The organism is Maribacter zhoushanensis (genome assembly GCF_029350975.1).
Lineage (GTDB): Bacteria > Bacteroidota > Bacteroidia > Flavobacteriales > Flavobacteriaceae > Maribacter > Maribacter zhoushanensis.
Map to the genome: position 1 here is coordinate 566,882 of NZ_JARKMR010000003.1, position 57,671 is coordinate 624,552.

The 57,671-nt window shown below is 34.6% G+C and carries 59 protein-coding genes (2 of these 59 running past the window's edge); 36 read left to right on the top strand and 23 right to left on the bottom strand.

From position 1 onward, the window contains the following. Window positions 1-633, bottom strand: the 5' portion of a protein-coding gene (locus PXD56_RS12870) for a sugar kinase (protein ID WP_276493749.1). Its footprint begins 414 nt before the window's first position; only the first 633 of its 1,047 coding nucleotides appear in the window; its start codon is at window positions 631-633; the stop codon falls past the left edge of the window. Window positions 634-783: 150 nt separating this feature from the next. Here PXD56_RS12870 and PXD56_RS12875 point away from each other — a divergent pair, with 150 nt between their 5' ends. Further along, window positions 784-1,800 carry a LacI family DNA-binding transcriptional regulator gene (locus PXD56_RS12875; protein ID WP_276493750.1) on the top strand — a complete coding sequence of 339 codons (1,017 nt, stop codon included), beginning with the start codon at window positions 784-786 and terminating at the stop codon, window positions 1,798-1,800. Window positions 1,801-1,854: 54 nt separating this feature from the next. On the opposite strand, the gene PXD56_RS12880 is transcribed toward PXD56_RS12875, so the two are convergent. The 5 genes from PXD56_RS12880 to PXD56_RS12900 form a co-directional block, all read right to left on the bottom strand. Beyond that, window positions 1,855-2,616: an SDR family NAD(P)-dependent oxidoreductase gene (locus PXD56_RS12880; RefSeq protein ID WP_276493751.1), complete on the bottom strand. Its 762-nt coding sequence runs from the start codon at window positions 2,614-2,616 to the stop codon at window positions 1,855-1,857. A 34-nt stretch (window positions 2,617-2,650) separates the two neighbouring features. Beyond that, complete coding sequence (locus PXD56_RS12885; RefSeq protein ID WP_276493752.1) at window positions 2,651-3,952, bottom strand: MFS transporter; 1,302 nt, start codon at window positions 3,950-3,952, stop codon at window positions 2,651-2,653. 102 nt (window positions 3,953-4,054) lie between these two features. After that, on the bottom strand, window positions 4,055-4,756 hold the full coding sequence (locus PXD56_RS12890; RefSeq protein WP_276493753.1) for a FadR/GntR family transcriptional regulator: 702 nt from the start codon (window positions 4,754-4,756) through the stop codon (window positions 4,055-4,057). Between the two features lie 197 nt (window positions 4,757-4,953). Next, on the bottom strand, window positions 4,954-6,549 hold the full coding sequence (locus tag PXD56_RS12895; RefSeq protein WP_276493754.1) for a RagB/SusD family nutrient uptake outer membrane protein: 1,596 nt from the start codon (window positions 6,547-6,549) through the stop codon (window positions 4,954-4,956). 25 nt (window positions 6,550-6,574) lie between these two features. Then, complete coding sequence (locus PXD56_RS12900) at window positions 6,575-9,574, bottom strand: SusC/RagA family TonB-linked outer membrane protein (RefSeq protein WP_276493755.1); 3,000 nt, start codon at window positions 9,572-9,574, stop codon at window positions 6,575-6,577. A 630-nt stretch (window positions 9,575-10,204) separates the two neighbouring features. Between PXD56_RS12900 and PXD56_RS12905 the strand changes: the two genes are divergently transcribed. Next, window positions 10,205-11,299: a type I phosphomannose isomerase catalytic subunit gene (locus tag PXD56_RS12905; protein ID WP_276493756.1), complete on the top strand. Its 1,095-nt coding sequence runs from the start codon at window positions 10,205-10,207 to the stop codon at window positions 11,297-11,299. A 117-nt stretch (window positions 11,300-11,416) separates the two neighbouring features. Here the strand turns inward: PXD56_RS12905 and PXD56_RS12910 are convergent, their stop codons facing one another. The 6 genes from PXD56_RS12910 to PXD56_RS12935 all read right to left on the bottom strand — a co-directional run bounded on the left by PXD56_RS12910 (window position 11,417) and on the right by PXD56_RS12935 (window position 21,363). Beyond that, window positions 11,417-12,667 carry an Nramp family divalent metal transporter gene (locus PXD56_RS12910; protein ID WP_276493757.1) on the bottom strand — a complete coding sequence of 417 codons (1,251 nt, stop codon included), beginning with the start codon at window positions 12,665-12,667 and terminating at the stop codon, window positions 11,417-11,419. 88 nt (window positions 12,668-12,755) lie between these two features. Further along, the gene (locus PXD56_RS12915; protein ID WP_036156630.1) at window positions 12,756-13,130 is read right to left on the bottom strand and encodes a cupin domain-containing protein; all 375 of its coding nucleotides are present in this window, start codon (window positions 13,128-13,130) and stop codon (window positions 12,756-12,758) included. A gap of 19 nt (window positions 13,131-13,149) precedes the next feature. Next, complete coding sequence (locus PXD56_RS12920) at window positions 13,150-15,378, bottom strand: alginate lyase family protein (RefSeq protein ID WP_276493758.1); 2,229 nt, start codon at window positions 15,376-15,378, stop codon at window positions 13,150-13,152. A gap of 2 nt (window positions 15,379-15,380) precedes the next feature. Further along, on the bottom strand, window positions 15,381-17,720 hold the full coding sequence (locus PXD56_RS12925) for a chondroitinase-B domain-containing protein (RefSeq protein ID WP_276493759.1): 2,340 nt from the start codon (window positions 17,718-17,720) through the stop codon (window positions 15,381-15,383). A gap of 248 nt (window positions 17,721-17,968) precedes the next feature. Beyond that, window positions 17,969-19,021 (bottom strand): polysaccharide lyase family 7 protein, encoded by a 1,053-nt coding sequence (locus PXD56_RS12930; protein WP_276493760.1) that lies wholly within the window; start codon window positions 19,019-19,021, stop codon window positions 17,969-17,971. A gap of 23 nt (window positions 19,022-19,044) precedes the next feature. Continuing rightward, window positions 19,045-21,363 carry a chondroitinase-B domain-containing protein gene (locus PXD56_RS12935; RefSeq protein WP_276493761.1) on the bottom strand — a complete coding sequence of 773 codons (2,319 nt, stop codon included), beginning with the start codon at window positions 21,361-21,363 and terminating at the stop codon, window positions 19,045-19,047. A 173-nt stretch (window positions 21,364-21,536) separates the two neighbouring features. Here PXD56_RS12935 and PXD56_RS12940 point away from each other — a divergent pair, with 173 nt between their 5' ends. Both PXD56_RS12940 and PXD56_RS12945 read left to right on the top strand, forming a co-directional pair. Continuing rightward, a complete protein-coding gene (locus PXD56_RS12940) occupies window positions 21,537-22,505 on the top strand; it encodes a sugar phosphate isomerase/epimerase family protein (RefSeq protein WP_276493762.1) in 969 nt (322 codons plus the stop codon). 22 nt (window positions 22,506-22,527) lie between these two features. Then, window positions 22,528-23,244 (top strand): ribonuclease activity regulator RraA, encoded by a 717-nt coding sequence (locus PXD56_RS12945; protein ID WP_276493763.1) that lies wholly within the window; start codon window positions 22,528-22,530, stop codon window positions 23,242-23,244. Between the two features lie 76 nt (window positions 23,245-23,320). Here PXD56_RS12945 and PXD56_RS12950 read toward each other — a convergent pair whose 3' ends face one another. Beyond that, window positions 23,321-23,830, bottom strand: a complete 510-nt coding sequence (locus tag PXD56_RS12950; RefSeq protein WP_276493764.1) for a peroxiredoxin-like family protein — start codon at window positions 23,828-23,830, stop codon at window positions 23,321-23,323. Between the two features lie 114 nt (window positions 23,831-23,944). Continuing rightward, the gene (locus PXD56_RS12955; protein WP_276493765.1) at window positions 23,945-24,325 is read right to left on the bottom strand and encodes a hypothetical protein; all 381 of its coding nucleotides are present in this window, start codon (window positions 24,323-24,325) and stop codon (window positions 23,945-23,947) included. 230 nt (window positions 24,326-24,555) lie between these two features. On the opposite strand from PXD56_RS12955, the gene PXD56_RS12960 reads away from it, so the two are divergent. Then, window positions 24,556-24,996 carry a BLUF domain-containing protein gene (locus PXD56_RS12960; protein ID WP_276493766.1) on the top strand — a complete coding sequence of 147 codons (441 nt, stop codon included), beginning with the start codon at window positions 24,556-24,558 and terminating at the stop codon, window positions 24,994-24,996. Window positions 24,997-25,042: 46 nt separating this feature from the next. Here PXD56_RS12960 and PXD56_RS12965 read toward each other — a convergent pair whose 3' ends face one another. Beyond that, the gene (locus PXD56_RS12965; protein ID WP_276493767.1) at window positions 25,043-25,315 is read right to left on the bottom strand and encodes a hypothetical protein; all 273 of its coding nucleotides are present in this window, start codon (window positions 25,313-25,315) and stop codon (window positions 25,043-25,045) included. Between the two features lie 199 nt (window positions 25,316-25,514). Between PXD56_RS12965 and PXD56_RS12970 the strand changes: the two genes are divergently transcribed. The 4 genes from PXD56_RS12970 (at window position 25,515) to PXD56_RS12985 (ending at window position 28,979) form a co-directional block, all read left to right on the top strand. Further along, window positions 25,515-25,685, top strand: coding sequence for a hypothetical protein (locus tag PXD56_RS12970; protein ID WP_276493768.1), 171 nt, complete (start codon window positions 25,515-25,517; stop codon window positions 25,683-25,685). Between the two features lie 9 nt (window positions 25,686-25,694). Continuing rightward, a complete protein-coding gene (locus PXD56_RS12975) occupies window positions 25,695-25,952 on the top strand; it encodes a hypothetical protein (protein WP_338088461.1) in 258 nt (85 codons plus the stop codon). 91 nt (window positions 25,953-26,043) lie between these two features. Further along, entirely contained in the window at window positions 26,044-26,484 is a 441-nt protein-coding gene (locus PXD56_RS12980; protein ID WP_276493770.1) for a DsrE family protein, read from the top strand. Between the two features lie 194 nt (window positions 26,485-26,678). Further along, window positions 26,679-28,979, top strand: coding sequence for a type IA DNA topoisomerase (locus PXD56_RS12985; RefSeq protein WP_276493771.1), 2,301 nt, complete (start codon window positions 26,679-26,681; stop codon window positions 28,977-28,979). A gap of 366 nt (window positions 28,980-29,345) precedes the next feature. Here the strand turns inward: PXD56_RS12985 and PXD56_RS18635 are convergent, their stop codons facing one another. Further along, window positions 29,346-29,519, bottom strand: coding sequence for a transposase (locus PXD56_RS18635; RefSeq protein ID WP_420828449.1), 174 nt, complete (start codon window positions 29,517-29,519; stop codon window positions 29,346-29,348). Between the two features lie 79 nt (window positions 29,520-29,598). Further along, window positions 29,599-30,252: a hypothetical protein gene (locus PXD56_RS12995; RefSeq protein ID WP_276493773.1), complete on the bottom strand. Its 654-nt coding sequence runs from the start codon at window positions 30,250-30,252 to the stop codon at window positions 29,599-29,601. A gap of 361 nt (window positions 30,253-30,613) precedes the next feature. On the opposite strand from PXD56_RS12995, the gene PXD56_RS13000 reads away from it, so the two are divergent. Both PXD56_RS13000 and PXD56_RS13005 read left to right on the top strand, forming a co-directional pair. Beyond that, a complete protein-coding gene (locus PXD56_RS13000) occupies window positions 30,614-30,757 on the top strand; it encodes a hypothetical protein (protein ID WP_276493774.1) in 144 nt (47 codons plus the stop codon). Window positions 30,758-30,938: 181 nt separating this feature from the next. Beyond that, window positions 30,939-31,154, top strand: a complete 216-nt coding sequence (locus PXD56_RS13005; RefSeq protein WP_276493775.1) for a hypothetical protein — start codon at window positions 30,939-30,941, stop codon at window positions 31,152-31,154. A 2-nt stretch (window positions 31,155-31,156) separates the two neighbouring features. Here the strand turns inward: PXD56_RS13005 and PXD56_RS13010 are convergent, their stop codons facing one another. After that, window positions 31,157-32,554, bottom strand: a complete 1,398-nt coding sequence (locus tag PXD56_RS13010; RefSeq protein WP_276493776.1) for an exonuclease domain-containing protein — start codon at window positions 32,552-32,554, stop codon at window positions 31,157-31,159. A gap of 9 nt (window positions 32,555-32,563) precedes the next feature. Continuing rightward, complete coding sequence (locus tag PXD56_RS13015) at window positions 32,564-34,624, bottom strand: ATP-dependent helicase (RefSeq protein WP_276493777.1); 2,061 nt, start codon at window positions 34,622-34,624, stop codon at window positions 32,564-32,566. A gap of 355 nt (window positions 34,625-34,979) precedes the next feature. On the opposite strand from PXD56_RS13015, the gene PXD56_RS13020 reads away from it, so the two are divergent. From PXD56_RS13020 to PXD56_RS13070, 11 genes are all read left to right on the top strand, one after another. Continuing rightward, on the top strand, window positions 34,980-35,258 hold the full coding sequence (locus tag PXD56_RS13020) for a hypothetical protein (protein ID WP_276493778.1): 279 nt from the start codon (window positions 34,980-34,982) through the stop codon (window positions 35,256-35,258). Window positions 35,259-35,268: 10 nt separating this feature from the next. After that, entirely contained in the window at window positions 35,269-35,634 is a 366-nt protein-coding gene (locus PXD56_RS13025; RefSeq protein WP_276493779.1) for a S24 family peptidase, read from the top strand. Then, window positions 35,631-36,899, top strand: a complete 1,269-nt coding sequence (locus PXD56_RS13030) for a Y-family DNA polymerase (protein ID WP_276493780.1) — start codon at window positions 35,631-35,633, stop codon at window positions 36,897-36,899. The genes PXD56_RS13025 and PXD56_RS13030 overlap by 4 nt, the downstream gene beginning before the upstream one ends. Before the next feature lie 84 nt (window positions 36,900-36,983). After that, window positions 36,984-37,406, top strand: coding sequence for a BLUF domain-containing protein (locus tag PXD56_RS13035; RefSeq protein WP_276493781.1), 423 nt, complete (start codon window positions 36,984-36,986; stop codon window positions 37,404-37,406). Window positions 37,407-37,704: 298 nt separating this feature from the next. Then, a complete protein-coding gene (locus tag PXD56_RS13040) occupies window positions 37,705-38,910 on the top strand; it encodes a site-specific integrase (RefSeq protein ID WP_073240416.1) in 1,206 nt (401 codons plus the stop codon). A 104-nt stretch (window positions 38,911-39,014) separates the two neighbouring features. After that, window positions 39,015-39,500, top strand: coding sequence for an asparaginase domain-containing protein (locus PXD56_RS13045; protein WP_276493782.1), 486 nt, complete (start codon window positions 39,015-39,017; stop codon window positions 39,498-39,500). A 500-nt stretch (window positions 39,501-40,000) separates the two neighbouring features. After that, window positions 40,001-40,426 (top strand): response regulator transcription factor, encoded by a 426-nt coding sequence (locus PXD56_RS13050; RefSeq protein WP_276493783.1) that lies wholly within the window; start codon window positions 40,001-40,003, stop codon window positions 40,424-40,426. 271 nt (window positions 40,427-40,697) lie between these two features. Beyond that, window positions 40,698-41,534 (top strand): RteC domain-containing protein, encoded by an 837-nt coding sequence (locus PXD56_RS13055; RefSeq protein WP_276493784.1) that lies wholly within the window; start codon window positions 40,698-40,700, stop codon window positions 41,532-41,534. 320 nt (window positions 41,535-41,854) lie between these two features. Further along, entirely contained in the window at window positions 41,855-42,139 is a 285-nt protein-coding gene (locus PXD56_RS13060; protein ID WP_073240412.1) for a helix-turn-helix domain-containing protein, read from the top strand. Between the two features lie 3 nt (window positions 42,140-42,142). Then, complete coding sequence (locus PXD56_RS13065; RefSeq protein WP_276493785.1) at window positions 42,143-42,895, top strand: hypothetical protein; 753 nt, start codon at window positions 42,143-42,145, stop codon at window positions 42,893-42,895. Beyond that, entirely contained in the window at window positions 42,879-43,541 is a 663-nt protein-coding gene (locus PXD56_RS13070; RefSeq protein ID WP_276493786.1) for an ATPase, read from the top strand. The genes PXD56_RS13065 and PXD56_RS13070 overlap by 17 nt, the downstream gene beginning before the upstream one ends. A 274-nt stretch (window positions 43,542-43,815) precedes the next feature. Here the strand turns inward: PXD56_RS13070 and PXD56_RS13075 are convergent, their stop codons facing one another. From PXD56_RS13075 to PXD56_RS13085, 3 genes are read right to left on the bottom strand one after another with little or no spacing between them, the layout of a single operon-like run. After that, complete coding sequence (locus PXD56_RS13075) at window positions 43,816-44,604, bottom strand: ImmA/IrrE family metallo-endopeptidase (RefSeq protein WP_276493787.1); 789 nt, start codon at window positions 44,602-44,604, stop codon at window positions 43,816-43,818. Beyond that, window positions 44,597-44,935: a hypothetical protein gene (locus tag PXD56_RS13080; RefSeq protein WP_276493788.1), complete on the bottom strand. Its 339-nt coding sequence runs from the start codon at window positions 44,933-44,935 to the stop codon at window positions 44,597-44,599. The genes PXD56_RS13075 and PXD56_RS13080 overlap by 8 nt, the downstream gene beginning before the upstream one ends. Then, the gene (locus PXD56_RS13085; RefSeq protein ID WP_276493789.1) at window positions 44,922-45,605 is read right to left on the bottom strand and encodes an RNA polymerase sigma factor; all 684 of its coding nucleotides are present in this window, start codon (window positions 45,603-45,605) and stop codon (window positions 44,922-44,924) included. The genes PXD56_RS13080 and PXD56_RS13085 overlap by 14 nt, the downstream gene beginning before the upstream one ends. A gap of 145 nt (window positions 45,606-45,750) precedes the next feature. On the opposite strand from PXD56_RS13085, the gene PXD56_RS13090 reads away from it, so the two are divergent. From PXD56_RS13090 to PXD56_RS13115, 6 genes are all read left to right on the top strand, one after another. Further along, the gene (locus PXD56_RS13090; RefSeq protein ID WP_276493790.1) at window positions 45,751-45,876 is read left to right on the top strand and encodes a hypothetical protein; all 126 of its coding nucleotides are present in this window, start codon (window positions 45,751-45,753) and stop codon (window positions 45,874-45,876) included. A 345-nt stretch (window positions 45,877-46,221) separates the two neighbouring features. Next, a complete protein-coding gene (locus tag PXD56_RS13095) occupies window positions 46,222-47,202 on the top strand; it encodes a CBASS oligonucleotide cyclase (protein WP_276493791.1) in 981 nt (326 codons plus the stop codon). Between the two features lie 2 nt (window positions 47,203-47,204). Then, window positions 47,205-47,720, top strand: a complete 516-nt coding sequence (locus PXD56_RS13100; protein ID WP_276493792.1) for an HORMA-1 domain-containing protein — start codon at window positions 47,205-47,207, stop codon at window positions 47,718-47,720. Beyond that, window positions 47,720-48,604: an AAA family ATPase gene (locus PXD56_RS13105; protein WP_276493793.1), complete on the top strand. Its 885-nt coding sequence runs from the start codon at window positions 47,720-47,722 to the stop codon at window positions 48,602-48,604. The genes PXD56_RS13100 and PXD56_RS13105 overlap by 1 nt, the downstream gene beginning before the upstream one ends. Next, on the top strand, window positions 48,601-49,449 hold the full coding sequence (locus tag PXD56_RS13110; RefSeq protein WP_276493794.1) for an SMODS-associated NUDIX domain-containing protein: 849 nt from the start codon (window positions 48,601-48,603) through the stop codon (window positions 49,447-49,449). The genes PXD56_RS13105 and PXD56_RS13110 overlap by 4 nt, the downstream gene beginning before the upstream one ends. Then, window positions 49,434-50,261: a hypothetical protein gene (locus tag PXD56_RS13115; RefSeq protein WP_276493795.1), complete on the top strand. Its 828-nt coding sequence runs from the start codon at window positions 49,434-49,436 to the stop codon at window positions 50,259-50,261. Before PXD56_RS13110 ends, PXD56_RS13115 begins: the two co-directional genes overlap by 16 nt. 126 nt (window positions 50,262-50,387) lie before the next feature. On the opposite strand, the gene PXD56_RS13120 is transcribed toward PXD56_RS13115, so the two are convergent. Then, window positions 50,388-51,023, bottom strand: a complete 636-nt coding sequence (locus PXD56_RS13120; protein ID WP_276493796.1) for an N-acetylmuramoyl-L-alanine amidase family protein — start codon at window positions 51,021-51,023, stop codon at window positions 50,388-50,390. A gap of 189 nt (window positions 51,024-51,212) precedes the next feature. On the opposite strand from PXD56_RS13120, the gene PXD56_RS13125 reads away from it, so the two are divergent. The 8 genes in view from PXD56_RS13125 to PXD56_RS13160 are tightly spaced (at most 32 nt apart) and all read left to right on the top strand, a layout consistent with a single transcriptional unit that may run on beyond the window. Continuing rightward, window positions 51,213-51,500, top strand: coding sequence for a hypothetical protein (locus PXD56_RS13125; protein WP_215957745.1), 288 nt, complete (start codon window positions 51,213-51,215; stop codon window positions 51,498-51,500). 31 nt (window positions 51,501-51,531) lie between these two features. Continuing rightward, complete coding sequence (locus PXD56_RS13130) at window positions 51,532-51,810, top strand: hypothetical protein (protein WP_276493797.1); 279 nt, start codon at window positions 51,532-51,534, stop codon at window positions 51,808-51,810. Further along, complete coding sequence (locus PXD56_RS13135; RefSeq protein ID WP_276493798.1) at window positions 51,803-54,205, top strand: TraG family conjugative transposon ATPase; 2,403 nt, start codon at window positions 51,803-51,805, stop codon at window positions 54,203-54,205. The genes PXD56_RS13130 and PXD56_RS13135 overlap by 8 nt, the downstream gene beginning before the upstream one ends. Window positions 54,206-54,209: 4 nt before the next feature. After that, complete coding sequence (locus PXD56_RS13140; RefSeq protein ID WP_276493799.1) at window positions 54,210-54,797, top strand: conjugal transfer protein; 588 nt, start codon at window positions 54,210-54,212, stop codon at window positions 54,795-54,797. A 2-nt stretch (window positions 54,798-54,799) separates the two neighbouring features. Further along, on the top strand, window positions 54,800-55,642 hold the full coding sequence (locus tag PXD56_RS13145) for a hypothetical protein (RefSeq protein WP_276493800.1): 843 nt from the start codon (window positions 54,800-54,802) through the stop codon (window positions 55,640-55,642). 20 nt (window positions 55,643-55,662) lie between these two features. Then, complete coding sequence (locus PXD56_RS13150; protein ID WP_276493801.1) at window positions 55,663-56,286, top strand: conjugal transfer protein TraK; 624 nt, start codon at window positions 55,663-55,665, stop codon at window positions 56,284-56,286. Next, window positions 56,267-57,196, top strand: coding sequence for a conjugative transposon protein TraM (gene traM, locus PXD56_RS13155; RefSeq protein WP_276493802.1), 930 nt, complete (start codon window positions 56,267-56,269; stop codon window positions 57,194-57,196). Before PXD56_RS13150 ends, traM begins: the two co-directional genes overlap by 20 nt. A gap of 32 nt (window positions 57,197-57,228) precedes the next feature. Next, a protein-coding gene (locus PXD56_RS13160) for a DUF4138 domain-containing protein (protein WP_276493803.1) crosses the window boundary here: on the top strand, window positions 57,229-57,671 show its 5' portion. The gene runs 391 nt beyond the window's last position; only the first 443 of its 834 coding nucleotides appear in the window; it begins with the start codon at window positions 57,229-57,231; its stop codon lies off the right edge, out of view.

Below are 57,671 nucleotides of genomic sequence, written 5' to 3' on the forward strand. Positions count from 1 at the left end.
TTCAGGGTGAATTCCAAAATGTTTTTCAGCATCTTCTTCGTTTCCTAAAATGATATCACAATACTCGGTTAATCCTGCCATAACTTTTTCTCTGTGGGCATCGTCACAGTATGTCCAAAGTTTAGCTCTATAATTTAAATCTGTAGAAATTGTAATTCCTTTTGCACTTGCAGCTTTAACCGCTTCTAAACAAACATCTGCAGCACCTTGAGAGATAGCTGGCGTAATACCCGTCCAATGAAACCATTCAACACCTTCGAAAACAGCGTCCCAATCGATCATTCCAGATTCTATTTCTGAAATAGCTGAATGAGCTCTATCGTAAACTACTTTACTACCTCTAGATACCGCACCGGTTTCTAAGAAGTAGATACCTAAACGATCACCACCGTAAACAATTTTATCTACGCCAACGCCTCTTTTACGCATTTCCATCATTGCACATTCCCCAATATCATTTTTTGGTAAACGTGTTACGAAATCTACAGGAACACCATAGTTAGCTAAAGATACAGCTACGTTAGATTCTCCACCTCCGTAAACTACATCAAAATTATTAGCTTGAGAAAATCTTAAAAATCCTTGTGGTGCTAAACGAAGCATGATTTCACCGAATGTTACTACTTTTTTCATGTTGTTTTATAAGTTTAATATGTACTGATTTATAATTTGTTTAATCGATTAACCACTTTAGCTAAAAAATAACCAAAACAGACATTTTTTGTTTAAATTAATTAAAGTCTTACTTTTGGTTAATCGATTAAACAAATATATACAAACTAATTGAATAAAAAAAGAACAACTTTAAAAGACATTGCAAATGTTTTAAGTATTTCGACGGCAGCTGTGTCCAAAGCTTTAAATGATGATGCACGTATAAGTGTTAAAACAAAGAAAGCTGTAAAACAGGTAGCCAAAGAATTAAATTATCAGCCTAATCATTTGGCAAGTGCCTTAAGAAAAGGGAAAAGTAAATTAGTTGGGTTGATTGTGCCTAGAACTAATAGTAATTTCTTTTCCTCTGTAGTTGAAAATATGGAAGAGGTTCTTGATAAGGCTGGCTACAACATTATAATAACCCAATCTAACGAATCGTTTGAAAAGGAGTGTGATAATATTGATACGCTTTTATATTTACAAGTTGATGGTATTATTGCATCAATGGCAAATGAAACGGTTGACCTATCATATTATGAAAAAATAAAATCTAACGGTATTCCTTTAATTTTGTTTGATAGGGGAGAGAATGACCTAAATGTTGATTATGTTGGGATCAATGATTATGATAGTAGTCATATGATTATAGAGCATTTGGTAGCACAAGGCTGTAAACGTATTGCACATATAGGCGGTTACCGTAGAACAAGAATATTCAATAACAGAATACGAGGTTATATAGATGCGATTAAAAAACACAATCTGCCGCACGACGATGAATTGTTGACAGAAAGTAGCCTTACACTAGAAGATGGTAGAAATCAAATAGAAAAATTATTGGCTTTAAAAAACAGACCTGATGCTGTTTATGTAGCAAGTGATTATGCTGCGTTGGGAGCTTTGCAGGTTTTGAAAGAAAGAAATATCAAAGTACCTGAAGAAATAAAATTAGTAGGTTTTGGTAATGAACCGTTTACTTCTTTGGTAACACCTTCAATTACAAGTATAAGTCAACATAGTAAACAAATAGGAAAATTAGCTGCAGAAACCTTTTTAGGTTACGTTGATAAAGATGTGGTGCGTCAATCTTTGAATAAGATAATTTTAGATTCTGAATTGATTGTACGAGATTCTTCTAAATAGAAAAAGCGTTATTGTAATCTACAATAACGCTTTTTTATAAAGTATAAATATGTATTAGATACCTAAAGCTTGACCACCACCGATTTGTACAGTTTCAGCAGTAATGAAAGCAGCATCTTTGCTAGCTAAGAAAGAAACAACACCAGCAACATCTTCTGGCTGACCTAATCTACCTAACATAATATTATTAGCCCAAGAAGCGAAAACTTCTGGTTTTGTAGCTTTAATTTGAGCATGGAAAGGAGTGTCAATAGTACCAGGAGATACTGCATTTGCTCTAATACCATATTCAGCTAAATCTTTTGCTAAAGCTCTAGTTAAAGCATGAACTCCTGCTTTAGAGGTACCGTAGATACCAGCACCTGGTCCACCAGCTGTCCATCCTGCGTTAGATGTATAGTTAATTATTGATGGGTGCTCACCTTTTTTAAGGTAAGGTATTGCTGCTCTTGAAGCAAAGAAAGCAGAATCAAGATTCAAAGCCATAACACCTCTGTAAAATTCCGTAGTCATTTCTTCAAAACGAGCTCTACCACCTAGACCACCTGCATTGTTTATAAGCGTGTCAATTTTACCATATTTTTCACCGATCGCTTTAATGTTTTTTGCAACCGCTTCTTCATTGGTAACATCAAATCCTAAGTACTCAGCAGTAATACCTTCTGCAGTAAGTTCTTTGATTCTTTCAGCACCAGCTGCGTCATCTATACCATTTAAGATAACGGTATAACCATCTTGTCCTAACCTTTTAGCAACTGCAAATCCTATTCCTCCAGTTGCTCCTGTAATTACTGCTACTTTTCCTTCTGTACTCATGTTATAATTTATTTTAATCTATTCTTAATTCAGTTTATTTATTTTCATTTAGCGGTTCAATTTTACCACATAATAACCAGATACTTGCTAAAGCAATTATGGCCATTGTTGCACCTATTACAAATGCAGGTGTATAATTGCCTCCGGAGGTTAGCCAAGGCACTAGATAAATTAATGCAGCTGCAGTCAATTTTGCTGCCATACCAGCTATTCCCGATAAAGTTCCAATAGTTTTACCACCAAAGAAATCACTAGGTAAAGTTTGAACATTGCCGATGGCAGTTTGGAAACCAAATAATATTAGTGCCATTATTAATACAGCACCTGTAGGTCCGCCTGGGTTTGCCATTGCCAATAAACTAGGCAACATGATTAAGCATCCTATAGTAATTATGATTTTTCTTGTTTTGTCTACACTCCAACCTGCTTTCAAACGGTTTTGAGCAAAAAGACCTCCAAACCAAGCACCCAACATAGCGCCTACATATGGTACCCAACCATAAATACCAATGGTTTTAACATCCATGCCATATACCTCATTTAGGTAAATTGGAATCCATACTACAAATAGCCACCAAATAGGATCAATAGCTGCCGAGGCAATGATAACTCCCCAGCTTTGTTTGTGTTTCAAAAGTTTACCAGTATCAGGATTATAACCATCATCTGGAGTGCCATCATTATCTATATCTTGATTTTGTTGACCTGTTAAGATATAGTTTCGTTCTTCATCTGAAATCCAAGGATGATTTTTTGGTGGAGCTTTTACTAATATTAACCAAGGTATTAACCATAATAATCCTAAGGCACCAACTATAATGAATATCATTTGCCAACTGAAATATATAGTCATGGTGGCTATTGCAGGTATGGCGACAATACCTCCGATCGCTGCTCCAGAATTAAACAATCCTTGAGCAAATGCTCTTTCTTCAGTTGGGAACCATTCTCCATTTGCTTTTGCAGCACCCGGCCAGTTACCCGCTTCTGCAATTCCTAAAATTGTTCTAAAGAAGCCAAAGCTTAAAACACCTTGAGCAAGTGCATGAAGCGCAGTTGCAATAGACCATACACCAATTGAAATGGCAAAACCGATTCGTGTGCCTAACCAGTCTAGAATTTTACCGAAAATAGCTTGTCCAAATGCATACGCAAACATGAAAACTACAGATATGGTGGCAAATATTTCTTTACGTTCATCATTAGTGCTTTCAGGAAATAAATCTTCTGCGATATCTGGCCAAAGAACTCCGATAGACTGACGATCGATGTAGTTGATAATTGTTGCTATTGCAATCAATGCTATAACCCACCATCTTAATCCTTTAATTTTCATAATTCTGTGCTTTTTGGTCTTGTTAGTTGATGAGAATAATTAGTCTTTTATTGTGTAAAGCTTAAAGACCTTAATATTCTTATATGGTTGGTTAGTTTACTTTTAAATGTTGTAGCAATATTTGTAAAGCTCATTAAAATGAACTTTCATCATTTCTTTTGCTTTTTGTGTGTTTTGATCTTTTATGGCATTAAAGATATCTTGATGCTCTTTTATTCGTTTAGGACCTTGATTCTTATCACAGACATGATATTTTTCAAAGTTGTTAATGATTTCTGGCGTGATAATCAACATCATTCTATTAATAGTGCTGTTTCTACATGCCTGAGCAATTGCTAAATGAAAAAGTAAATCTTCTTGAACAGCATCTTCATTGTTCAGTACCTTTTTTTTGTATGATTCTAATGCCGTTTCTATCTTTTCTAGATCGTCATTAGTTCTACGTTTTGCGGCTAATCTTACTGTTTTAAGCTCTAACAAAATTCTTGTTTCAACCAATGATTTAAAATCAGGATCTTCTAAAGCAAGAATGTCATCTATCATTCCATTCATGGCTACTAAACCAATATCTGCTACAAAAGTTCCACTTTGTGGTTTAGATTTTAATATGCCGTAAAATTCAAGTTTCTGAATTGTTTCTCGCACATTTCCTCTACTAACTTCAAAACGTTCAGATAACATACGTTCTGATGGCAATTTATCGCCAGGTTCAAGATTTTTATTATTTATTAAATCTCTAATTTTAGCAATGATTTCATTGTGAAGTTGCTGGTGGTCGTTTTTTGTTAGAATCTCTAGCTTCATATATCACATTTTCAATGTTATGAAAAATTGGTTAACCAGATTGGTTTATCAAATTTATGAAAATAAATGTCTTATCAAATTTTTCAAGAGTTTAATATTGTAAACTTCATTTAAATTTTAAAGAAAGATGGACTGGCTCTCTCAAAAAAGCCAGCCATCTTAAAAAACTAACTCAAACAACTTTCTTTTATAATTTTTTAGTACCCTGGGTTCTGTGTTAAGTTCGGGTTTATTATTATTTCAGATTGAGGAATTGGGAACAGGTAATCTTTAGCTGGGTCAAAAGATTTTGGACCAGGTCCAACTCCAGATTCTGTAGACACTTCAGACTCCAAACCATCAGCTCCAAATACATCATTACCTAATTTTCTTCTAGCAATGTCGTACCATCTTTTCATTTCATAAGCAAATTCCAATCTTCTTTCTTCCAAGATTCTAGTTCTGAAGTCGTCTTGTGAAAGACCTGAGAAATCTTCAGGAACTGTGCTAGCTGGTATAGTCACTTCTTCGCCATTTACCCAAGAAACACCACCTGCTCTTGATCTTGCCATAACGCGGTTAACCCAAGCTTCAGCTTCTACAGTTAGCCCTAATTCGTTAGCAGCTTCAGCTCCTATCATTAATACTTCTGCATAACGCATCATCATATAATTAGAGTGAGAAGATCTACCGTTACCATCTTGTTGAGGTAATTTACTTGCCATACGTGTGTATTTGGCAACATGAGGTCTATTTACAGCTCTACCGTCAGCATCTGTGAAATTTGTGTAAGGCACAACTTCTCCATCTTGAACTGCAGTAGCATCAAAAGTAACTGTCTTTCTGTAATCTAAGTCATCCCAAGTAGTAAACACTTTTAAAGCAGGAACTTCAACAGACCAGCCGCCTCCCATATCATATTGATCGTCTGATCTAATACCGGTAAAAGCAACTTGGTAATCTCTTCCTTGGTCACCATCTGAAACTCCAGTAAAATCTAATACAAAAATTGGTTCTAAAGATTGATCAATTTTAACTGCATCATACAGGTCTTGAAAATTTGGTTCAAGTCCTAAATTGTAAGTCCCTTCATTATTGATGATTTCTTTAGCTTCATCATATGATTTTTGCCAATCTTCTAAAGTTAAATAAACTAAAGATAAGAATGCACTTGCAGCTGATTTAGCTGGGATAGCTCTTGTAGGCTGCGTGTTTGGTAAATTAGCCTTTGCAAATTCGAAATCTGCAATGATGTTTTCGTATACAGTAGCAGCAGGAGTTCTTTCTGCAACCGCAGCTTCTGATAAAACAGTAGTATCATCTAAATAAGGAATATCACCAAATTGTCTTACTAAATGAAAATAAGCAAACGCTCTTGCAAAACGTGCTTCTGCAATTACTTCGTTTCTTTCTGCTTCATCAACATCAGTTAATGAAAGACCAGATTTTATAGCTTCGTTTGCTGCACCAATTATTTGATACACTTTTGGCCAGTATACATTAGAACCACCAGCAATTAAAGCGTTATCTGCCTGTACGGTAAAGTTGTCGTGATCAATTCTTTCTTGAGCACCCGTTCTACCTATAGCCATCATGTCGCTACGGAACATAAGAGCCTGGGTCATTTCTCTTGACATAAAGTTTCTGTGCACCATGTGTGCGTAAGAACCGGCTACAAAACCTTCTACTTCTGTTAAGCTTAAAGCACTGAAATAACTGTCAGGACTCAATTCGGTAATTGGATCTTCTTCTAAATCTGAGCATCCTACGATTGTTAAGCCAATCAATAAGAATAAATATTTATATGTTTTCATTATATATATGATTTTAAATTATTGATTAAAATTTTAAGTTAAGTGCAAAGTTTACAGATCTAACGGTAGGGTAGTTACCAAAATCATGACCTTGAACTACATTACCAGAGCCTGTACTTCCTCCACCGCTACCGAAGTAACTTACTTCAGGGTCTAAACCTGAGTAACTTGTGAAAGTTAATAAGTTTTGTGCACTTACAGATATTCTTAGATTATCCATTCCTAATTTTTCAACTACATCAACTGGGAAAGTATAACCTAAAGCGATATTCTTTAATCTAATATAGCTCCCGTCTTCAACAAATCTAGAAGAGATTTCTCTATCTCTAATTTTGTTAGATGGTATATTGGAATCAGTGTTTGTTGGAGACCAAGCATTAAATGCATCTGTAATTGTGTTAGAATCACCATTAAACAACTGCACGTTAGTTAGGTTTAAAATTTCTCCTCCTTGAGAACCTTGGAAGAAGATATTTAAATCTAAGTTCTTGTATCTAAAATTGTTTGTGAAACCAAATGTAAAATCTGGATTAGGGTCACCCATAATAGTTTGGTCACCTGTATCAATTTCACCATTACCATCAATATCTCTGAATAATGGATCACCTGCTTCAGCAAAACCACCTTTAAGTGCTGTTCCTGCAGGTAAATCACCACCTTGATAAACACCTTGGTAGTCAAGACCCCAGAATAAACCAATAGCTTCACCTTCTCTTAAAATGTAAGTGTCTTTTCCAGAGAAATAACCTGGAGCCGCACTGTCAATGATATCACCGTTATTTAAAGCAATAACTTCATTTTTATTCGTAGCTAAGTTGAAATCAGTAGTCCAGCTAAAGTTTTCTTTACTAATGTTTCTAGTACTTAAAGTAACTTCAAAACCTTTATTATTGATTTCACCAACATTAGAGAATACTTCTAAATCTACTGCACCGCTGTAAGCAGGCGATGTTGCCGTTTCTAATAAAAGATCTTTCGTATCAATGTTATAGTAATCAAGTGAAAGAGAAATTTTATTACTTAGTAAACCTAAATCAACACCAATGTTTGTTTGGTAAGAAGATTCCCATTTCAAATCTGGGTTAGCTTCTTGGGCAACAGAAACAGAAGGAGCTGTTTCAATAGCTGTTGCAGGTGTTACTGCTAATTCTGCTAAAGATTGGTAAGGAGAAATTGCTTGGTTACCGGTTACACCGTAACTAGCTCTTAACTTTAAGTTAGAAATAGTTTCGCTATCCTTTAAGAATTCTTCGTTTGAAATTTTCCAACCAATAGCTCCAGAAGGGAAAATAGCATACTTTTCATTTTCTGCGAAGTTAGAAGCACCATCACGTCTTACTGTAGCAGTCAATAAATATTTGTCATCATAGTCATAATTTAATCTACCAAATTGAGATTGAATTTCAGATTCTGAAATTGATGAAGTAACTCTACGTGTTTGTACTTCACCCGCAGCTAAGTTGTAAAATAAGAAATCATCAGAAAGAAGTTCTTGTGTAAGTGCAGAAAATCTAACTGTATTTGTCTTCTGATAAGAGTAACCACCTAATAAAGTTAAATTACCTTTTCCTATTTCAGCGTTGTACGTTAAGTAATTTTCACTTAAAAGGTTTGTAGTTCTTCTATTTGCCAAACTTGCAAAACCTGTTGAAAGTTGAAAAGTCTGTGGTTTAAAAGCACCAACTGTTTCGTTAAGCGTACTGTAACCAAAAGTTGTTTTAAAAGCAAGGTTATCTAAAATGTCATAGTTTGCATAGAAGTTTGTTCTATATCTATCAACCTTAGTCTCGTTTACCAATTCATTGGCAACTGCCCAAGGGTTTTCAACACCATCACCAACAGAGTTTTGCGTGAAATTACCATCTTCATCATAAATACCTCTATCTGGAGTAAATCTAAATGCCAATGAAATAACATCATCACCACCACCATTTGCAGTTTCTCCCGTAGATTGGGTAAGTACACCATTTTTAGTGTCTCTACTGCCAAATAAATTCATTCCTAATTTTAATTTATCCGTTACTTGAGCATCAATGTTAGAAAGGAAAGTTAATTTCTCAAAATCGGAATTGGTAACAATACCTTCTTGCTTAAAGTAGTTTGCTGAAGCGTAGAAATTAATGTTCTCACTTCCTCCAGAGAAAGAAAACTGATGGTTAGCCGTGCTACCAGTTTTGTAAATGACATCTTGCCAATCAGTATTAGCAGGTCCTTGCTCGTAAGTAGGGTTTATTATTTGTTGATATCTAGCGAATTCATCTGCATCTAAAAGATCTAATCTATTAGCAGTACTCTGTACTGAATAAGCAGTGTTTACTTCAACTGAAATTTTACCTGTTCTACCTTTTTTGGTAGTAACCAATACAACACCTCCAGAACCTCTAGAACCGTAGATAGCTGTTGCAGAAGCATCTTTTAATACTTCAATAGATTCAATATCATTTGGTTGTGGCATTGTTGCGCCTACGAAACCATCAACAACAACTAATGGTCCGCTATTTGCGCCAATAGAAGTGTTACCTCTTACCTTTATAGCAATTGGAGCTCCTGGCTCACCACCATTGTTAGACTGTACAACAACACCTGCTGCACGACCTTGCAATGCTTGTTCAGCACTTGCTAGTGGAAAAGCATTTAATTCCTCAGATTTTACAGAAGAAACAGATCCAGTAATGTCGCTTTTTTTCTGAGAACCATAACCTACTACAACAACTTCTTCAAGTTGGCTTGCGTCTTCTGCTAAAACAACGTTTAAGGTTTGTTGTCCTGTAATATCAACATTTTTTGTAGCATACCCTATGGAAGAGAATACCAAAACATCACCATTAGATACAGTTATAGAAAAATTACCATCAAAATCTGTAGAAGTACCAGTAGTTGTATTTTGAATAACAACATTGGCACCTGGTACCGGCATGGTAGTTTCATCGGTAACCGTACCTGTTAAGGTGTAGCCGTCTTGTGCGAATAATGATACGTTGAGTAACAATACCATCATTAATACTAATTTCGTTTTTAAATTCATTTGTAATCTTGTTATGTTAATTTAAGTTCGACTTTGTTAAGTCTGATTAAAGCATTCAAAATGAAAAAGGTTAATCTTTTCATTTTACATCTGTTCTTTGATTTCCCTAGTTTTTAATTTGAAAAATTTTGAACAGTAAATAGTACACTTTTAGTTTTAGTCCTTAAGAAGGAATAAATGATGTTTCTGTAAATGTGTTAATGTGATTTTTGTGCCATTGAGTTTAATTGAAGTTTAAGTTCGAATTTAATTTGAGTACTGTTGATTTTTTGGTTTTCCAAACTGGTTATCCAATTTGGTTTACCAAATATATGTTATTTCTTCGTTAAAAAAAGAGAATTTTTCATTTTAACAACTTTCAAAGTCTCTCAATTTTTGAAATCTGCTTTTAAGCCCTATGAATATTGAGGATTTGATATTTTGTTAACAAATGGGCTATTTTTAAAAAATGACATTTTATGGGGTATTTTGGGCTATATTTTGTTTACAGTTCGCATATAAATGGCTAGATTTGAACGGTTTTCCTCTCTAAAATTCTAAAACTTTATTTGGTTTTTGATTAAAATCAATGAATTTGAAAAGTAAATTTTCATTGATTTTGAAGATTTTTACACACTTTAATACATCGATATGAACACTGATTTAGAACAATATGCATATATACCCTTAAAACAATTCTCTAATAGAGTTTGGAGAACTTATGAAGGTGGGGCTTTGATAGATAAATGGAAAAAAGATTCGCCAGAAATAGATGGTAGTATGCCAGAAGAGTGGATTATGTCTACAGTAACAGCTAGAGGAAACGGTAGACCAGAAGATGAGGGTCTGTCTATGGTTGAAACACCTACGGGTACCTATTCTTTGAAAGAATTGGTAGATTCTAATAAGGAATTGTATTTGGGTAAGTCGTTGGCGGATAAATTTGGAGCTACAGGTGTCTTGATCAAGATGCTAGATTCAAAAGAAAGATTAACGATACAAGTGCACCCAGATAAAGATTATGCTAAAACAATGTTGAATTCCGCCTTTGGTAAAACAGAGTCTTGGTATGTATTGAACAAGCGCGAAATAGATGGAGAGAAAAGTGTTATTTACATGGGCTTTAAAGAAGGAGTTACCAGAGATCAGTGGGAAACTCTTTTTGTAAATCAAGATATTGAGGGTATGCTCAACAGTCTACATAAAATTGAAGTGAACCCTGGTGATGCCTATATGATTTATGGCGGAGTGCCACATGCTATTGGTAGTGGTTGTTTTTTAATGGAAGTACAAGAGCCTACCGATTATACTATGCGTGTAGAAAAAGTTACTCCTGCAGGATTAACAATTTCTGATGAATTAATACATCAAGGGGTTGGCGAGCAAAATATGTTGGACTGCTTTCATTATAATGGCTGTTCTTATGAAGAGGCAATAAGCAGATGGAAGGTTTCACCAAAAACAATAGATTCATCTGATACTCATATCTTAAATACCATTTTTAACGAAACACATACAGACTGCTTTGGTTTAAACGAGTTAGATTTAGATGGGGCACATACCATCAAAGCGAACGGAAGCTTTTTCGTTGCCGTTATATATTATGGTGAAGGCACAGTAATATGTGGAGGTAAAGAATATAGTTATGCACAAGGTGATGAAGTATTCTTTTCGGCAGCTATAGATGAAGTGGAGTTCAAATCTGCCGTAGCATCGAAAATCTTATTATGCTATCCACCTAGTTAAGGAAGAGGTTGAATAACTATTGTTCAATTCAGAAGATGATAAAGAAGGGCTTATAATATTCAAATGAATTGTAAGCCTTTTTCTATTGCAATCTAAATGATTGTTTCAGATGTAATACTAAATGAAATCAATAAAACCGTTCAGGGCAACATAGAGCATATAGCAATTGAAAATAAATGTGGCTCCCAAAGCTAAATTTAATCCTAGACCAATTTTATGTTCTTTCATTATATTCTTATTATTTAAAAGAAGAAGAAGAAAGAGTGTTATCAATGGCATCACAAAAGGACTTAATGCTTGAGAGGCAATTAAAATCCAAACTGGTTTTCCTCCTAATAATGGTACAATTAGACCAGATAAGGCAACCAATACTACAATTAGTTTATAAAGAGGCTTTTTCATGTCTCTTTCTGTGCCGGTATAATCAGCTACAAGCCATGGAAATAATAAAAGATTAGGGAAAATTGAAGATAGTCCCGCGCCAATGATTCCTAAAGTAAATAGGGTAAGGGCAAAATCCCCTGCCCAAGGCCCTAAAGCATCCATCATATCAGTAGCGTCATCTACCGGTGCTCCTTTAAAATATAATGTACCTGTAGCGCTTATCATTATGGCAAGGCTAATGAAAAAGGTCATGATCATAGATGACATAGCATCTTTATTCTCAGTTTTTAAGTCTTTTAGTCCCCAGTTTTGCTCTTGAACTAAAATACTACGAGATGCCAAACATACGCCCGCCATTGTAGTACCTACTATACCGGCAATTACTAATCCGTTATTATCACCTTTAGGCAATTCAGGGAAGAATTCGGTAATAGATGTACCTGCTTCTTTCACAACCATAAAACTGGTAACGATAAATGCAAGAGCCATAAAACCTACCATGATACTCATGGCCTTTATAAAATTTTCGTGTTTACCAGTCCAGAACAGTGCTATTAATAGTGCGATAAAAAATATGGCAACGATTGGTGCATTAAGAAAAGATATGGAGGTCTTTACAGAAATCCATTCCATGGTAACTTCTGCTACTACGCCCATAACACCTATACAAGATGATACTATGGAAACGAGTAACGCCGCAATAATAAAAATTGTAAGCGGCTTGCCAAAAGTTTGTTTAAAATTGAACATTAGGGTATTACCGGAAACTATGGTCAATTTACTTATGGAAACCAATAAGAAGTAGGTGAAGAAGCATGATAATAAAAGTGCCCATGACAGGCTTAGCCCATATTTTGCGCCAGATACTACCATAGAAGTAACACTGCCGGTACCTACAACATAACCGATAATAAAAAATGCTGGGCCAAAATCTTTAAGACGTTTTTTAAATTTTCCTGAGAAGGATATATTTTCTGTTGTCATAATTATTGGTCCAGCATTTAAATGTTATAAAATAGTATTGTTGTTCATCTGTTCTTAGCTATTATAATGGCTGAAAACAGTTGTAACTTTATTCCTTATCTCCAAAATAGGATGGACCCACACCGCTCAAGAAATCTTCTCTTACAGGGCTAAAAGTGTCAATAAGTTCACCTTCTTCAAGGCAAACTGCACTATGTAATAAATTTGGCTCAATGTAAACACCGTCTCCAGCTTCTACTATTTGTTTTTCTCCGTCAATTACAAATTCGAATTTTCCTGATACACAATAAGTAGCCTGTGTATGAAAATGTTGGTGTGGTGCACCTAGAGCTCCTTTATCAAATTTTACTCTTACCATCATAATTTGATTGTCATATCCTAAGAATTTTCTTGACACTCCACCGCCAAGTACTTCCCATTCCATGTCTTTTGTAATAACGTACTTTTCGCTAAATCTCTTCATAACTATTGATTTTCTGTTTTTATTTAAAATAATATGAGCCAGACCACTCATAGTTTTTGTCGTTAATATTTAATGTATGTGTTGCCTTTTTCGAAGCATTGTTGTTTGCAATGATAAATACCTTAGTAATGTCGTTTACGGTAGTAATTGAAATAGCAGTATAATCTACATTATCCAAAATTACTTTAAGTTCCTTAATATTACTATTAGAATTTATGGCAGATTCTGTAACGGGGCTATAGCTTCCGTGCGACTCTGTAATTGAAACAAACATGGTGTTTTGAGTATCTTTTCTGCGGATTATAAAACCAGCTTCTCTTCTTAAGTTAAATTTAGGATCGTTTGCACCTATTCTAACGAATCTAAGTTCGTCATCTTTTGAAATTGTCGAGGTCAAGGTATAGAATTTACCTTTGTCTAACCAGCTTATTTTTGTGTTTTCTTCCGTTGTACTTCCACAACCTTCAGACCAAAGATGTTGATATCCATTGTCGTTACCTAAAGTTTCTAGCGTATTTGGTACTTCATACTCAAAATTAGTTTTTATTACTTGTCCTAAGAAGTAAAAAGGCAAGTCATATTGATTTGTACTATCTGCGTCTACCTTTAAAATATCAAGCATAAAAGGATTTTCAAAACTATCATCTTTGATAATTGCCATGGTTCTGTGCATTTCAGTTTCAGGGTAGGCATTGGTCTCTTTGGCGCTAACTATTTGTACTGAAGCATTAGAGTCATCAAATAGATAAAGATCTGGATGATATTTACTTCCAATATCATATTTACCTTGATAATGAGATTTCTCGTTTTGTACCAGCGTATTATGTGCAATAGTTTGCTTGGCCCAAGTTTTGTTCTCCTTTAGATAATTACCACCGCCTTTTTGTTCAATATTTACAAAACGGGCTAATCCATAATCTTGTAATACTTCATTGCCATTATTGTAAAAGGAATAGGATAATTTATCATAATGACCATGACTTGATCCTTGTGAGGCGTATTTAAATACAAGCTCCAAATTCTCACTACGTAAAATACCTACACCACCTTGTTTTCCTTCTGGTCCGTCAGACAGATTAATAGATTTTTTATTGAAGGGGGTAGCTTTTCCATTTTTAACGCCTAGGGCTACTGCTAAACCAGAATCGTCTAATAATACTTTGTTTTGTTTAGCCGCTATACTTAATAAGCCAGGATCTTGTGATCCGTAGTAATAAGAAATATCAACAGCTGATACCAATGCGTCAGTGTAATAGGACATTCCTTTTTGACCATCGTTCAGTGGAAAGAAGTCACCATCTGCATCAGATAAATTTAAGAGCGCGTTTATAGATTTTAACAACACACCATCTTTATATTCAAAAATTTTGAGTTCAGGTTTTACATTGTGCAATCCTTCCGCAAAAATTAAGAAAGGGTACATGGCGTAGCGTTGATAATATGGTCCTTCATTATAATATCCGTCTGGTGAAAAAGGTTCTTCTATATTGGCTAAAAATCCAGCTTTTCCTTCTTTATTAATGAATCCGCCATCATCGTCTTTTGCAGATTTATCCATCTCTAATCCTGGAATTCCGTATAGTGCGCGATCAATTAATTCTTTATCGTTCATTACAAGACCGATCATACCAACAGCAGCATTACCCCATGTACTATGATTGTGTACTCTCTGGTAAAATTGTGGGCTGTCTACAGAAATATGATCAGCAAATGGCCTAAAGAGATTGTTCTCCAATTTTTTTCTTTCTGCCTTGCTCAGGTAATTGTAAATACAATCATAAGCTTGACTCACATAAACAAGCCAGTTAGAATCATTTAAACACTGCCAAAATAACTTGCCACGCGCATATGATCTAGTTTTTGGGTGTAATGGTAATGTCTTGTACATTTCCTCATATTGCAATAACATGTCTTTTACATATTTTGCATATTTTTCATCATCTAAAATTTGGTATAGAGCACCGGCTTGCTGCATTACGTACATATTACGCTTATGACGTACATGTGTATAGCCGCCAGAATAATCTTTTGGAATAGGCGTATCTATGCCCAAGGCTATTTCGGCATCTACCTGTTGTTTTAGTTTTTCTAAAGAAGCATCGAATAAAGGTACGTTACCCAACTCTGCTCTAATCTTCTCCACTCCAGATTTTGTTAGAATAAGACTTGGGTGTTCTTGAGCATTTGCGCTTAAGGTTATAAATATAGCGCAAACAAAAATTTGTAATGATGTTATGTACTTGTTCATGTTTATTGTTCCTTTTTTAATAGGCCTAGATTTTTACCATCAGTGCCTTTGCCTTTTAAAGGGGAATCTGCACTTAGTGAATAATTACTGTTTTTAGAAAATTTAGGTTCAAGCTCCCATTGGTTTTCTACTATATATTTTTGGTCACCTGTAACAATTAGTTTTTCAGAATTGCTAAGAGCATTGTTCAAAACCTTAACGATTGGCTCACCAACGACCAAGTGCATAGTAATGGACTTACTATCTTTAAAAATATTGTTTTTTATTTCGGTTTCTTGAACGCCGTATAAGGAAACGGTAGCATCATATTTATTTTTAGATCCGTAACCAACATGATCAAATACATTGTGTTCCATCTCTAAAAACGGACCAAAAGTACTTTCATCTTTACCACCTCTGTATAATCTTAACGCAGCACCTTGTAGATCACTAATAGCATTGTTCTTCATAATAAAGTACTCAACATTATAAGCGCCAATATCATCTGTTTCTTTGTCTAAGGCGGCAATGCTACCAGATATATTTTTAAACTTCGAATTTTGAATGCTAATAGTGTCGGCAAATGTGCCTTTAGAAACACGTAGTACGTCAAAAGAATGATTAACGACCATATCTTTAAACTCGCATTTATCTATGAATAACTTGTAATTATCTATCATAGATTTTTTACTGGTGCTAATAACCGAGTTACCTGCGTAGTCTGGAGATTTAGTACCGTCAAAAGTGATGTTTTCCAAAGATAAACTTCCTCCATTTTCAATTTCAAAAGCCATCATTCTTTCAAATAAAATGGTTGCTTTTTCTTTTCCTACAGTTTTAAACGTAAGTGGATGGTTAATTTTTAATGCTTTAGTCAGTAAGTAAGTGCCGGCATCTTCTAAAACGATAATATCACCTGGCTTAGTTTCTTTTACTTTATCGTACAAGGTATTTATGCCTGCCGCTACATTTATGATATTACCAGAATTTAGTGCAACGGTGTTGTCTGCTTTTGAATACCATGAAGTACCTGTATTTTCTTTGGTAGCAATTTTAGGGCTAATAGAAACCTTAGTTTTAATCTTGTTAGAAGTAGGGATTAAGAATCCGTTCTTATCTGTCACCAATTTAATTTTGGCATTTTTAAAACCTTCTTCTATTGTGGTATCTGAATTTTCACTAAGAATATTGTTTCTGAAAGTGATACCACTAATATCATCATCAATTGTAAATACATCTTTCTTGGTTTCGTTATAAATGATATTCTCTGAAAATTCAGAAGTCTTTGGAGCCTGACTTCTCTCTGCATCGCTACCTGCACCAAAAAGTATATTGTCGCAGTTTACAAAAGTATTGTTGTTTACTTTAGAATCTATAACAGGTACATATCTATTTGGCGGCGAGTTTGGTACACCGTTCATCATAACGAAAGCACCTCTAAAACGATATCCGGTTAGACCTATGTGGTAGTTGTTGATTACCGTCTGCGTTTCATTAATTACACGTATACCACCAGTACTTGGCTTGTTATTGCCAATAAATACATTACCGTCAACTAAGGTTTCATTTCCATGACGCATAGTTAGCGTACCTGTACATTCAAAAAAAGTGTTGTATTTGAAGGTGTTATTACAAGATTTGTTTGAGATGATTTCATGTTCACCATTAGTTCTGTCAAAATAATTAGATGCTACTAAGGTGTTCGATTTTTCTAATGCGTGGTGACTGGTGCCTATTCTTAAAGTTTCACCGCCATTGTTACCGTATGTAGGGCGAGGTCCAAAGTAATTATGGTCTATTTGGTGATTATTGGCTCTACTTTCTTCCGTATCCAAACCAACAATCATGGTAACTCCTAAATTCTTTTTACCCGCGATATGATTATGGTCAATACGGTTATTTTTTCCGTAGATGGTTATCCAGTAATCTTGAACTTGGCGTTCTGGGTTATTGAAGTTATCGATTACACACTCGGTCAGTCGAGAATTATTTGCCATGTGTTCTCTGCTTTTTCTAAAAGAAATAACAGCATTAGTAGGGGTATAACCGTTTTTGAATACTAGTCCTTTAACGATTAAATGGTCACCTGCAATTCTAAGGTTGGAAGCTCCGGATAAAATTACTTTTCCTTTTTCTTCTGCAATAAGTGTTATAGGTTTTTCCGTAGTTCCGTTTGCTTCAAAAAGAAGTTCGGCATTCATCCATACTCCATTGGCTAAGATAATGTTGTCTCCTGGTTGAACTTTTTGCAAAACATCGTTAAACTCAGCTACAGTTTTTACTACATAATCTTGTTGTGGTGTAGTGTAGGAATATAATAGGCAAAGAAAAACAGATAAGAATAGAAGGTGGCGTTGTCTCATAAGTTAAAATTGGTTAACCAAATTGGTTGACCAAAAATAAGGATATTTGTAAGACTAGCAAATATTTAACATAAAAAGGGCGGTTTAAATTACGAATCGATAATTATCTACTTTAGAAATCATCAATTCGATAAATTCTATTACTTGTATATCTATCAGTAATTAGAAGTCTATTTGGTCACATAAAGAATGATTAGTTTATGGTCTAAAATAAACTTTAAATAACAACCCGATAAGAAAACTTAATGTTATTCCTCATTTGGTTCAGTACCTGCACCAACAGTAGCTTCTCTAAACCATACTTCAGCGTAATCGCCATTTGCATATTGCTTTGCAATATCGCCATCATAAGTATCGGCACCAGTGCTCCATACAATATTGTCTTCTGGAGATTTGCCATTGGTTTGGTTATATGCCCCTTGTTTAAAATATTGAATTTCACCAGCGTATGCATTTTCACGTTCCAGACCATCACGACCTATAGACGCATATAATGTTTTTATCTGTTCTGGTAATGTTTTAGTGAATTCAGATACCAATAGATTTTTAGTGAATTTAACCGTTTTGTGACCGTCACTTTTAAAAGTTAAGTACATAATACCCTTATGAACATTGATTTCATAACTAAACTCTTCTCCCAATTCAATACCATTTTCTGGTTCTTCTGGAGCGGTTGTTGAATCTGGTCCTACTACTGACATGTCATTACCCCAAACAGCTGAGGAGTAGTCCCATCTTTTTGAATTGTCTCCTTCAGTGTTAATTTCGTAATTCCAGAAAACAGAACCTTTTGTATGTCCTGGAAATTTCTTGTAGAATATTTTTATCGGCTCATTTTCGTGTCCTTCATCACTATGTATTTGTCCAACAACAACAGCATAAGAAGCGGCAACTCTAGCGTCGCCGGAAGTTGATACGTGCTGTACTTTTAATGTGCCGGTCAATTTTCCGCCTGTTTCGGGTATCCAATGTGCTTTTTGACCTAGCTCTGTTCTAGTATTACTAGATGTTCTTGAGGTGATACCACTGTTTGGTGTTTTGTATACTACCCAATCCGTTTTGCCGTCGTTAGCAACGTAAAAGAAATCATCTTTAGCGTAATCTTTAAGATTATCTTCATAGGTGCCATCACCTAATAGAATTTTCCATTCATCCATAAATGGGATGACATCGCTTGGGTATTTTGTGGTAACTACACTATCTTTTGTAGATTTTTCAGTAGTATCTGAAGCTTTTTTTGAGTTGTCTTTACAGGCAAATAAAGTTATTACTGCAATGATGGAAACTATAGATTTTTTCATATTGTAATATATTTTGCGTGTTATTAGTACATCAGTTTAAGAGGAAGGTTTTCTTGTACGATTAATTTTCCGGAATTTTTTATTTCATTGTTAGATGACCTATTGTTCTTTGCTCCCCATAAACGCGCAACCAGTTGAACAGGATTATCAATGAATTTGTTATTCTCAAGATTTACATTGATAATTCCATATGTATTTAGAAGCAGACCTTCTTCACTTTTTAAACCACAATGAGTAAATGTGCTATTGAGGACAACTAAATTACCGCCAACGGTAGATTCGTCGTAGCCACCTCTATAGTAGTCGATCACGTTATTCGCAACACCGTCAAACAAACAGTTGTCAATGGTAATGTTCTCGGCATTATATTCGCCCTTGTCATCTGTTTCTTCAGATAGTTCTAACCCGTTTGCACAATTTTTAATTTCCGTAGATTTAAAAGTGATGTACTCTGAAAACGATAATTTATATGCTTTTAAAACATAATCGAAATTGGATATTTCGCAATCGATAACATTTAGATTGTAAAGGCTAGACATGTTGTTTTTTAAACTAGCAAAAGCGTATTGTTCTTTGTTACCTACAAGCTGAATATTCTTGAGCGTAAGTTGCCCTTTCGGATTCATTTCAAATGCCGGACTTTCAGATGCCCCTTTGTATTCAATAGTTGCTTTTGCATCTGCTGCAGTAGCCATTATAGTTATAGACTTGTCAATTTTTAATGGAGAACTTAAATCGTATCGTTGGGCGGTTAAGTTGATAGTGTCTCCATTGTTTGCAGATGTAAGTGCATTTACAAGTTCTGTTGTTGTGCCTGCTGCATGTGTTTTACCAGATTCGTTCTTAGAAGCTGTGTTAGAATACCAGTCTGTACCGTATTGAGATACATCCATCATATCCTTTTTGTTCACAGGTTTGCCTACTACTGCACCCACCATATTATTATCTGCCCTAGAATTACCGAACAAATCTGCAGTGATCTGGTCAAATTCAAATCCGCTATAAAGTTCAAAGTTTGCCAATGAATTATCGGGCATAAGAATGTCGCCATCGGCTACAGTAGTACCAAAATCTTTTTGGGTAAGTCCGTCGACATCATCAAACATAATTCCTTGGTTGTTAATGACATTACTTTTAAATCTAATGCCGTCTATAGAGTCATGTTTAACAATGGGTTGCTCATCTCCTTTGTCATTATAAATAAGATTGTTTGCTACAGTTGTTCGTATAGGTGTTGCCGATCTAATCTCAGATTTTGGCAGAATGTCTTTTTGGTTTGTGTTAGAACCTACTCCAAATTGCCAAGGCGACACACAATTTACCCAAGAATTGTTGGCTACAACAACATCGGTAACCTGTAAATATCTGTTCAAAGGTGATTTTGGAATACCGTTCATAACGGCAAGCGGACTCCTAAAAGTTTTTCCATTTAAATTGTAGAAATAGTTATTGGTTACCCAATGTCCTGTACCAATTAATCGTATACCACCTATTTGTTCAGAATTTTCATCCCCAATAAAAACATTGCCATCAATAATACAGTAGTTACCATGTCTTGTAACCAATGAACCTTCACTCTTGTAAAAAACATTGTTTCTAAACTCATTGAAATTGGTTTTGCTAGAGATAATTTCTACTTCACCGTTACAGTGGTCAAAAAAGTTATTTTCAACTAAAGTATAACTAGGCGCCATAGAGGTAAAACTATTGCCAAGTTGAATAGTTTCTGCACTAGGTCCGCCCTTAGGAGGTCTAGGACCAAAATAGTTATTGGTGATTTTGTGGTAGTTCTTTATACTGTTGTTACCGGCCAAGTCGATTCTTACTGTTGGTCCTCTATTAGATTTTCCGGCAATGTAGCAATGATCTAGTTCATTGTGTCTCCCTTTAAACAAAACCCATAAATCTGTTTGATTACGTTGAGCCTTGTTGAAATCTATAATCGCACTGTTGGTAATTTTACAATGGTTGGCTACCGAGTCTTCACTAATGCCAAAATCAATAACGGCTGATGAGGGAGATGATCCATTCGTAAAATGAAGCCCATTAATGTTCAAATATTCACCGGCAAGTTTTAAATCTGAAGTACCTGTAATCAAAACCTTACCAGGGGTTTCTGCCCGTAATGTGATAGGATTTTTCTCATTACCATATGCTACAAATTTAATGTTCACATCTTTCCAATCTCCATTGGCCATAACAATATCATCGCCAGGTTTTGCCTGGGCAATTGCTGTGTTCAATTCATTTATATCGTTTACGGTTATAGCGCTGCTACTTGATTGTTCACTGCAAGAAAACAGTATAAAAACAAATGCTAATAGTAAAAAATACTTTTTCATTATATATGTTATTAATCTGGTTTGAAACTAATTGTAGATTTTAGGAGTGTGATTTATGTTACAATCACACTAAACTGGTTAACCAGTTTGGTTGACCAAAAATACATATATTTGTAAGAATGACAACTAATTAACACAAAACCTATTGATAAAATATAAAAGGGATATTAAAAATGAGAGAAGATAAAAAAGGTATATCTAGGAGAAATTTCACCAAGAAGTCGGCTATGGCATTGGCAGGCTTGCCTTTAGTAAGGTTAGAAGGTGATTTTCTACAGCCAAAAATTGCTGCCAATGATGCTATTGAGGTTCACCTTTTTTCCAAACATTTACAATTTCTTGATTATAACGAAATGTCTGCTGCAGCTGCAGAAATAGGATTCAATGGATTAGACTTAACGGTACGCCCAAAAGGCCATATACTGCCCGAAAAGGTAAATGAAGATTTACCCGTAGCGGTAGCGGCAATGGAAAAATATGGGTTTACACCTAAAATGATGACCACCAATGTTTGGAATATTGAAGATGCCGGTCAACGCGAAGTATTGAAAACTGCCAGTTCTTTGGGGTTAAAGTATTATAGAACAGGTTGGTTAAGTTACCCTGAGGATATAGCTATTGATGAAAGTTTGGCTCAATATGCAGCCCAAGCTAAAAATTTAGAAGACTTAAATAAAGAGTTAGGATTAATTGGATGCTATCAAAATCATGCAGGTAATCACGTGGGCGCACCTATTTGGGATCTACCAACAATTTTTTCAAAAGCGAATGGTGAGTTTTTAGGTTGTCAGTATGATATAAGACATGCCGTTGTAGAAGGTGGCAAAAGTTGGGAGTTAGATTTACGCCGTATTCAATCTTACATAAAATCTATAGTAATTAAAGATTTTAAATGGGGGATAAAAGGTGATTCATGGGAGCCTATTAATACACCTTTAGGTGAGGGTATGGTAGATTTTAATAGATATTTCTCTTTACTTAAAAAATATAAGATCAATGTGCCAATATCATTACATCTAGAATATGATTTGGGTGGAGCAGAGCATGGGGCTACAAAAATATCAATGGATAAAAAAGAAGTGTTTGCTAAAATGAAAAAAGATTTGATCTTTTTAAGAGAAGCTTGGGCAAAGGCAGAATAATATAAAATTTAGAAAATATACAATGACCAAAATAGCTAAGGCAACAAAAGAAAAATTAAGAAAAGTAAGTACGGCAACCGTTGCAACTTGTTTATTTAAAAAAGGATTGAAAAATCAGTTTATACAACACGTAAAACCATTAAAATTGGGTAGACCCACTATGGTTGGTGAAGCATATACATTACGTTACATACCTGCTCGTGAAGACTTAAACCCCATCTCTGTATTTAGAGACCCAAAGCATTTACAAAGAGTAGCTGTTGAAGAATGTCCAGAAGGCGCTGTAATGGTTATTGATAGTAGGCAAAATGCCAGAGCAGCATCTGCAGGATCTATTTTGGTTACAAGGCTAATGGTGAGAAATGCAGAAGGTATTGTTACCGATGGTGGGTTTAGGGATTCCGCAGAAATTGCCGACTTGGATTTTTCGTCATATCATAATAGACCTACGGCACCAACGAACTTAACGTTGCACCAAGCAATAGCTATTAATGATCCTATAGGTTGCGGTGATGTTGCCGTATTTCCTGGTGATGTTATACTTGGAGACGATGACGGCGTAATGGTAATACCTGCGCATCTTGCCGATGAGGTTGCAGATGAATGTATACAAATGACAATGTATGAGGAATTTGTGATAGAGCAAGTTCAAGGAGGTAGGGCAGTAATAGGTCTTTATCCTATGGTAGATGAAGGTATAAAGGCAGAGTTTGAAAAGTGGAAAGTAGATAGAAATTAATATTAATCATTAGATAAAAAAAGGTGGTCAGTTCTTTAAAGAACTGACCACCTTTTTATTTATAGACAAATTTAAACTATTCACCACCTCTTGCAGGGTAGTTGTTTTTGTTGACGTAATCTATCGCATTTAAGATATCGTCCCAATGAGGTCTTGCAAAAGGCATTGTTTGTATAGCACTTGCATAAAGGGTATTATCAGGGCGAATTAAAAACAACCCCGGTTCTGAAAATTCATCAGGTTCTTTATCAGATGTTTTTTTAGAAACATATAATCCCCATTCTCGTGCTGTCTCTATTGATAGATTGTAACCAACAGGCAATTCTGGAATATCCCATTCCTTACCTGCTTTTTTTGCACGTTCTTCGCTATCGCTACTAATGGCAATTAAGTGAACACCTCTATCACTAAAATCTTTTAATCTTGTAGCAAGATCTTCTAAGTAATTTTTACAAACGGGGCAATGCAATCCTCTATAAAATACGACCATAGTAAAAGATGTACTGTCTTGTTCATGTAGGCTCCATTGCGTATCGTTAATTAAAGGTATTTTTAATTCAGATACTTCTGATGTGGGTTTTATCATTGTAATATTAATTTATAATTAGTATTTCATAAAAGTATAAGAGCTGTATATTAAAGCTTTGTTGTATACCTTTTAGTAATAGTGCAAAAACATAAATAGAATAGGTTACTGTTGCTATTCATTTTCAGCTAACCATTGTTCGTATTTTGCGTACTGCGAACTAGATAAAATATTTTCCAGTTGGCGGGTGCGTTCACTCTCTATGCTGCCTAGCATTTCTCCACTTGCAGTATTGGCTTGTTTGTTTTTAAAACGATTCATTTCAGAAGTAAAAGTGCTAATTTGTTCTTTGCTCATTTCTAATTTTGCGAACATGGTAGCATATTCGTCATTTAGTTTTTTGGAAGTATTTTGAATGCCTGTAGTGCTTATGGTATTAGTTGATTCATTTTGAACTATGGACTTATCTGTAGTATTAGTTGAGTTCTTTTTTGTGCTTGAGCATGCTGTCAAAATAACTGACAGCGCTAGTATAAATACAATATTAGTTTTCATGATTTCTTATTTTAAAATTCTTTTTGGAAAAATATATTTTAAAATAGATTGCGATAGATGCAATCACATAAAAATTTGACTCTTCAGATAGGGGTCTTTTTAATATGTAAATACTGTTTATACTTATTATTGAAAAAAATGTAAGAAAAACAGTACTTGTTTGCAGTGGGTTTTCATTGAAAGGTAGTATCTTATAAACTTAATACGTAGCTCTTTATATTTTAGTTACCATGTACAATCTGGTTTATAAATCAATAGCAAATACCCTTACTTCAACTCAGGTTGATGAAATTTTATTGGAATCTAGAGATTTTAATAATAGACATGCTATTACGGGTTGTCTTATCTATCATGGCGGTTTTTTTATACAATATTTAGAAGGTAATGCGGAAGTAGTCTTGGCTTTGTTTGAAAAGATTAAAATAGATACAAGGCACAGAGAGGTCATTTTGCTCTCTAAAGGCAATATTTATTCTAGGGAATTTGATACTTGGAGTATGGCTTATTTGTCTAATCAATTACCAAATGAAGCTTTTAGGTATATTAAATTAATGGTTAGTCCAGAAGAAGAAATTCCAGATATGTCAGTTATACCTAATCCTACTTCAAAAAAATTCTGGCTTGCAGCGAAAAGGTTATTGAACAAAATAGGGCATGAGAATTTTAATTAAAAATCTTCCTTTTGTAAGGTCAAAAATTGTTTACAGTAACCGGCTGTTAAAATCTGGATTTTTTTACAATTAAAATAAGCCTTAATAAATTATGGGCAAATTTTTTAGAATATTCATTCATATCGTTTAACTCTTCAATTTTTTTTAGATTTTCATATCGTTTGTGAAATTCTAACGAGCACTCTTCGCTTTTAAATTTGATAATGGGTAGTACTTCTTTAAGTATATTATGAACTTTTAACGCCTTTCCTCTTGTATAATAATCAAGCTGATAATGTTGTAGAATTATTAAAAGTTCATCACAATTTTTAAATGCCATAAGAAATAAATAATAGATGACAGAGCATCTGTTATAGTATAGAATATATCAAATGTAAGTAATTTACTACAAAAATATATTTTATTGAGTTCATATGTTTCACTAAAATGGTATAGAGTCAGTAATCATTTTTTTTGGCAAAAAATCATAGGATGATTGTACATAATTTTGATGGTTGTACAGGTATTATGATGAAAGAATGAAAGATTTAAGAATATATATAGCGGATGACGATTTTAATGATCGCGACTTTTTTATGGAAGCCTTAAGTAGTGTTCCTGTAAAAACAGAGGTATTTCAGTTTGATAATGGTGTCGATTTAATGGATAAATTGTTTTCTGATGTCACCTTACCTCACGTAATTTTTTAAGATTTATATATGCCTATTATGGATGGGTTTGAATGCCTTATGGACATAAGAAATTTTAAAAAATTCAATAACATTTATATCATAGCATATTCTTCAATTTATAGAGATAGAGAAGTAAACCAACTAAAACAAGATGGAGCCAATCAGTTCTTAAAAAAGTCGTCTTCTTTTAAAGAACTAAAAGAATTGTTATTAAAATCATTAAAATCAGTTCCTATCAATAACACAAATATCTTGCCTAAAGAGGAGTTCGTTGTGCTAACTTAATTAGAATAGCCATTTTTACATGCCTTGACGGAGTATTTAGGTATAAATTTCATTAATTTAGTTATTCAAATTACCCATCAAAACATAATCCATGAAAAATATTCTTAGAACTCTTTTAGTAGTAATGTTAATGGTTGCCAGTGGAACCCAAGTTTTTGGACAGAAAAAACTAGACCAAGAAACTGTAGCAGATTTACAGAAAACTCCTAAATATGGTTTTATACTAACTACAGAAAGGCACTTTAAAGGTGTATTAAGTATGTATGACCTTTTAATTGAAAATGGTGTTAAAATAGAAGATTATGAAATTGTGGTCAAAGGTAAAGTAGTGACGCAATTGGTTAAGGATTCAGAGTTAGAAAAGTTCTTTCAAAAGTATAAAGGAAAAGTAAGAGTTAGTGTTTGCAGTGTGGCAATGGAAAAACTAGGAGTTGCTGAAGAAACACTGTTTGATGGTCTTGATGTTACACCAACCGCATCGGTTCGTATGTTGCAATTGCAAGCTAATGGTTATAATACATTAACATATTAAGAATATAATGGGTATAACGATTATATAATTTACTTTCTAATAAGGGAATCACATTTATTTTACCATGATCACATAAATTAAAGGTCGCTGAACTCTGTTTAGGCGGCTTTTTTTATAATGGCTCTTTCGTTAAACAATTTCTATATTTGCTAGGCGCAAAACCAAACCTAAATCTATAATATCTAACACCTAAAATGAAAGTCTGTATTGCTGAAAAACCATCTGTTGCTAGAGAAATTGCTGCTGTTCTTGGTGCAAGTTCTAAGCAAGATGGGTATTATGAAGGCAATGGCTATGCGGTTACCTATACTTTTGGACATCTTTGTACACTTAAGGAGCCTAATGATTACAAGCCACATTGGAAAAGTTGGGATTTAAATAATCTACCCATGTTGCCCGATCATTTTGAAACCAAAGTTTCTGGAGATTCTGGTATTCGAAAACAATTCAAGATTATTAAGCAATTGTTTGATAAAGCTGATGTTGTTATCAATTGTGGGGATGCTGGCCAAGAAGGAGAATTGATACAGCGTTGGGTATTGAACGAAGCTAAATATAAAGGTAAGGTTGAGCGACTTTGGATTTCTTCTCTTACCACTGAGGCTATAAAAGAAGGTTTTAAGAATTTAAAACCGTCTACAGACTATGACAATTTATATTACGCAGGTTTCTCCCGTGCCATAGGCGATTGGCTTTTAGGAATGAATGCCACTCGTTTGTATACTTTAAAACATGGTGGTTATAAACAAGTGTTATCCGTAGGTCGTGTGCAAACTCCCACTTTGGCAATGTTGGTCAATAGGTTTAAAGAAATAGAGAATTTTAAGCCACAACCTTATTGGGAGCTGCAAACATTATATCGCGATACTTTATTTAGTTACGAAGAAGGGCGTTTTCTTAAGGTAGAAGATGGTGAGAAATTGGCGAACATAGTAAAAGAACATGATTTTGAAATTGTTTCTACCACTAAAAAAGCAGGCAATGAATATGCTCCCAAGCTTTTTGATTTAACAGGGTTGCAAGTATACTGCAATACCAAGTTCGGGTTTAGTGCAGATGAGACGTTAAAGATCGTTCAGAAATTATATGAGCAAAAAGTAGTAACCTACCCAAGGGTAGATACCACATTTTTACCGAATGATGTATACCCAAAAGTACCGGGCATACTCAAGAATCTTACAAAGTACGATACGTTGACAAAACCATTAGATGGTAAGAAACTTAAAAAAACAAAAAAGGTTTTTGATGATAGTAAGGTGACGGACCACCACGCCATTATTCCTACTGGTCAACAAATGAACTTGCAATACAATCAGCAACAGGTTTATGATATTATAGTACGTCGTTTTATCGCTGTGTTTTATCCAGATTGTAAAGTCTCTAATACTACCGTAATAGGTAAAGCAGAAAAAGTAAACTTTAAAACTACCGGAAAAGAAATAATAGAGAAGGGGTGGCGTGTAGTTTTTGAAACACCTAATTCTACCACTAAAGAATCTGGAATATTACCCACTTTTAAAAAGGGAGAGAAAGGTCCTCATGAACCTTCATTTCTTGAAAAGCAGACAAAACCGCCAAAACAGTACACAGAAGCATCACTGTTGCGTGCCATGGAAACGGCAGGGAAGAAAGTTGAAGATGAAGAGCTGCGTGAGCTTATGAAAGAAAATGGTATAGGTAGACCTTCTACACGTGCCAATATTATAGAAACCCTGTTCCGTAGAAAATATATAAAAAGAAATAAAAAGCAAGTTATACCAACTGTTACCGGCATTCAATTAATAGAAACTATTCAAAATGAAATGCTGAAATCTGCCGAGCTTACAGGTAAATGGGAGAAGCAGTTGAAAGATATTGAAAAAGGTACTTTTAATGCCGGTAGTTTTATTAAGCAAATGAAGCAAATGGTAGATCAATTGGTTTACGAGGTGCGGAGTGAAACTAGAAAGGCAAATATTTCAGCTGTAAATAATAAACCTGCTGCAGCGGCTTCTAAGAAGAAAGCAATAAAAAAATCTTCAGGATTGACTTCGGAAGCTTGCCCTAAATGTAAAAAAGGAACCATTCGTAAAGGAAAAGCTGCCTATGGCTGTTCAGAGTTTAAGAAGAGTTGTGATTTTGTAATTCCGTTTAAATTTGAAGGTAAAACCATATCAGAAAAGCAGTTTATTAGACTGTTTCAAAAAGGATCTACCGTTAATTTAAAAGGCTTCAAAGTTGATAGTGTTTCGGTAGAAGGTTTAGTTAGGTTTGACGATAGTTTTAAATTAAAGTTAGAGCCTAAGAAAGGAAAGATTCAGGCAAAGTCTAAATCTGAAGAAAATAGTTGCCCTAAATGTAAAAAAGGTACTATCGTTAAAGGGAAAACTGCATATGGCTGTAGCGAATACAAAGCAGGTTGCAACTTTAGATGTAGTTTTGATACCATCCGCGAAAAAGCAAATGGTAGATCACTGACCAAAGATTTGGTTTATGAGATATTTAGAGAGGTTTAGAAATATAAAGCTTCTCAGTTTTCTAAAAGCTTTTTTTCTTAGCAGAGTGCATTTGATTTGAACCAGCGACCTTCGGGTTATGAGTTCAAGAAAATTCCTACACTAAAAAATTAACTAACTAATTATCAGTAATTTATATTTTTGGTTTTTCCGAAAATCGCTTCTCTCCGTATGCGGTAGCGTATTCGGTCTTATTTAAAGTGAAGATAATAAATACTTAAGGAGAGAGAAAAATTAGTCGTCTAAATAAAATCGAAATTCTAATTTGTGCTATTGGTAGACAATGATTCGGCAAGAACTAAAGCGTTATAAACATTTACTACGCTTCCTGTTTTGGAAAGTTCATTGAAGGGTATTTTAATGTTGTTATCCGATGAGTCTTTCATAGAAACTTCTATATTGTATTGAACTCCTGTTTTCTTCCTGTACTGATTTAAGCTTTTTAAGCTGTTGGACGTCCATATTCCCATATTTACGTTTCCAGCTATAAAACGTTGCTGTGGTGATACCCTTGTCACGATAGATATTGGTTACCAACATTCCTGAATCTACTTAAGAAGTATAGATACTATCTTCACTTCGTTAAATCCACTTTTCTTATTAATTTAAAAGTTAGGTATTACCATCTTTTTGCCAATTCTTTCTCAATTTGCTTTTGAAGTTTGATGACCTTTTTTTCTACTAAACGATATTCATAAAGCTTATTATTTCTACTATTGTTCATTCTAAATAAATAACTATGTAGTAAATTTTTTTCTTTTAAAGTCAACTTCAATGGAAGTTGTATGTTTTTTAAATTTCCATTCTCATCATAACTAAAAGAGTTTGCAAGTATATTTTCTATTGGAAAATAATAGTTTACAAAAGATTGATTCATTATAGAATTTTCTTCATAATTTTTTAAAATGACATAATTATTTTCATATAAGGTTATGATCTGGGAGCGTATAGAATCATTTTTAATGATTTCTAGCCCTTTTGATTTTAAGCTTTCATAACCAGAAACATTCATTACACTATTATTATCACCTGTTAAATAAAAATGATGTTCCATTAAAGAGTCTTGTGAAACAGGAACATTATTGAGAATTTTCTTAAAGTAAATTATGGCATCTTTAGCAACTTTGTGCCCGGTTATGTTTGCTTTAATATCAACTAAGTCTAGTTTTAAACCATTATTTATTTCTAGTAGTACTTTTTCCTCTGCTAAGGCATCTCTTCTATTATCGTTCCAATTATTTAATGCAAAGGCAGAAATTACTGCTAAAAACATAGATGTAAATTCAAAAAAGTATTTTCCGAGTTTTGGCTTTTTAAACATCATAAGTAAAGTAAATTTTTAATGCTTTTCTAAAATATCAGAAAATTTGGTGTTGTTTCCTCAATTTTTAAGTTCTTCAGTTTTTTGGTATTTTCGTCTTTAAAAGTACGAATACATTTACAACATAGATAAAAAAGAAGATGCTATGGCACTTACAGAAAACTAAGTAAAAGATGTTATTGTAACATCTTCAATAAGAGCTTGGGAAGACGAGTAATTTAAAGATCAGTTATTTGTAAAACCTTTAGAATCGATTGAAAGATTGACTTAGTGACGTATTAGTATTTTACGGAATTGAAAAATACTCGGTTTTGTGGAATTTAGTTCATACTCATCTGAAATAGAACTACCACCTTATGATATTGTGGTATATGAAGAATTAAATGATGAAGCAGTAAATTTTGTTTCTGGTAAAATCTTTGATTATTCTGTTTTAGTTTTTATAGGAGTAAGTTAAAAATAACGTAATCACTTTACAGATTCTTTTTTTAAAATGATGATACAATATGTAGCTCAATAATCACTTTGAATCGTATTTAATATAATTTTTTTTAACTAATTTAATATTCCAAACTCCATAGTGTAATTACTATTTATGAAAGAGTTAAATAGAGATAACAAATAAAGATGCAATTATTATGAGTTACATGAATAAATTTGGAGCTGAAGATTTAGATTATCTTTTACATCATGATGAGGGACTAAAATGCTGGCAAACCGATTATAGGTTATTAAGAGAACGAGATGAGGAATATGATACGCTTGTAAGATTAGGAGGTATGCAAGATTTCAAAAACTTATGTGAATTGGACAAACCTAAATTAGTGCCGAGACAACGCCCCATGTTTGCTTAAAATTATTGCATCCCATTGGTTTCCAAAGGTTTAATTTTCCATGGATTTCGCTGGGTATAACTTGAAATAATTTTGGCAGTATGATAAGAATGTTTTTTTGGGTCTAACATATCTTTTAAATGTTCTAAACTAGAAACCGATTGGGAGTTGTCTAAAAATCCATATCCTTGATAAACACCATGAAGAATTAAAACAAAACTACGTTCCTCTTTGGTGCGTCCTTTTTCAAAAAGTACATAATTGTCATTTTCATTGTTGAGATAATCCAAGGCATTTTCAACTTTAAGATTGTATTGTCCTATTTCTTCCTCTCCGGCGCAGATGCCATCACACTCGGTATATTCGCCATGGGTACATCTACCCAACTTGCTTTTTAAACCAGTTTGTAACGGGCATAGTCTAAATTTCTCGGTCAGTGCTATCAACCGTTTAATAGCATCGCCTCTTTTCAAGAATATTTCGGTGGGGGAGTGCACAAAAGGTCTTCTTTCAATCTTTAGTTGTAGTACCCCTTTTCTGTTTTTTTGAGGTACGATATGGTAAGTAACATAACTTTTCTTTTGAATGTAATTAAACGGTGGGTCTAATTTATCGATCAGGTCCGCTTCTCGCAACAAGGCGATTAGTTCGCTGCCGGTAGGTTCAAAATCTATATGGTAAGTAGCATCGCAAAGTGTAATTTCTTTCTCGCTCGTATTATAGAAATGGCTCAATACCCTTTTTTTAATATCCTTCGCCTTGCCAACATATGTTACCTCACCCTTCTTATCTTGAAACTTATAAATGCCGGGGGAGTTAGGTAAAGCGTTTAGTTTTTGATAGGCTATGTTTTTGGGTGCTATACGTTCTTTCTCAACTTTAGGTTCTAAGAATTTAGAGATGACCATTTCGTCATCATCAAGCAAAATCAATCTTTGAAATAGTATGGCAACTGCGGCATTGTCATCATTTAAATCATTTGATGCTGTGTAGGGAATATTAAGAACACCGCTTAAATAGGGTAGTTCATAACTAGTCATGTTCGGAATCAATTTCTTCGCTAAGCGTACGGTACATAACTGGGGAGTTTTAAAAGAGTACCCTAAATACTTAAATTCCGATTGCAGGGCGTAATGTAGAAATGATGCGTTATGCCCTACCAGTATATGATTTTCAAGTTCTTGTAATATAGTATTAGCAACTTCTGAAAAAGTAGGGGCTTTTAAAAGTATGGTATCGGTCAAACCTGTTTTTTGCTGAATGTAATTTGGCAAACGTTCTTCAGGATTGATATTGGTAGTAAAGATAGGTTCATAATAATCACCCCTAAGTTTGCTTATAGATAGTTGAACAATTCTAAGAGGGTTAGGCTTATTACCAAAAGTGGTCATGGAGATAATGGCAAATTTTCTTTCCTTCATATTTGATATTTAACTGAAATCCATCCCTGAGGAGAGGTCTATACTATTAGGTTTTGCAGCATCTTTAACTTGCTTAAAATCATAACCAATAGTTTCTTGTTTTACCAATCCGTCAGGTATAGTCGTCAAAAAATAAGTTTCCGCAGCATCTTTCTGTTGTTCCATATTGGCGGGAATAGATTTACCGTGAATTGCCGATATAGAAGCGGTATTTCTAGTAATTATCAATCTATTCTTAGCACGGGTCAGTGCAACGTAGAGCACTCTACGGTCTTCCTCAATGGCATCTACATCATCTAAAGACCATGCGGAAGGAAATGCTTTAGGTGATACATTTAAAACAATACAAACATCGGCTTCCAATCCTTTTGCAGAATGAATGGTGGAAATAACTACATGGTCTTTTTCTTCATCGGTCTCTAATTGAGTTTCGCTTAAAACTGGTGCGCCGTTCATTTTTTCGGCATTATCCAATAGTCCTTCACCTATAAACTCACCTAAGCTAGCATAACTATTCGCCAAAAGTTTTAAAACAGGGAAATCACCTTTACGCTTCTCGATCCAATCTTTGCGATATCTAAAAGCCAACCCTAAGGACATGGCATCATAGGCAATGTCCACCATTTTACCCACTTTGCCTTTCTCTTTTTGAACGGCGTTATAGAGTTCTGCAATTTTGATTCCATCCTTTCCGGGTATGGCACCCTGTAATAAGGTTGGGATGTCGGTTTTGCCTTCATCCGCAATAATTACCGCCATAATTCTAGAAGCCCTTACTTCACCTATACCTTCCCAAAAAGTCAAGAATCTTACCCAGGCAATTTCATCGTATGGGTTGTTGACTATTCGCAATAATGAAACCAAATCTTTTATATGGGCGGCCTGTAAAAATTTACGCCCGCCGTAGGTAACGTACGGAATCTTTCTTCTAATGAATACCGCTTGCAATGTTTTCGTATAATATTGAGAACGCGATAAAATTAAATGGTCTGCAAACTTGCGGTCCTCATCGGTATAATTTTTTAAGATTTCATCGGCTACCCAATTAGCTTCTTGCCATTCATCGCTTACGTTCAATAGCACAGGTATTTCTCCGCTTCCTCTAACAGACTGCAATTGTTTTTTATAATCTATAGGCGATTTGTCTAACAACCAATTCGAAATATCCAATATCTCTTGCGTAGAGCGGTAATTTTTTTCAAGCTTATAAACTTCAGAATTGGGTACACGTTCTTTAAACTGATGTACATTTCTAAAATCTGCACCTCTAAAAGAATAGATAGATTGCGCATCATCACCAACACAGAATAAACTACAGATATCAATGAACGGGGAAAGCAGTTCCCATTGCAATGGGTTGGTGTCTTGCATTTCATCGACCAACAGATAATCAAGGTCTTGAGATAAAAGCTTTCTAGCTTCTGGATTAGATTTTAACTGTGTAGACACTACCAGCAATAAATCATCATAATCAAGATAATGTTGTTCCATTTTCTTTTTCTGATATGCCCTTAGTAAAATTTCTACATTAGGTTTCATGGCGGTTATCTCATACTCGGTATCCTTGTCTTCTTTGCCTTTGTATACTAAAATGCGTATAGATTCGGTCAAATTCTTTTTGGTGTTTCTGGCGTAAGAATAAATATCTAGCAGTTGCTGAGGTTTAATGCGAAGTTTGCCATATACCTCGCCATGGCTACCAGAAACCATTTTCATTAAACCTAATTGATCATCCGGGTCAATAACCGTAAAGTTGGCGGCGCCGAACAGATTAGGGTATTTAATGATTAGTTGGTTACACCAAGAGTGGAAGGTGGCACCGTTGAGTGAACGCCCATTAGATTGTGGTAAGCTGGCTTTTACACGTTCTACAATTTCATTGGCAGCTTTCTTGGTAAAAGTTAGGATCTGAATCTTTGACGGGTTTGCCCCATTTTCTATTAGGTAGGCAGCCCTGGCGATAATGGTGCGTGTTTTTCCCGTACCGGCACCTGCCAAAACCAACAGGTGTTTGCCTGAAAATTCAACTGCTTTTAATTGTTGCTTGTTTAGTTCCTCTTTTAAACTCATGTAATCTTATAATTAAATTGGAGCTTGTATTTAGTAGCTTCAAAAAGACAATTCAAGCTTTAAATTATTATGTTTCTACTCAAAAACATAACGCTAACTAATTAATAATTAGCTTTATTAAGTATTGGGTCAGATATACTTTTTGTGCTAAAAATTTACTCAAAACCATTATTTACGATATGTATTTTTGTGCTTTCAATTAAGTTTTTGAGTCTCTTCAATTCATTTGAAGGGTTATTGATTGGATTTGGATAACCACCTCGCCTCGAGGTGGTTTTATATTTTTTATGGGCATTGTTAATAATATTTTCAAATTTACATTAAATTATTTGGAATATATCCTGAAATTTGGACAATGTCCATTACAGTATTTAGAAATTATGATATCAAGAGTATAAAAGGTCTTCTTAAAGAGATAGGTCAAGAACGTTATGAGTGTGCTCTAAAAGATTTAGGGCTTTTAGAGCAAAGACCTATTTCAATGAAAGGGTTCTTCGTAGAATATGAAACAGACACCCAGGACATTTATTTATACTATAGGTACCCCTCTCGCGTCGTATTTAAGATTTTGCCCGTTTTAGGCTTTTGGCAAGTGCCCCATGATCATTGGGTAAGGGAAAGAAAAGAAAAATAATCGATAGTTTATGATTGATTTAGATAATCGTTTAATTAAAAAATCTGAGAATAACCATAGGGTCAAAAGTCCTACGCAGACCGGTTTTTCCAGTCCGGCTACGCATTATAGTGAACCTAGAATAGATTTGAACGAAGTATTGGTAACCAACTCTTCTTCCACATTCTTTATAAGGGTTGCAGATGATGAGTTCAAGGAGCATAATGTGCTTACCAATGATGTGCTCATTGTAGACAAATCGCTTGCTCCAAAATTAAATCTATTAGTGCTGGCAACTGTAGATGATAGTTTTAAGATCGTACGTATAGATCAAAATGCTACGGAAGTACTGAATATATGGGGAGTTATAACCTTTGTAATAAAATCTGTACTATGATAGCATTGGTAGACTGCAATAGTTTTTATGCATCTTGCGAACAGGTATTTAGACCAGATTTGATAAACAGACCTGTGGTTGTTTTAAGTAATAACGACGGATGTATCATTGCGGCCAATAAAGAAGCAAAGGCGTTAACAGATATTCCTATGTTTCAGCCCATATTTAAAATCAGGAAATTGTTAGATGCCAATAACGTCACCTATTTTTCTTCTAATTACACCTTGTACAGCGACATGTCTAGAAGAGTGATGGATACCTTAATGACATTTTCTCCAAGAGTAGAAGAATATAGTATTGATGAAAGTTGGGTTGATTTGGCATGTTTAAAAATCGATAATTACAATACCATAGCCCATACCATTAAGAATACGGTTCATAAAAATACGGGAATATCGGTGGGTGTGGGTGTTGCAAAGACAAAATCCTTATCCAAGTTAGCGAATAAATATGCCAAAAAAATACCCAAGAACAATAATGTTTATGTGGTAGATAGTGAACAGAAAAGACAACATTTGTTATTGCAGCTGCAGGTAAAGGATATTTGGGGAATCGGTAAGAAACACGCTATTCGTTTACAGAACAATGGCATACATACCGCATTAGACTTTGCCAATATGCCCGTTGCATGGGTACGAAAAGAAATGACCGTAATAGGGGAGCGACTTTGGAGAGAATTAAACAATATTCCCTGTCTGAATTTAGAGACCGAACCAAATGCCAAAAAGGGAATTGGAACGGCTAAATCTTTCGGGTTTAAACTAACGGACTATTCGTTGATAGAGGAGGCATGTAGTTATTACGTAGCGGAAGTTGCAGATCTATTAAGACAGCAACAAAGCTTGGCATCTCAAATAGAAATATCGTTACAGACCAATCAACATAGCGCCGTTGATAGGCAGTATCGAAATAGTATTGGCATTCAGTTAGATACACCGACCGATAGTACCGTAAAACTCACAAAAGAAGCACTTAAAGGGTTAAGGCAGATATTTAGACCAGGCTACAGGTACAAGAAAGTAGGGGTGAACCTTACCCAATTGGTACATCAAAAAGAGGTGCAGACCAACCTTTTCCATAATCCGCATAAAAGCGAAAGCAGTACCATCACCAATGTTATAGATACGCTGAACGGAAAGTTCGGGAAGAACAAGATAAAAGTGGCAAGCGTAGGAAACCGAAGTAAGGAATGGGCATTGATAAAAGAACATCGTAGTCCTAGGTATACTACCCAATGGGGAGAGTTAATGACCATTGGCAAATAATAATGACATCTTTTGTTGAGTTAATCAGAAAAGAACCGGCTTTTTTAATTAACTTAATGTCTGTTAAATATAGTACTAGAATAAATGTTTCAATTAACCTACCAATCTAAAATATCACCAGAACTGACGATAGGCGAAATTGAGAATATCCTTGTAGACGCACGAAAAAGAAATAATACGCGCGAAATAACCGGATGCCTCGTGTACTTTGAAGAAAGTATCGTGCAGATTTTAGAAGGTAAAAAAGAGGATGTTATGGATTTGTTCGGTAAAATTGAAAATGACCATAGGCACCATACTTTAGACCTCTTGTGGGAAGGTCCGTCAAGACAAAGATATTTTCCAAATTGGGATATGGCGCTATATGCACCGGCTGATGATTCTGAATATTATGATTCAAAGGAGACCTTTATTACCAATATGACCTTGCTCGCCGATCTTTCCAAAAAAACAACTTCTGCCTTGTTATCCTTTTGGTCTACTGTTCGCAAGAATTTGAATGGGTAAATCTACTGGCGGCTAAAGCAAATATATACTGCATATATATTGTTGTGCATAAAAAAAAGCCACTGAAATTTCAGTGGCTTCTTAACTAGTAGCGGGGACTGGACTCGAACCAGCGACCTTCGGGTTATGAGTTTTTGATACTAATGCATCATAATAATATAAACATACTGATATTCAATTATTTAATTAAAAATTAATATAATTTGGTATCAAATAATATCAAACGAAATCAACAAATGTTGTACCTATGTTGTACCCAAAATGATTACCTTTATACTGAAGATTTAATAAATTCGATATGGCAACAATTAGAGCAGTTACGAGAAAGAAAAAAAACAAAGCTGGACAGCTTCCTATTGCTATTCGAATCACAAAAGACCGTAAAAGCACCTTTCTAAATACGGGTCAATACATCGATGAAAAGTTTTGGGATGAAAGGAATCGTAATGTTAGAAAATCCCACCCTAACTCCAAAGTCCTCAACAATTTTATAACAGGTAAGCTAGCCGAAGCAAATGACAAGGTTCTCAAATCGGAAATGAAATCTGAGTATGAAACTGTATCAGAAATAAGAAATAAAATAATTAAGAAGAAGGGTTTAGACTTTTTTACGGTTGCAGATATGCATCTTCAAAATCTTAAGAACAGAAACAAACACCATCAGTACGATACGGAATTTGGTCGATTGAAAAAGTTTAAAGAGTTTCTAGGTAAGGATTCACTTCCTTTTAACAAGCTGGACGTTACAATCCTAAAGAAGTTTGAAACACACTTATTACATCGCAAAAACCTATCGCCTAGAACTGTTGTGAATTATCTGATTCTTATAAGAACCATTTATAATTTAGCTATTTCAGAATCTATTGTAGATAGGGGGTTGTATCCTTTTGGGAAAGGTAAGATGACCATTAGAATTCCTGAATCTCAAAAAATAGGGTTTACCGCCGATGAAATACAAAAACTTGAAAATGCGCAAGGTATAACGGAAGCCCAACAAAAGGCAATTCATATTTGGCTTATTAGTTTTTATTTCGCTGGCATACGAGTTGGGGATGTACTTCAACTAAAATGGTCGGATTTTAATGATGGTAGGCTACTTTATAGAATGAATAAAAATAGCAAACTGGTTTCTCTAAAGGTTCCTGAAAAAGCAATTGAAATAATCGAAAATTATAAGGATGAATCAGAAAGCAACGGATTGGTGTTTCCTCAATTAAATCATATAGACCTAAATAATACCGAGGAAGTTTCAAAAAGGACACAATCCATTACCAGAAACCTAAACAGAAGGCTAAAAATTGCAGCAAAGCAACTAGGCATAACTAAAAACATAAGTATGCATATAGCTCGACATAGTTTCGGAAATATTTCTGGGGATAAAATACCAATTCAAATGTTACAAAAATTATATCGTCATTCTTCGGTGACCACAACAATACGCTACCAAGCAAACTTCATCAATAAAGATACTGATGATGCGCTTGATAGTGTCATTAATTTCTAATCATACTTGTATGTTTAATCTTAAAATTTATCTACATTAAATCCCCTCAAAACCATTATAAAATATTTCGGTTAACTTTAAAAGTATTACAATGACAATTAATTATGATACATATATTCACAACGGGCGGCACAATCGAAGGTTTGGATTATGAAAATGACCAAGGTGTTACAGAAACTAATATAACAATTAAAGACTTTTTAGATAGTGCAAATGTTGACTTTGAATATACCATCGAAAGTATCTTTAAAAAGGATAGTCGAGCTATTACTGAAAATGACCTTGAATTGCTTCTCAGTAAGATAATTGGAACTAATGCGACCAAAGTATTAATTACACACGGTACTTTCACGATGGAAGCTACCGCAAACTATATAGGAAAGCTCAATATTGGCAAAACTATAGTTTTAGTTGGGTCTTTCATTTTAGGGTCGTCTGCTAATACGGATGCCCCATTTAATTTAGGGTATGCAATTAGCTCACTACAATTTCTAAAGCCAGATGTTTATATTGCTATGAACGGAAAAGTATTTCATTGGAACAATGTTGTAAAAAACTTAGAAACCAACAAATTTGAGCATAATGAATAGTAACATTATAAATGTTTGGGACATCTATACATTGGACAACGTTTTTCTATCTATTGCTAGATACGTTCATTGTATTGTTTGCGATTTACGCTTCCAGAAAACAGAACTGTAGGAGCCTTAAACGTTTTATCAGTCTTGGCTTACTTTTTATTACATACAATATTACAGGGGGTTTACTTCCCATAGATAGCTTACCAGATCCAATTATTCTTCAATATATCGTTACCTACAGCGTGGCCATTACTCTTTGCGTTTTCATAATATACCACTTATATAAAGAATACGATATAGTAGTTCTATCCTTCAAATCATCTGTTCGGAATGTTGCTATAATGGTAGCAGTCTGTTTTTTAATATTATTTATAATTCCTTATTTGCTAACGGACAATCTTGATACGGCAAGACTTTTTTTTACGATTCCGATTTCGATAATTGCCTTCATTTTTCTAGTCATTTTCTATCGTCGAATATCAATACCAAATAATCCTAAGCCCGTTATCTTGAGAAGGAACAAACTTTCATTAATTGGCGCATCAAGTATTGCATTGCTTCCCGTTTGCACGCTGATAGGCGATTATCAATGGCTTACATTTAGCGTAATGAATATTGCATTTTACGCCATTACGACCATAGAAATCGACAGGTATCTTTATTTTATCGAAAACAAGAACAGAATGTATCAGGTTTTTGCGTTGAAGAAAAAGCATAGAACCGAATTAATAAAGAATAAGATTATCTATGAAGATTTGACCCGTCGTGAAATCGAGGTTGCAGTTTCCATTTTAAGTAACTTGAGCTACAAAAATATCGCTAAAGATTTATTCATCGCGGAAAGTACAGTATCAAAACACGCTTCCAATATTTTTAAAAAGAGTGGCGTGAAAAATAGAACTGAATTTTTAAAACGATTCCGGAAGAAAAAGTAATAGCTACCAAAGACTTCAATCCTAGTGTTTACAGTAAATGACTGTAGTTCCGTAGAAAAATACGGTATATTCCGTAATTAAGTACGTCACAGTTTCTTGACTTTATTTTACTAAAAAAGTAAATTAACAAGAATTCCATTACAACCCTTGCTAAACTTGATTTTTTTAGAATATGGGTGCGATTTAATCTAGTTTAGATCACGAAAATATCCTTTTTTAAACCTTCAATTAAAACACGTTAATATGTTTTACAATTTTAATACGCCTTCTTATGAATTTACAATTATTATCAAAAAAGCTGATAAAAGATTTGGATGATGTTAGAATTCAAAATGATGACATCTTGGAAAGGGCGTATCAATCCATCGCATTATGCAGCAGTTTACTCAGCACCTTTAAGAAAGAAATTCTTAGAGAAGGATTTAATTCCATCAAGGACGAAATAACATTCTTTAAGGAAACCAAGCAAATTCCGCTAACAGCACTAATTTATTTTTCAGAGATACATTCTTTTGAAACACAGTTCCCGAAGGCGGGTAAAAATTATCAGTTAAAATATATCAAAAAGAAAATCAACAAACTCAATCGTTTCTTCTTATACAATATCGATTTTGGGCGTTATATTAATTCTGAAGCAGTTCATTTTGATAAAGAGTATTATACAAGAGACCATATGAATACTTTTCGCATTATTACCTCAAAATTCTATTTTCAAGACCCAGAATTTTGCACACCAAGAGATATGCTTTTAGGAAAGTTCAAGGCGTTCAATTCTCTGATAATTTATCTGGATGAAAAAAAAACTCGAATTCAGAATGGTTCAAATGGCCCTTTAACTTCAGCTACATCTTTTCAAAAAATCCGGTGGCCGTTTTCTAATACGGATTGGGTAGAATTGGTCTATGCCCTTTGTGCAAAAGGTTTAGGCAAGCAGGATAATCAAAGTATAATGAAAGTTTCTAAGCGATTGCAGCAGGTATTCGATTTTGAGCCAAAAGACATTTACAAAACATTTCAGGACATTAAAAATCGGAAAAATAGTAGAACTCTTTTTCTTGACGACCTTTCGATAGCACTTCAAATCGAAATAAAAAAGAGCGAAGAATAAGCCTTTAATGATTTCCTTAAACTCAATTTTAAAATGTTAAAATAAGACCGTACTACGGTAGACCTACGGTCTTTTGATTTTGAATACTTTTTTCATTTATTTTACTATGATTTGGCGTGTGATTTCTATTTTATGACCTTCAAAACACTACAGAACATATCAAATTTCAATATGTTAAATTTTGCCCGTACTACGGTCGTACTGGGGAATAAAATCCAATAAACCTATTCAAATTTGCAGAACGAAAGTCAAATCAGGTCAGGGGCTATCAATTAAAAGTTCAAACTCAGATAGTCCCTCACCATTAAACCCGTTTTATTATGCCGACAAGTATTATTACCACAGACGACCTTCGGGAATTCAAACTAGAATTACTCGATGACATTAAAAAACTATTGACCAATCAGGCCAAGGGAAAGCTCAAGAAATACCTCAAATCTTCCGAGGTTATGGATTTATTACAAGTAAGTCCAGGCACCTTACAAAACCTACGTATCAATGGTACATTGCCTTACACCAAAGTTGGGGGAATCATTTACTATGATTCTGAAGAAATTCAAACGATAATGACCGCCAACCGAGTGCAGCACGGTCTTAATTCTTAGGCGATGAACTATATAAAGCTACTCAATGCGGCTTTTGAAAAGTTCTTTTTTGATGACCGGCTCAATCCTACACATATCAGTTTGTATATGGCGCTGTTCCAAGAATGGAACAGCTCTAGATTTGCGGATGAATTTTACGTGAACCGCAGGGATTTGATGCTTGCGTCTAAAATAGGCTCAAAATCCACATACCACAGATGTGTGACCGATTTAAATGCTTGGGACTATCTAAGCTACTTTCCTTCCAACAATCCATATAAGGGCAGTAAAATCAGGATGTCCATTATCGGGACAAGTGATGAACCGGATATGGGACGGTACAATCCCATATTAGAACAGGTTGCGGAACAGTACCGTCCCAATGGTGTACCGCTTACGGGACAGCTCCATCCCATAAACGGACAAGTTGTGGACTCGCACCGTCCCATAGGTGGACAAGCATTGGTATCTAATACAAACAATACCAAACAAGTAAATAATATAAAACAGCCAAAGGGCTGGCAGGCTGTTATTTTATTTTTTGAAGAAAAAGGTTTTGATGCAAATGAAGGAAAAAAATTCTTTGAGCACTATGAAAACCGAAGTTGGCAAACAAGCGATGGTAAGGCGATTCGTGATTGGCGAGCTCTAGCAACAAATTGGATGGACAGAACAGAATTATTCGACGAGAAAAACGATTCAAACAAAAAACAAGCGTCCCAAATCAAGGACAACTTGCGAACCACTAAAAACAAAGATTATGGACAACCCCTCTAAAATAACCGAAGGTGGTGTTGAATATTCGCTGGGTAAATTTGATGGCAAAAGTATACTCTATGATTTTCCGAAAATTTTGATTTATCTGAATGATAAAGGAAAGCTACTTTTTGGTAAAAAATTCAAGATTTACGATGAAGACAAAGAGATTTTATTGAAGCTCTGTTCTTATTTTATAAAAGACAAAGAAAATTGCAAAACCTATGGAATTGATATTGACAAAGGCATTTTACTTTCTGGTCCCGTAGGATGTGGTAAAACCAGCCTGATGAAATTGCTACGCCATATTGTACCGATGCAACGACCTTACGAAATGATTCCTTGTCGGAATGTGACTTTCGGTTTTAACCATCTTGGTTTTAAAACTGTTGAAGAATACGGTAACACCAAATTCTACTGCTTTGATGATTTGGGCGTTGAACCTGCAGGACGGTTTTATGGTAAAGACCTGAATGTAATGGGCGAAGTACTCTTATCTCGATACGAGCTTTATCTACAAACCAAACATAAGATTAAAACCCACGCTACCACAAACCTAAATGCGGAAGAATTAGAAGAACGCTATGGCAATCGTGTTCGTAGCAGAATGCGAGAACTGTTTAATTTGATTGCTTTTGATAAAGGTGCTGGTGATAAGAGGAAATAAAGTGCTATTGTAAATTAAGTTTTGGCACAAACTCAATATTTTGCCAAAACTTAATTTACATACCCTCAATTAGAACAAGGGTTTTAAAGTATTAAAGTCACTTTTTGTTTTACGGACTACTTTAATTAAAATAGTCTAATGAGAATAATATTTCTTCCAATGTTTAAAAAAATATAAGAACGCTACGCAACCGGTATTCGTAGCAGAATACGAGAACTGTTTAATCTAATTGCTTTTGAGAAGCGTGCTGGGGATAAGAGGAAGTGAATATTCTTTATTCTCCCCAAACGATACTAAGTGCTCTGTTTCTGAAAGTAATACAATGCTCAAAGAATTTTTTATTAATATCATCATCTTTGACATACTTAAAAATATCTACCGCCCATATTTCTTCAGTTTTAAATATATCATCTGTAATGTCTTTAAAAAACTCTCCCATTACGGAATTAGGTGCTACGTTTTTTTCGTGAAGAAGATATTTATATGGAAAATCTTCACTGCAGTTATACCATTTAATTTTTCCTGCCTCTCCATAAATTATCATTATTGAATGGTTGCCTATGTCAGCGAATCTGAAAGCAGCAGCCGTTCTACTTACTTTATACTCTTCTTTCAAAAAATCAATTAGCCCTATATCAAAGGGCTTTTTATAAACATCCTTAGAAAATCTTGTTTCTGGCATTAATAAACAAGAAGCAAAAAAATCTGCTTCGCGCTCAATTTTATTAAACTGTTGTCTATTAGTTCGAGAAGGGTGTGGTTTTAGTAAGCCCTTTTTTAGACCTATTCTATGCGAATCTATATAGTAGTGACCGAGTTCGTGCCCTAATGTGAATCGGCCTTTGGCTGAATCATGTGAATTTCCTAAATCCGTATTTATATGAATGGAAAATCTCCCATTTTCATAAAGAGTCATACCATCAAAAGTATTCTTGCCATAACTATCATAGAACACCCTTAAACCTTCATCTTCAACAATCTTATCAAGTGGAGTTATTTTTTCTTGATATTCAGAAGCAATTATTTCAGCTAGATTTTTTATTCCAATTCTTTTATTAATCACTAGGGTCTTGATTATGTTTTCTTCTCATCTTTTCGATAATGTGCTGAGGGAGGTCTTCATTACCTTTTCTAGCAACCATTCTTAAAGTATCAACTTCTTCATCAACATCACTACTAAACATCTCAATAACTTTAGGAACCCTATGAAAGGTATTGTTTATTATAGAAATAGGGTCGATAGAAATATTATCTAATTTATATTCATAATCTTCATAAATCTTATTAAATCTATCAAGTTCAACCTCATTCCTCGGAAACGAAAATCCTGTAGAACTCAACCAACTATCTAATTGACTAACTTCAATTACATCTATTTTTCTAGGCTTTGCCATTGATAATATTTAAATAATTATTGATGTGTCTGTCTGCATCTCCGTAGTAAGTATTTACGGATTTTTGAGTCAAAGAAAGTTTTTCTCTTAAAAGTGCGGTTATTGTTCTTGGTACTTTCTTCCCTTCTTTTTGGTAAGCTCTGTATGTAAAATAAATAATACGATGCTTCTCCGTTAATTGAGTTAATGCTCTTTCTATTGTTCTTAATTTGGCAACAATTTCTCTCTTCGATTCTAAATCGGGAAGATTCATTTTATCAGCCAATTCTTCGGCATTATTAACTATACTTAAATCTTCTTCCTCTGATGGTTCCGCACAAGTGTTTTCTTTTCCATACTTTATTATTTGAGTATATAGAATTGGATACATCCATAGAAGAATTGCTTTATCCATATCCTTGGACTTAGCTTTTTCCTTTTTAAAAGTGGGGTACTTCCAAACTCGTGCAAAAGTACAATGTGCTATTTCCAACGCAATAACTTCACTATATCCATATTTGTTGCAATAAATTTCTGATTTACGCTTCAGCTCTTTTTCAAACCTAAAACAAAATTGCACAAAAGCATTCTGCGCTTCGACAAGAAACTCATTTCTAAAAGAAATGTATTCAAGCAATTCAATGCTAGTTGTTTTTTCGAAATCTATGTCTTTATTAGGTTCTGTATTCATCTATATACCAAAACGGATATATCTATTAGGGTATATGAGTAGCTAGGTTGCATATATCCTTAGTTAAAACAATAAAATGCTTGTAAAAAATTAATAGGGAGATTCAAATGTAGTGAAAATCCTAAGAAACTTAAAGATAAATATTATGGCAAAAGATGCATCAGGTAAAAAGTTCAATAGAATTCCAGAACACAAGAGAAAAGTAGGTAGTAAAACAATAACTATTAAAGAACATATAAGGAGTAACAGAAAAGACAGCAAGGGAAAATAACGAGCGGAACTCCACAGCTCTAAATGGAGAATGTCTAATATTTAAAATTCATTTTATGAATACTATTAATTTCTCCAAGGGAGAGCTAAGTATCTGTCATAAAAATAATTGTGTAAATGTAAGAGGTGATGTAGCTAAAACTATCGTCTTTTTTCTTGCAACTCTCGTTGTTATTAGTGGCATAGCTTCAATGTTAGCGAAGTCTAACTAGAAAGTTGATTATGGTGGTTTTGATAAAATAGCCACCATAATCAAATTTGACTAACAGCCACTTTGTCATAAATAATAAAAATTAACGGTTGGCGTAAAAATTGAAATACAAATGTTAAATAAATACAAATTATAATGAAATTAGATAATAATATGATGCGCCCATTTATTGATAAAATAAGGTTGCACAAAGATAATATGGGAAAATATCGAGACCAAATCAACAACTTAAAGAAGAAGTTAGAGGATAAAATCAAAAATGATGATAGTAATGGATTAAAGGTTACAAAGTTCCTTTTAGCTGGTTCTTGGAAAAAACATACAATTCTGCGTCCAACTGGTGACAATCCGATAGATATAGATTTAGTCCTTTACGTATCTGGTGACGATAACATCCAGAATGACCTAACCAAATTACACGACTTTATCGTGGGGTACTTAGAAGAAATATACCCACAAAAGGATATAAAGCGTGATGTTGATGCCAAAGGCAACACCAAATCTATTAAAATTAAATTCTCTGGTTCAGGCTTAGAAGTTGATATAGTCCCGGTAGTACCTATAGAGAGTCCAGAGAATTACGTTTGGCAACCACAAAGAGGTGGCGGCGGAAAATATATCACAAGTGTAGAAAATCACCTTAGTTTCTCAAATAGTTTACGCAGAGATAATCCGTCCTACACTTCTATTGTAAGAGCATTAAAATGGTGGAAAAATTACAAAGAGCTTAAGCCATATGAAGATGAACCTGGCATTTCATCTTTTTCTATTGAATTAATTGTAGCTTACTTAGATATCACAAGAGGTATAGAAACAGGAATCGAAGAAGGAATTATAAGGTTTTTTCAATTTTTGAGTGAACCAAATTTTCCAGAGATTTCTTTTGACCACGCTATAAATAGTATTCCATACTATAGTACACCTGTTTATATTTCGGATGACACCAATAATGAAAATAATTCTGCAAAAAAAATTGATACTTCTAAATGGCAAGAAATTATTGAAGAAGCTGAGGATGCTTTTGATTCCCTCAATCTTGCTCAATCGAGAAATAATGATGGCGCGACCACCGAAGAATGGAAGCGTGTTTTTGGTCCAACTTTTAGTTTAAATTAATTATGTACAATACTCAGACAAATACAAACACCTATACAATAGTAGATATTAGAAAAACTTTTGAAAGCTGTGAAGCGGATATTAGAACAATAGCGAGAAGAACTGACAAGTGGTCCACCGATTATGTTGACAAAATAATGCATGATATTATAAAACTTGGTGAAAATAAATACCTTGATAAAGTGTCTATTGCTCTTAAACGTAGGTCAAATGACTATACTATAAGAGCTGCCAAGTTTCAGGTAAATGAAGAAGGTAATAAAACTGATAGTGAAAGAGCTGGGCGTAATAATGATTGGCAAAACATTGAAGACACCTACTTGACAGTTTATCTTTCTTATACCCCTAAATGGCACAAACTATCAAGTCAAGAAAAGAAAGATTTTTATTCCAATAATAACTTCAAAATTGGATGGACTACGACATCTGACGACACAACATTTTCACATTTAACCTCTAGTAATGCACAATTGTATGCAAGCAAAGGATATGAATTACAAAAAACAAACTTTAAATAATGGCCGCAATATTTGATAATACCATTGAACTCCCAAGTAAAGAGATACAAAAACAAACAATGTCTCTTGTGGGTTTTGAAACTAAGTTTAAGCGCATCTATAATAATCTAAAATTACTATTAGACCAAGACAGCTTAACTGAATGGAGCAAGAAACATCATAAAACCGAGCTTCCTATAATAAAACAATTAAAAGAAAAATACCCTTTAATAATTCTTGCTGGAGATGCGGGTACGGGTAAAACTATTTCTGCTGCATCTATTGCTGATAAGATGACCCGAGAACTTAATAAAGAGGGCTTTTTCTTAAAGTTAAGTACTCGTGTAAGAGGTGAAGGTTTGCACGGTGAAATGGGAAAACTTGTTAATGATGCATTTTCAGAATTAAAATCAAAAGCAGGGAAAAGACGTTTCGCCTTCTTATTAATTGATGAAGCTGATGCAATAGCGACAACTCGCGGAACTAACCAAATGCATCAAGAAGAAAAGGCGGCAGTTAATACTTTGATACAGAAAATTGATGAAATCAGGGAATTAAACGGAAGAGCGATTGTTTTTATGTCAACGAATAGACTACATTATATTGATGAAGCTATTCTTAGAAGGGCAGCGGTCATTTTAGAATTTGAAAGGCCAACTAATGAAGAGTGTAGAGAGTTATATTCTCAGAGTTTAGAGGGGCTTAATTTTTCCAGTAAAGAATTGGATGAGTTAGCTTCTATGTCAGCCACCGAAAAAGAATCAGGTTTAGGATATTCATTTTCGGACATTCGCCTAAAAGTGCTCCCAGAAGCCATCGCCAATGCCTATCCAGATAAGCCGCTTTCTTTCAGTATTTTGAAAGAAACGATTAAGTCAATAAAACCTAGCCCAGAAATAAAATGAGTACAAGATTTTCTAATTTAACTGTAGTATTAATTTTTGGAGGATTTATTCTCTACAGAACAATATTTCCACCTGAACCAGATGATGCCATTTCAAATACCCTTTTTAACCTGTCTATTGAGATAACAGGCGGTATAATTCTATTTGGAATTTTGCAGTTTCTTAAGAACATCAAAAACCTTCCCCTCTATTTCCAAACTCAAGTATTACATAGAAAAAAGAAGATTCGTATTTCAATAGCCTATTTGTTTAGAATCAAAGTTGACGGTAAGTACTTATTAATTAAAAGTTCTCGTAGAAATTATTTTCAACCTGTCGGTGGGGCATTTAAAACATTGCCTAGTTCAAAACGGATATTTGAAAAACTAAATATAGAATCGGATAAACTTATAGAGACGGAAAAAGGAATAGCTAAAGGTGATTTGCGAGTTTTTACGAAAGGAGTAAATGTTATTGATTTTATTAAATGGTTTAATTCTAAAAAAGATAGAGAAACATCACCTTGGAGAGAATTTTGCGAAGAACTGCTATCAACAAAAATATTACCAAAAAAACCTTTTAGGTATATCGATTATGAATATAAAAATACCGTACGCTCACCTTTAATCACCTTAGATAGTGGCGATAAAGGTTTGTTTATACACGAAATATATGATTTAATACCAAATATTGAGCAAGAGCAAAAACTAAGAGAATTAATTGAGGTTAAAAATTCTGATAAGTTTATTTGGGCTGATGAAAATTTAATAAATAGGTTAGGACACAATGCTGGCACTAAAGAATATGAACACGAAATTGCCCTTCACACTAAATGGGCGCATAACTTGAAATGGAGCAAGGAATGAGAGAGAAGGTAAAAACAGTAGTCGAATTTCGAAACCCTTATCATATTGAGCCGCCGGGAACATTGCGTCAAATACTATCTCATCCAACTCAGGAAAATGGTGTTATTGAATTAGCCATTTTTCAAGAACATAGATATGCTTTTTTCTTTTGGAATAAATGGGTTCAGAAATGTAAAACACCTGAACCCCCTTGTTTGGTTTCTTTAGATTGGCATCAGGACCTATGTTATCCTTGTGAAACTGAAAAAGAATGGCTAAACGAACTTGATTTATTAAATGACGCTGACGTCTCTGCATTTACTTGGTCAAAACTAAATGGGCTTAATGATGGACAAATTTTAGCTGCTGCATACTTAAACCTCGTGGGAAACATATATGTTCATTGCAGGCAAGGCAATTCAAAAGATGCTTGGAAAGATGAGGAATTAATTGACAAATTTGGAAATGCACATATAATTAGGAAGTTTGAAGAGTTTGAAGAGCTTGAAAGTTTTTTATTGAATTCCAATGAAGAAAAAGTGTTCTTTGACATTGATTTAGATTTTTTTGTTCTTGATAGTGGACTACATAATGGCATATTTGAATTCACTTATCTCAAAAAAGGCAGAATAAAAGAAATATTGCATTCTGAAAGGGCCCTAATGAAATGGATTTTCAAAAGACTTGAAGGCTTTACAATTGCAACCGAACCAGAACATTGTGGTGGTCTTTTAAAAAGTAATAAATTTCTGGATACAATTAATCAGTTCTATTTTAAGCCTGAATTATTTTCACCCAAAGCTAATTGGAAATGGAAAAATGGAGACACTTAAAAGTTTGATATTCTATACTTCAAAAAAACTTAATTCTTCATAAAAGATGTTTTTATTTCTAAATAAAAATCTTTCAATAATTGTTTAATACATTTTATTATTTCACAATACAACTGTCCCATGACATTAAAATTTTATATACAGTGTTTGGAATAATTTTTCTGCCATTACTTTACAATTCGTTAAGCTCTCATAGTATTCACTCTCATCCCAATTACTCAAAAACCCCAATTCCAAAAGCACAGCTGTACAATAGTTAATAGTTTTCCGCAATACCTGAAAATTTGCAAACTTCACACCTCTACTCTCAAAACCTAGACCCTTATTTAATGCATCTTGAATCTGAAAAGCAAACCAAGTAGACTCATCAGAATATTTAGATGCAGCGTTAGCCACATAAACTTCAACACCTCTCGCATCCGGATTTTCAGAATGGTTACAATGCAGCGAAACAAACAAATCAGCATTCAAGGCTTTAGCCAATTTCGTTCTATCCGATAATGAAATAAGCGTATCATTATATCTAGTCAAATAAATATCCAAAGGGGTTTCTAGTTTATCATTTAGCTTTAAAATGGCGTTCGCAATATTCATTACCACATCCTTTTCTTGGATGCCATTTATACCTATCGCACCAGCATCTTTTCCACCGTGTCCCACGTCAATAACAATTCGTTTTTGAACACTCGTTTCTTGTCCAAAAATGACACACATTTTCAGAAGCAAAAAGACAAAACTGACGTTTTTAAGCACTTTTTTCATTTTCAATTTTCACATTATCAACAACTTACCTTTCAAAATTCATAGCATTTGATGCCAAATAATAGCAATTAAATTCAATTGATATCAAATAATATTTTATTCACAAATAATTGATTTTCAGTTATTTATAAACAAATATATGTAAATTTCACATAACGAAAACAACACAAAAATTTAAACTGTTACGTTATGAAAAAATCAATCTATTTAGCAACTTTTTTATCGTTGCTCTCAACATCGCTTTTTGCTCAAATTGGTGGTATCGAAGATTCTGTAAATGATGTTTCCGATACTATAAGAACAATTTTTCCAATCATTTTGGGTGTCATTTTTCTAGTTGGTTTCCTATTTAATGCAGGGCACTTCTTTGGGGAAAACGCAGACCTTAAAAAAGGGATTACTCGCGTCCTTGTATTTGTTTTAATCGCAGGTGCGGTTGTCGGCATATTTACCTATCTCATTTCAATCGTAGTCTAACCCTTAAAGAGGGATTTAATTGACAAGCTGTATGAAGAGATTTGAGGTCTATAGAAACATTAGAAAACGGGCAGTCATTTTTGGATTGCCCATTTCCCTATTTGCCTTAATGATGATGTCGGTACTCGCATCATTAATGGTCATCATTTTCTCGTTCAGCTTTGGGGTGATTATAGGTGTTGCCATTTTCAATGCAGCCTTATACATCGCCCTCACAAGAATCACCAATAACCCACAACTGTTTCAGTTAGCAAAAGCCTTCCCTAAAATTATTAGTAACAAAAGAAATTCAGGCATCCATTATGAATAAGATTAACCTTTCGGCATATCAACCCATCACGGATATTCAGGACAATATCATTTTTGCCAATAATGGTAATGTAGTGGTATGCTATGAAGGGAATCTACCAGAAATCTATTCGCTTTCTGAAAAGGATTTTGAGGATATACACGGTGCTTGGTTTCAAGCGCTGAAGTCTTTACCGATTGGTACAATAGTACATAAGCAAGATGTCTACCTGAAGAAATCCTATACCTCGGAACAACTTCCGAATACCACTTTTTTAGAAAAAGCTACCCACAAACATTTTAAAGGACGTGGACATATAGAACATAAATGTTACTTGTTCTTTACCCTGACCAAAAACAGGGCGCTTAACAATCCAAAATACGTCAATCCGTTCCGTAAAGTTTCAAAAGGAATCATACAAGAATTGGACGATACTATAAAAAGCTTCGTCAACTCGGTAAGCGATTCGGTTTCCTTCATCAACAATAGCCGAAAGATGGATTTTGTTTCGCTTAAAACTGGCGACATTCAGCAACTAACAAACAGTTATTTCAACGGTTTTAATGAAGGATTCGATACCGATATTCTGCTAGAAAAGAAAAGCGTCAATATTGGCGAAAACCATTTTGATGCCCTTGCCATCAATAGCGAACTGTGCTTTGGCGAAAGTGTACAGAGTAGCAAGACCAATGAGAAATTCACTTCTGACGATTTTGTGTTTCATCAAGGGTTTATTGATGGCTTAGGGCTTACGCTTAACGAAAATCACATCGTCAATCAAATCCTATATCTCGATGACAAGCAAAAGTGGCGCAAGCTGCTCGACAAAAAGGTTGAGGAACTCAACAAAAGTTCCAACTTCGGTTCTCAGAATAAAGTAGTTCTCGGGAAAATTCAGCACATTCTTGACCAAATAAATGCCGATGATAATGCCCGTATTGTTCGTGGTCATTTAAATATTGTCTATTGGGCGAAGGAAGCTAAAGAACTGGAAAAGATAACCTCAAAAATCAAGACAGAATTTAAGGAACTGGACATTATCCCATACTATCCAAGAGGGGAAGAACGGAAGAATTATATACTAAATAGTTACTGCTGTTTTTCGTCCAATTTCTCAAACAACGATTTGTATGTAACCGATTTAAAACACGCTTTATGCCTGTTCATCAATAATACCAATTACAAATCTGATTCCACGGGAATCATCTTTAACGACCGTGAACATAACATTCCCGTTTTAAAGGATGTTTGGGACGAAAAGAAGAAACGTATTAAAGCTCGAAACTTCGCCATTTTTGCGCCAACAGGGGAAGGGAAATCCTTTTTGGCGAATAACATTCTACGTCAGTATTTTGAAAGCGGTGTTCGGTTGGTCATCATTGATTTAGGTGGTTCTTACACCAAGTTCGCAAAGCTCTATCCTGAAAAATATACAGTACTTCGCTATGAAAGTGGAAAAAACTTAGGTATCAATCCATTTTATATAAGTGATATAAATGACCTCACACCTGAACGGTTAGAGGATTTATCGGTGTTTCTTTTTGAACTGTTCGCCTCGGACTTAAAAGTTACAAAAGCACAATCGGTATCGGTTAAAAAGATACTGCGGCATTATTATAACAATACTCCAGAAAATCATTCTTTAGATGGTTTCTACAATTATATAGAAAGGAATCAGAAAGACCTTCTGGACACCTTGAAAATCCATCCCGACTACTTCAATGTTACAAGCTTTTTACACGTAATGTCCGAATATGTCGGCGATGGTCTATATAGTTTCCTTTTTGAAGTGAGTGAAGACCAGACCTATAAAATCGAGGATAAACGATTGATTGTTTTTGAACTGGATGAAGTCAAGGACAATAAGGAAATCCTATCCGTAATGTTAAAGCTGATTAAGTCCGCCATCCAAAGAACCATTTGGAAGAACAGAGCTGAAAAGGGTATCATTCTATTTGATGAGTTTGCAAAACAACTCAAGTTTGATAACGTACTGGAAAGCGTGGAATTCTATTATCAAGCCATCCGTAAACAAAATGGTGCTATTGGTATTATTCTTCAGTCGATAAATCAGCTTCCAAATAATGCAACATCGGCAAGCATACTTGAAAACACACAAGTCATTTATAGCCTGAACAATGAAAAGGGTTATGACGAATTGGTCAAAAGACTCAACCTATCCAGCCACGATTTAAACCAATTAAAATCCATCAAAAACAATCTTTCTGGTCCACGGAAATACACCGAAATGTTCATCAAAATAGGCAAGGAAAGCAACATTTTCAGGTTAGAAGTTCCCAAAGAAGTGTATGCAGCTTACTTAACGGATGGACAAGAAAACGAGGAAATAATGAAGCTCTACGATGAGCATCACGATATGGAAAAAGCAATAATTGAATTCACATCTAAAACATAATATTATGAACACAAAAATCAAAACAATCTTGTTCGGGCTAATCTTCACGGTAGCCATTTTATTGCCTGGCGGTGCTACCGCCCAAGGAATGCCCACTTACGACAATACCAATTTTATCAGTTTAGTAAAACAACTTGTAGAATCTGGAAAGCAGACGGCTCAAATGATTAAGTCAGTACAGTTCTTAAAAGATGCAAAAGAAAGCATTGAGAAAGTATCGAGTGTGGTGCAACAACTCAGAGCGGTTCAGGAAATTGCACAAAATAATCAACGCCTTATTAATGTAATGCAAGACGATTTACAGGATATTTTAAACTCGCCTTACATCAAGCCCGAGGAAGTCACACGGGTTGCGGAATCATTTGATGCTATAGTCCAAAACTCTTTAGACACGGTTGATTTTATGGGAGAAATTTTATCAAGTGATAATCTAAAAATGTCTGATGCAGAACGTGCTGAAGTGTTAGAACAGAAAAAACAGGAATCTAAGGAAATGGTTTCCAATATCAACACGAGAACCAAACGATATAGGGACATTATTTCCTTCAGAAAAATGCAGGATAAAATGAATAATCGCGAAACAGAATACTAAAAATGACCGCAACTATACTTTTAGGGATTGGGTTGGAATACATCGATACGGTGTTTCAAACCATCCAGAACAGCAGTTTCTCACAATACACTATTGCAGGAATGAAAACGCTTGCTATATTGTTTTTTCTGATCAATATCCTTAAAAAGTATAACGAGGGCATTGCGGACAAATATGGGTATACTTGGGGATTAAGCCCAGAGGAATTGATGAAGAACTTTGCCATTGTCGTGCTGATCATCTTTTCTACACAAGTATTAGGTTTCTTCGATAGTATATTGGTTTCCATAGAAGGACAATATCGAGGCACCGCACCAGCCTTACTACCCTTGCAGATGCAAGATATTCCTATTGAGGAAGATGTAAGTATCATTGAGGTAGCGCAAGCAGCCATGACGCTTTTATACGAAGCCTTAGTTACACCACTTTACGGATTCAAAATATTTGCATTTATCATTAGTTTTTTCCTTTGGATTCTGGATTTGTTCATCTACCCATTATTTCTTGCAGAACGCTACTTTTTACTTGGAATAATGCAAGCTTTCTTTCCGTTGGTTATAAGTTTGGCCGTTTTTGAAAAGTTCCGCTCGCTTGCCTACACATTTTTCAAATTGTACGCTGCCGTTTATATGTTGGTGCCAGCCTTCTTTTTGGTCAATGTATTTGTGAATGCCCTCTATACGGAAATCAATACTAATTTCTGGACAAACCTTTTTGGGACAGATGTTGGCCAGGGCTTTTTTGCGCCAGTCGTTCAACTTGGGTCAGTTGGTTTCATTGTTTTTCTGAAATTCAAATTATACAAACGCGCCACATCATTTACACTTAGGTTATTTACGGCTTAAAGCAGATTAAAGATAGAATTATGAAAACACCATACAAAAACATATATGCCGTTCTAAAAGTGAACCGATTTATAGTAATAGCAGTTATTGTTTGCGCTTTTCTGTCCAGCACCTTTTCGGTTTGGATAGCGTTCAATACCAATCAAAAAGCACTTAATAGCGCCTTCGCCATAAATACCGATGGCAGTATTATTCCGCTGAAGATCGTTACGCAAAAAGAGAATTTTAAGGTTGAAGCTTTAGCGCATTTAGACATGTTCCACAACTACTTCTATAATATCGATGCCAGCAATTATGAACGCAATCTAGAAAAGGCGCTTTGGCTCGGCAATAGTTCCGTGGATAACCTATACCGACAAAAAAAGGCGGATGGTGTCTACAACCGGTTGTTACAGTATTCTTTGGTAGAAAAGGTAGTTAGCATCGATTCCAAAATAGAAGAAAACAAGGGGTCATATAGCTTTACCACAACGACCATTTTTGAAATCAACAGAGGGACTATTATCGATAAATATGAGTTGGTTTCTACTGGAAACCTGATAATGGTTGACCGGAACTTTCCAAATAATCCGCACGGATTGTTGATTACAAACTATTTCGAGAACACTTTAAAAAAACTTACAGATGAAGATAGAAAAAAATAAAATTGTCTTTGCAGCTGTATTGGCTGTGATTTTCATATTCCTGATTTCCTATTCTATGATGGTTATGGGCGATGATGAAAGCGAAAATGATAATCTAGAACAGACCTTAGTTCCAGATTTGGATGAAAACCAAAAAGAATATGATTCCAAACTAGATGCCATCAACGATTTGAAGGAAGCAAGGGAAACCAATGCACCGAGTATCTATGACGAAAAACTAATTGATTCTTTAGGCTTCTATGACTCTGACCTTCCGGGACGTGAAAAAGAACGCATTATAGATAGTATTTACGATGCTGGTAAAATTCAATATTCCGAAAAGCAGTATCAAAATATTGGACAAAGGAAAGTTGCACAAAAAAATGTACAACAGATTGACTCAGCCGAAATAAAACGAGAACAAAAGATTGAAGCTAAAGAATTAGGACTAGAACATCAACTGTTCTTTGCTGCATCGCCAAAACCAAATGAATTTTCAATTTTAGGCACTACAGATGAAACTATTTACGTGGTCGTTGACGGCGACCAAATAGTTATGGCAAATACCCGATTAAGAATGCGCCTGACCAAGTCTGCACTAATCAATGGCAAACAGATACCAAAGAACACATTCATTTTCGGATTCATAAGCTTTCAACCCAACCGTGCCTTGATTGAGATTAAAAACATAAAGCATCATCCCACCAAACTTAAAGCTTTTGATTTGCTGGATGGTAGTGAAGGTATCTATGTGGAAAATAACTTTCGAGCAGAAGCCACCACCGAAGTTTTGGATGATGTTATTGGCGACATCAACATACCTGCCGTTCCGCAAGTAGGTGGAATTACAAAAGTTCTTAGACGTAGTAATCGTAACGTAAAAGTTACGGTTTTGAACAATTACAAATTAATCTTAAAACCAAAATTATGAGGCCTATAATGGGTATTTAAAAACGCACTCTTATGAAAAATTCAGTCTTAATAATAGCAGTCATATGTATTTCCCCTTTCGCGAAAGCACAAACAACCAAAGTTCTCGACACCATTTATGCCAACGACACCAAAAACGTTGCGCTGTTCTTCCCAGAACCTATTAGGCAAGGTGTAACTGGTTCGGATAATTTTGTCTTTACCTACAATCGTGAAAAAGAACAGTACTTTGGATTGCTTCAGGCAACCCCTGGGAAAGAAAGTAATTTATTGATAATCAATAGAAATGGGGCGATTTTTTCGTATATTATAAGATATAGAAAGCAGCTATCGAAGCTCAATTATTTCGTATCACAATCAAGTAGAATAGGCAATGAAAAACCCATCATCATTGACAATACCGAAGTAATTGAAGTTGAAAATTTAGTAGATAACAGCACATTTTACTACACAAAATTCTCTTCTTATCTTCTTGA

Bases quoted from the DNA above. Each gene is read 5' to 3' on its own strand.
- PXD56_RS13070 (WP_276493786.1), top strand. From the start codon at position 42,879: ATGGACAACCCCTCTAAAATAACCGAAGGTGGTGTTGAATATTCGCTG.
- PXD56_RS12965 (WP_276493767.1), bottom strand. From the start codon at position 25,315: ATGGCATTTAAAAATTGTGATGAACTTTTAATAATTCTACAACATTAT.
- PXD56_RS13090 (WP_276493790.1), top strand. From the start codon at position 45,751: ATGGCAAAAGATGCATCAGGTAAAAAGTTCAATAGAATTCCAGAACAC.
- PXD56_RS12970 (WP_276493768.1), top strand. From the start codon at position 25,515: ATGAAAGATTTAAGAATATATATAGCGGATGACGATTTTAATGATCGC.
- PXD56_RS13040 (WP_073240416.1), top strand. From the start codon at position 37,705: ATGGCAACAATTAGAGCAGTTACGAGAAAGAAAAAAAACAAAGCTGGA.
- PXD56_RS13065 (WP_276493785.1), top strand. From the start codon at position 42,143: ATGAACTATATAAAGCTACTCAATGCGGCTTTTGAAAAGTTCTTTTTT.
- PXD56_RS13130 (WP_276493797.1), top strand. From the start codon at position 51,532: ATGAAGAGATTTGAGGTCTATAGAAACATTAGAAAACGGGCAGTCATT.
- PXD56_RS13105 (WP_276493793.1), top strand. From the start codon at position 47,720: ATGGCCGCAATATTTGATAATACCATTGAACTCCCAAGTAAAGAGATA.
- PXD56_RS13140 (WP_276493799.1), top strand. From the start codon at position 54,210: ATGAACACAAAAATCAAAACAATCTTGTTCGGGCTAATCTTCACGGTA.
- PXD56_RS12895 (WP_276493754.1), bottom strand. From the start codon at position 6,549: ATGAAAACATATAAATATTTATTCTTATTGATTGGCTTAACAATCGTA.
- PXD56_RS12880 (WP_276493751.1), bottom strand. From the start codon at position 2,616: ATGAGTACAGAAGGAAAAGTAGCAGTAATTACAGGAGCAACTGGAGGA.
- PXD56_RS13125 (WP_215957745.1), top strand. From the start codon at position 51,213: ATGAAAAAATCAATCTATTTAGCAACTTTTTTATCGTTGCTCTCAACA.
- PXD56_RS12930 (WP_276493760.1), bottom strand. From the start codon at position 19,021: ATGAAAAAATCTATAGTTTCCATCATTGCAGTAATAACTTTATTTGCC.
- PXD56_RS13010 (WP_276493776.1), bottom strand. From the start codon at position 32,554: ATGAAGGAAAGAAAATTTGCCATTATCTCCATGACCACTTTTGGTAAT.
- PXD56_RS12915 (WP_036156630.1), bottom strand. From the start codon at position 13,130: ATGAAGAGATTTAGCGAAAAGTACGTTATTACAAAAGACATGGAATGG.
- PXD56_RS12905 (WP_276493756.1), top strand. From the start codon at position 10,205: ATGAACACTGATTTAGAACAATATGCATATATACCCTTAAAACAATTC.
- PXD56_RS13150 (WP_276493801.1), top strand. From the start codon at position 55,663: ATGAAAACACCATACAAAAACATATATGCCGTTCTAAAAGTGAACCGA.
- PXD56_RS13095 (WP_276493791.1), top strand. From the start codon at position 46,222: ATGAAATTAGATAATAATATGATGCGCCCATTTATTGATAAAATAAGG.
- PXD56_RS13020 (WP_276493778.1), top strand. From the start codon at position 34,980: ATGTCCATTACAGTATTTAGAAATTATGATATCAAGAGTATAAAAGGT.
- PXD56_RS12935 (WP_276493761.1), bottom strand. From the start codon at position 21,363: ATGAAAAAGTATTTTTTACTATTAGCATTTGTTTTTATACTGTTTTCT.
- PXD56_RS13005 (WP_276493775.1), top strand. From the start codon at position 30,939: ATGAGTTACATGAATAAATTTGGAGCTGAAGATTTAGATTATCTTTTA.
- PXD56_RS12955 (WP_276493765.1), bottom strand. From the start codon at position 24,325: ATGAAAACTAATATTGTATTTATACTAGCGCTGTCAGTTATTTTGACA.
- PXD56_RS12945 (WP_276493763.1), top strand. From the start codon at position 22,528: ATGACCAAAATAGCTAAGGCAACAAAAGAAAAATTAAGAAAAGTAAGT.
- PXD56_RS12900 (WP_276493755.1), bottom strand. From the start codon at position 9,574: ATGAATTTAAAAACGAAATTAGTATTAATGATGGTATTGTTACTCAAC.
- PXD56_RS13080 (WP_276493788.1), bottom strand. From the start codon at position 44,935: ATGGCAAAGCCTAGAAAAATAGATGTAATTGAAGTTAGTCAATTAGAT.
- PXD56_RS12985 (WP_276493771.1), top strand. From the start codon at position 26,679: ATGAAAGTCTGTATTGCTGAAAAACCATCTGTTGCTAGAGAAATTGCT.
- PXD56_RS13025 (WP_276493779.1), top strand. From the start codon at position 35,269: ATGATTGATTTAGATAATCGTTTAATTAAAAAATCTGAGAATAACCAT.
- PXD56_RS13030 (WP_276493780.1), top strand. From the start codon at position 35,631: ATGATAGCATTGGTAGACTGCAATAGTTTTTATGCATCTTGCGAACAG.
- PXD56_RS12980 (WP_276493770.1), top strand. From the start codon at position 26,044: ATGAAAAATATTCTTAGAACTCTTTTAGTAGTAATGTTAATGGTTGCC.
- PXD56_RS13120 (WP_276493796.1), bottom strand. From the start codon at position 51,023: ATGAAAAAAGTGCTTAAAAACGTCAGTTTTGTCTTTTTGCTTCTGAAA.
- PXD56_RS12925 (WP_276493759.1), bottom strand. From the start codon at position 17,720: ATGAGACAACGCCACCTTCTATTCTTATCTGTTTTTCTTTGCCTATTA.
- traM (WP_276493802.1), top strand. From the start codon at position 56,267: ATGAAGATAGAAAAAAATAAAATTGTCTTTGCAGCTGTATTGGCTGTG.
- PXD56_RS12890 (WP_276493753.1), bottom strand. From the start codon at position 4,756: ATGAAGCTAGAGATTCTAACAAAAAACGACCACCAGCAACTTCACAAT.
- PXD56_RS13115 (WP_276493795.1), top strand. From the start codon at position 49,434: ATGGAGCAAGGAATGAGAGAGAAGGTAAAAACAGTAGTCGAATTTCGA.
- PXD56_RS12995 (WP_276493773.1), bottom strand. From the start codon at position 30,252: ATGTTTTTAGCAGTAATTTCTGCCTTTGCATTAAATAATTGGAACGAT.
- PXD56_RS13015 (WP_276493777.1), bottom strand. From the start codon at position 34,624: ATGAGTTTAAAAGAGGAACTAAACAAGCAACAATTAAAAGCAGTTGAA.
- PXD56_RS12920 (WP_276493758.1), bottom strand. From the start codon at position 15,378: ATGAACAAGTACATAACATCATTACAAATTTTTGTTTGCGCTATATTT.
- PXD56_RS12940 (WP_276493762.1), top strand. From the start codon at position 21,537: ATGAGAGAAGATAAAAAAGGTATATCTAGGAGAAATTTCACCAAGAAG.
- PXD56_RS13055 (WP_276493784.1), top strand. From the start codon at position 40,698: ATGAATTTACAATTATTATCAAAAAAGCTGATAAAAGATTTGGATGAT.
- PXD56_RS12950 (WP_276493764.1), bottom strand. From the start codon at position 23,830: ATGATAAAACCCACATCAGAAGTATCTGAATTAAAAATACCTTTAATT.
- PXD56_RS12910 (WP_276493757.1), bottom strand. From the start codon at position 12,667: ATGACAACAGAAAATATATCCTTCTCAGGAAAATTTAAAAAACGTCTT.
- PXD56_RS12975 (WP_338088461.1), top strand. From the start codon at position 25,695: ATGCCTATTATGGATGGGTTTGAATGCCTTATGGACATAAGAAATTTT.
- PXD56_RS18635 (WP_420828449.1), bottom strand. From the start codon at position 29,519: ATGTTGGTAACCAATATCTATCGTGACAAGGGTATCACCACAGCAACG.
- PXD56_RS13135 (WP_276493798.1), top strand. From the start codon at position 51,803: ATGAATAAGATTAACCTTTCGGCATATCAACCCATCACGGATATTCAG.
- PXD56_RS13045 (WP_276493782.1), top strand. From the start codon at position 39,015: ATGATACATATATTCACAACGGGCGGCACAATCGAAGGTTTGGATTAT.
- PXD56_RS13145 (WP_276493800.1), top strand. From the start codon at position 54,800: ATGACCGCAACTATACTTTTAGGGATTGGGTTGGAATACATCGATACG.
- PXD56_RS13085 (WP_276493789.1), bottom strand. From the start codon at position 45,605: ATGAATACAGAACCTAATAAAGACATAGATTTCGAAAAAACAACTAGC.
- PXD56_RS12885 (WP_276493752.1), bottom strand. From the start codon at position 3,952: ATGAAAATTAAAGGATTAAGATGGTGGGTTATAGCATTGATTGCAATA.
- PXD56_RS13060 (WP_073240412.1), top strand. From the start codon at position 41,855: ATGCCGACAAGTATTATTACCACAGACGACCTTCGGGAATTCAAACTA.
- PXD56_RS12960 (WP_276493766.1), top strand. From the start codon at position 24,556: ATGTACAATCTGGTTTATAAATCAATAGCAAATACCCTTACTTCAACT.
- PXD56_RS13100 (WP_276493792.1), top strand. From the start codon at position 47,205: ATGTACAATACTCAGACAAATACAAACACCTATACAATAGTAGATATT.
- PXD56_RS13035 (WP_276493781.1), top strand. From the start codon at position 36,984: ATGTTTCAATTAACCTACCAATCTAAAATATCACCAGAACTGACGATA.
- PXD56_RS13110 (WP_276493794.1), top strand. From the start codon at position 48,601: ATGAGTACAAGATTTTCTAATTTAACTGTAGTATTAATTTTTGGAGGA.